Source organism: Streptomyces sp. NPDC058758 (genome assembly GCF_042746075.1).
Lineage (GTDB): Bacteria > Actinomycetota > Actinomycetes > Streptomycetales > Streptomycetaceae > Streptomyces.
In genome coordinates this window covers 139,563-195,370 of sequence record NZ_JBHYPS010000006.1, presented here as the reverse complement: position 1 = coordinate 195,370, position 55,808 = coordinate 139,563, and the positions used below count along the sequence as shown (strand labels likewise).

Annotated in this window: 51 protein-coding genes (1 of these 51 only partly in view); 25 read left to right on the top strand and 26 right to left on the bottom strand. The window is 74.3% G+C overall.

What is annotated here, in order from left to right; all coding sequences use genetic code 11:
• Positions 1–1,137: the 5' portion of a sulfite oxidase gene (locus ACFW6A_RS10695; protein ID WP_351845261.1), read on the bottom strand. 75 nt of this gene lie to the left of the window's left edge; only the first 1,137 of its 1,212 coding nucleotides appear in the window; its start codon is at positions 1,135–1,137; its stop codon lies off the left edge, out of view.
• A gap of 478 nt (positions 1,138–1,615) precedes the next feature.
• Between ACFW6A_RS10695 and ACFW6A_RS10690 the strand changes: the two genes are divergently transcribed.
• Positions 1,616–2,449, top strand: a complete 834-nt coding sequence (locus ACFW6A_RS10690) for a methyltransferase domain-containing protein (RefSeq protein WP_386480281.1) — start codon at positions 1,616–1,618, stop codon at positions 2,447–2,449.
• 13 nt (positions 2,450–2,462) lie between these two features.
• Here the strand turns inward: ACFW6A_RS10690 and ACFW6A_RS10685 are convergent, their stop codons facing one another.
• On the bottom strand, positions 2,463–4,424 hold the full coding sequence (locus ACFW6A_RS10685; protein ID WP_351845257.1) for a DUF5107 domain-containing protein: 1,962 nt from the start codon (positions 4,422–4,424) through the stop codon (positions 2,463–2,465).
• Between the two features lie 156 nt (positions 4,425–4,580).
• On the opposite strand from ACFW6A_RS10685, the gene ACFW6A_RS10680 reads away from it, so the two are divergent.
• Positions 4,581–4,916, top strand: coding sequence for a DUF6204 family protein (locus tag ACFW6A_RS10680; RefSeq protein ID WP_351845255.1), 336 nt, complete (start codon positions 4,581–4,583; stop codon positions 4,914–4,916).
• Here ACFW6A_RS10680 and ACFW6A_RS10675 read toward each other — a convergent pair.
• The 3 genes from ACFW6A_RS10675 to ACFW6A_RS10665 form a co-directional block, all read right to left on the bottom strand.
• Complete coding sequence (locus ACFW6A_RS10675; RefSeq protein ID WP_351845253.1) at positions 4,897–5,442, bottom strand: GNAT family protein; 546 nt, start codon at positions 5,440–5,442, stop codon at positions 4,897–4,899. The two genes, ACFW6A_RS10680 and ACFW6A_RS10675, sit on opposite strands and share 20 nt — an antisense overlap.
• A 171-nt stretch (positions 5,443–5,613) precedes the next feature.
• A complete protein-coding gene (locus ACFW6A_RS10670; RefSeq protein ID WP_351845251.1) occupies positions 5,614–5,976 on the bottom strand; it encodes a hypothetical protein in 363 nt (120 codons plus the stop codon).
• Positions 5,973–6,224: a lipopolysaccharide assembly protein LapA domain-containing protein gene (locus tag ACFW6A_RS10665; protein ID WP_351845249.1), complete on the bottom strand. Its 252-nt coding sequence runs from the start codon at positions 6,222–6,224 to the stop codon at positions 5,973–5,975. The genes ACFW6A_RS10670 and ACFW6A_RS10665 overlap by 4 nt, the downstream gene beginning before the upstream one ends.
• A gap of 168 nt (positions 6,225–6,392) precedes the next feature.
• Between ACFW6A_RS10665 and ACFW6A_RS10660 the strand changes: the two genes are divergently transcribed.
• From ACFW6A_RS10660 to ACFW6A_RS10650, 3 genes are all read left to right on the top strand, one after another.
• Positions 6,393–7,166, top strand: a complete 774-nt coding sequence (locus ACFW6A_RS10660; protein WP_386639875.1) for a GntR family transcriptional regulator — start codon at positions 6,393–6,395, stop codon at positions 7,164–7,166.
• 137 nt (positions 7,167–7,303) lie between these two features.
• Positions 7,304–8,401: an adenosine deaminase gene (locus ACFW6A_RS10655; protein ID WP_351845245.1), complete on the top strand. Its 1,098-nt coding sequence runs from the start codon at positions 7,304–7,306 to the stop codon at positions 8,399–8,401.
• A gap of 52 nt (positions 8,402–8,453) precedes the next feature.
• Positions 8,454–9,107 (top strand): GntR family transcriptional regulator, encoded by a 654-nt coding sequence (locus ACFW6A_RS10650; RefSeq protein ID WP_351845243.1) that lies wholly within the window; start codon positions 8,454–8,456, stop codon positions 9,105–9,107.
• A 96-nt stretch (positions 9,108–9,203) separates the two neighbouring features.
• Here the strand turns inward: ACFW6A_RS10650 and ACFW6A_RS10645 are convergent, their stop codons facing one another.
• The 4 genes from ACFW6A_RS10645 to ACFW6A_RS10630 are packed head-to-tail and all read right to left on the bottom strand — an operon-like array spanning position 9,204 to position 14,352.
• Positions 9,204–10,142, bottom strand: a complete 939-nt coding sequence (locus ACFW6A_RS10645) for an LD-carboxypeptidase (RefSeq protein WP_386639870.1) — start codon at positions 10,140–10,142, stop codon at positions 9,204–9,206.
• Positions 10,139–12,136: a S9 family peptidase gene (locus ACFW6A_RS10640; protein ID WP_386639867.1), complete on the bottom strand. Its 1,998-nt coding sequence runs from the start codon at positions 12,134–12,136 to the stop codon at positions 10,139–10,141. The genes ACFW6A_RS10645 and ACFW6A_RS10640 overlap by 4 nt, the downstream gene beginning before the upstream one ends.
• A gap of 34 nt (positions 12,137–12,170) precedes the next feature.
• Entirely contained in the window at positions 12,171–13,526 is a 1,356-nt protein-coding gene (locus ACFW6A_RS10635) for a M20/M25/M40 family metallo-hydrolase (RefSeq protein ID WP_386485373.1), read from the bottom strand.
• Positions 13,519–14,352: a M55 family metallopeptidase gene (locus ACFW6A_RS10630; RefSeq protein WP_043224052.1), complete on the bottom strand. Its 834-nt coding sequence runs from the start codon at positions 14,350–14,352 to the stop codon at positions 13,519–13,521. Before ACFW6A_RS10630 ends, ACFW6A_RS10635 begins: the two co-directional genes overlap by 8 nt.
• A gap of 330 nt (positions 14,353–14,682) precedes the next feature.
• Between ACFW6A_RS10630 and ACFW6A_RS10625 the strand changes: the two genes are divergently transcribed.
• Positions 14,683–15,867, top strand: coding sequence for a hypothetical protein (locus tag ACFW6A_RS10625; RefSeq protein ID WP_386639864.1), 1,185 nt, complete (start codon positions 14,683–14,685; stop codon positions 15,865–15,867).
• 10 nt (positions 15,868–15,877) lie between these two features.
• Here the strand turns inward: ACFW6A_RS10625 and ACFW6A_RS10620 are convergent, their stop codons facing one another.
• Both ACFW6A_RS10620 and ACFW6A_RS10615 read right to left on the bottom strand, forming a co-directional pair.
• Entirely contained in the window at positions 15,878–18,361 is a 2,484-nt protein-coding gene (locus ACFW6A_RS10620) for an MFS transporter (RefSeq protein ID WP_386480071.1), read from the bottom strand.
• Positions 18,362–18,631: 270 nt separating this feature from the next.
• Positions 18,632–19,075 (bottom strand): SRPBCC family protein, encoded by a 444-nt coding sequence (locus ACFW6A_RS10615; RefSeq protein WP_351845233.1) that lies wholly within the window; start codon positions 19,073–19,075, stop codon positions 18,632–18,634.
• 170 nt (positions 19,076–19,245) lie between these two features.
• Between ACFW6A_RS10615 and ACFW6A_RS10610 the strand changes: the two genes are divergently transcribed.
• Entirely contained in the window at positions 19,246–20,289 is a 1,044-nt protein-coding gene (locus ACFW6A_RS10610) for an Rv2578c family radical SAM protein (RefSeq protein WP_386639860.1), read from the top strand.
• 112 nt (positions 20,290–20,401) lie between these two features.
• Positions 20,402–22,108: an alpha/beta hydrolase gene (locus ACFW6A_RS10605; RefSeq protein WP_386639857.1), complete on the top strand. Its 1,707-nt coding sequence runs from the start codon at positions 20,402–20,404 to the stop codon at positions 22,106–22,108.
• A gap of 28 nt (positions 22,109–22,136) precedes the next feature.
• On the opposite strand, the gene ACFW6A_RS10600 is transcribed toward ACFW6A_RS10605, so the two are convergent.
• Complete coding sequence (locus tag ACFW6A_RS10600; RefSeq protein ID WP_386480078.1) at positions 22,137–22,766, bottom strand: HEAT repeat domain-containing protein; 630 nt, start codon at positions 22,764–22,766, stop codon at positions 22,137–22,139.
• 355 nt (positions 22,767–23,121) lie between these two features.
• On the opposite strand from ACFW6A_RS10600, the gene ACFW6A_RS10595 reads away from it, so the two are divergent.
• The 9 genes from ACFW6A_RS10595 to pssA all read left to right on the top strand — a co-directional run bounded on the left by ACFW6A_RS10595 (position 23,122) and on the right by pssA (position 34,061).
• Positions 23,122–24,903: a 3-hydroxybutyryl-CoA dehydrogenase gene (locus ACFW6A_RS10595; RefSeq protein ID WP_351845225.1), complete on the top strand. Its 1,782-nt coding sequence runs from the start codon at positions 23,122–23,124 to the stop codon at positions 24,901–24,903.
• Between the two features lie 100 nt (positions 24,904–25,003).
• Positions 25,004–25,834 (top strand): TetR family transcriptional regulator, encoded by an 831-nt coding sequence (locus ACFW6A_RS10590; protein WP_386639854.1) that lies wholly within the window; start codon positions 25,004–25,006, stop codon positions 25,832–25,834.
• Between the two features lie 419 nt (positions 25,835–26,253).
• Complete coding sequence (ccrA, locus tag ACFW6A_RS10585; protein ID WP_351845221.1) at positions 26,254–27,591, top strand: crotonyl-CoA carboxylase/reductase; 1,338 nt, start codon at positions 26,254–26,256, stop codon at positions 27,589–27,591.
• 15 nt (positions 27,592–27,606) lie between these two features.
• Positions 27,607–29,667 (top strand): protein meaA, encoded by a 2,061-nt coding sequence (locus ACFW6A_RS10580; RefSeq protein WP_351845219.1) that lies wholly within the window; start codon positions 27,607–27,609, stop codon positions 29,665–29,667.
• Complete coding sequence (locus ACFW6A_RS10575) at positions 29,664–30,629, top strand: CoA ester lyase (RefSeq protein WP_351845217.1); 966 nt, start codon at positions 29,664–29,666, stop codon at positions 30,627–30,629. The genes ACFW6A_RS10580 and ACFW6A_RS10575 overlap by 4 nt, the downstream gene beginning before the upstream one ends.
• 4 nt (positions 30,630–30,633) lie before the next feature.
• Entirely contained in the window at positions 30,634–31,158 is a 525-nt protein-coding gene (locus ACFW6A_RS10570) for a MaoC family dehydratase (RefSeq protein WP_351845215.1), read from the top strand.
• A gap of 3 nt (positions 31,159–31,161) precedes the next feature.
• On the top strand, positions 31,162–32,367 hold the full coding sequence (locus ACFW6A_RS10565) for an acyl-CoA dehydrogenase family protein (RefSeq protein WP_351845213.1): 1,206 nt from the start codon (positions 31,162–31,164) through the stop codon (positions 32,365–32,367).
• 169 nt (positions 32,368–32,536) lie between these two features.
• Positions 32,537–33,193 carry a phosphatidylserine decarboxylase gene (locus ACFW6A_RS10560; protein ID WP_351845211.1) on the top strand — a complete coding sequence of 219 codons (657 nt, stop codon included), beginning with the start codon at positions 32,537–32,539 and terminating at the stop codon, positions 33,191–33,193.
• Positions 33,186–34,061, top strand: coding sequence for a CDP-diacylglycerol--serine O-phosphatidyltransferase (pssA, locus tag ACFW6A_RS10555; protein ID WP_351845406.1), 876 nt, complete (start codon positions 33,186–33,188; stop codon positions 34,059–34,061). The genes ACFW6A_RS10560 and pssA overlap by 8 nt, the downstream gene beginning before the upstream one ends.
• 65 nt (positions 34,062–34,126) lie before the next feature.
• Here the strand turns inward: pssA and ACFW6A_RS10550 are convergent, their stop codons facing one another.
• The 7 genes from ACFW6A_RS10550 to ACFW6A_RS10520 all read right to left on the bottom strand — a co-directional run bounded on the left by ACFW6A_RS10550 (position 34,127) and on the right by ACFW6A_RS10520 (position 41,209).
• Complete coding sequence (locus ACFW6A_RS10550) at positions 34,127–35,110, bottom strand: GNAT family N-acetyltransferase (RefSeq protein WP_386639851.1); 984 nt, start codon at positions 35,108–35,110, stop codon at positions 34,127–34,129.
• Positions 35,107–36,222, bottom strand: a complete 1,116-nt coding sequence (locus ACFW6A_RS10545; protein ID WP_386639848.1) for a winged helix DNA-binding domain-containing protein — start codon at positions 36,220–36,222, stop codon at positions 35,107–35,109. Before ACFW6A_RS10545 ends, ACFW6A_RS10550 begins: the two co-directional genes overlap by 4 nt.
• Before the next feature lie 75 nt (positions 36,223–36,297).
• Entirely contained in the window at positions 36,298–37,563 is a 1,266-nt protein-coding gene (locus tag ACFW6A_RS10540) for an ABC transporter substrate-binding protein (protein ID WP_351855656.1), read from the bottom strand.
• Positions 37,560–38,627, bottom strand: a complete 1,068-nt coding sequence (locus ACFW6A_RS10535) for a branched-chain amino acid ABC transporter permease (protein ID WP_351855658.1) — start codon at positions 38,625–38,627, stop codon at positions 37,560–37,562. The genes ACFW6A_RS10540 and ACFW6A_RS10535 overlap by 4 nt, the downstream gene beginning before the upstream one ends.
• A complete protein-coding gene (locus ACFW6A_RS10530; protein ID WP_351855661.1) occupies positions 38,620–39,510 on the bottom strand; it encodes a branched-chain amino acid ABC transporter permease in 891 nt (296 codons plus the stop codon). Before ACFW6A_RS10530 ends, ACFW6A_RS10535 begins: the two co-directional genes overlap by 8 nt.
• Entirely contained in the window at positions 39,507–40,352 is an 846-nt protein-coding gene (locus ACFW6A_RS10525) for an ABC transporter ATP-binding protein (RefSeq protein WP_351855664.1), read from the bottom strand. The genes ACFW6A_RS10530 and ACFW6A_RS10525 overlap by 4 nt, the downstream gene beginning before the upstream one ends.
• A complete protein-coding gene (locus ACFW6A_RS10520) occupies positions 40,349–41,209 on the bottom strand; it encodes an ABC transporter ATP-binding protein (RefSeq protein ID WP_386480094.1) in 861 nt (286 codons plus the stop codon). Before ACFW6A_RS10520 ends, ACFW6A_RS10525 begins: the two co-directional genes overlap by 4 nt.
• Before the next feature lie 197 nt (positions 41,210–41,406).
• On the opposite strand from ACFW6A_RS10520, the gene ACFW6A_RS10515 reads away from it, so the two are divergent.
• The 3 genes from ACFW6A_RS10515 to ACFW6A_RS10505 are packed head-to-tail and all read left to right on the top strand — an operon-like array spanning position 41,407 to position 43,673.
• On the top strand, positions 41,407–42,606 hold the full coding sequence (locus tag ACFW6A_RS10515; protein WP_351855669.1) for a helix-turn-helix domain-containing protein: 1,200 nt from the start codon (positions 41,407–41,409) through the stop codon (positions 42,604–42,606).
• 3 nt (positions 42,607–42,609) lie between these two features.
• The gene (locus tag ACFW6A_RS10510; RefSeq protein ID WP_386639843.1) at positions 42,610–43,053 is read left to right on the top strand and encodes a hypothetical protein; all 444 of its coding nucleotides are present in this window, start codon (positions 42,610–42,612) and stop codon (positions 43,051–43,053) included.
• A 17-nt stretch (positions 43,054–43,070) separates the two neighbouring features.
• The gene (locus ACFW6A_RS10505; protein ID WP_386639840.1) at positions 43,071–43,673 is read left to right on the top strand and encodes a hypothetical protein; all 603 of its coding nucleotides are present in this window, start codon (positions 43,071–43,073) and stop codon (positions 43,671–43,673) included.
• Between the two features lie 44 nt (positions 43,674–43,717).
• Here ACFW6A_RS10505 and ACFW6A_RS10500 read toward each other — a convergent pair whose 3' ends face one another.
• Positions 43,718–44,869 (bottom strand): glycerate kinase, encoded by a 1,152-nt coding sequence (locus tag ACFW6A_RS10500; RefSeq protein WP_351855676.1) that lies wholly within the window; start codon positions 44,867–44,869, stop codon positions 43,718–43,720.
• Positions 44,870–44,981: 112 nt separating this feature from the next.
• Here ACFW6A_RS10500 and ACFW6A_RS10495 point away from each other — a divergent pair, with 112 nt between their 5' ends.
• Together ACFW6A_RS10495 and ACFW6A_RS10490 are read left to right on the top strand one after the other, a co-directional pair.
• Positions 44,982–46,694, top strand: a complete 1,713-nt coding sequence (locus ACFW6A_RS10495) for a BCCT family transporter (RefSeq protein WP_351855679.1) — start codon at positions 44,982–44,984, stop codon at positions 46,692–46,694.
• A 150-nt stretch (positions 46,695–46,844) separates the two neighbouring features.
• Positions 46,845–47,336, top strand: coding sequence for an NUDIX domain-containing protein (locus ACFW6A_RS10490; RefSeq protein ID WP_386639836.1), 492 nt, complete (start codon positions 46,845–46,847; stop codon positions 47,334–47,336).
• Between the two features lie 15 nt (positions 47,337–47,351).
• On the opposite strand, the gene ACFW6A_RS10485 is transcribed toward ACFW6A_RS10490, so the two are convergent.
• Positions 47,352–47,555, bottom strand: a complete 204-nt coding sequence (locus ACFW6A_RS10485; RefSeq protein ID WP_351855684.1) for a type II toxin-antitoxin system VapB family antitoxin — start codon at positions 47,553–47,555, stop codon at positions 47,352–47,354.
• A 65-nt stretch (positions 47,556–47,620) separates the two neighbouring features.
• Here ACFW6A_RS10485 and ACFW6A_RS10480 point away from each other — a divergent pair, with 65 nt between their 5' ends.
• On the top strand, positions 47,621–48,337 hold the full coding sequence (locus ACFW6A_RS10480; RefSeq protein ID WP_351855686.1) for a Sir2 family NAD-dependent protein deacetylase: 717 nt from the start codon (positions 47,621–47,623) through the stop codon (positions 48,335–48,337).
• Here ACFW6A_RS10480 and ACFW6A_RS10475 read toward each other — a convergent pair whose 3' ends face one another.
• From ACFW6A_RS10475 to ACFW6A_RS10455, 5 genes are all read right to left on the bottom strand, one after another.
• The gene (locus ACFW6A_RS10475) at positions 48,338–48,856 is read right to left on the bottom strand and encodes a methylated-DNA--[protein]-cysteine S-methyltransferase (RefSeq protein WP_351855689.1); all 519 of its coding nucleotides are present in this window, start codon (positions 48,854–48,856) and stop codon (positions 48,338–48,340) included.
• Between the two features lie 12 nt (positions 48,857–48,868).
• A complete protein-coding gene (locus ACFW6A_RS10470; RefSeq protein ID WP_351855691.1) occupies positions 48,869–50,338 on the bottom strand; it encodes an AlkA N-terminal domain-containing protein in 1,470 nt (489 codons plus the stop codon).
• Positions 50,339–50,456: 118 nt separating this feature from the next.
• Positions 50,457–51,077: an L-threonylcarbamoyladenylate synthase gene (locus ACFW6A_RS10465; RefSeq protein ID WP_351855693.1), complete on the bottom strand. Its 621-nt coding sequence runs from the start codon at positions 51,075–51,077 to the stop codon at positions 50,457–50,459.
• Positions 51,078–51,086: 9 nt separating this feature from the next.
• The gene (locus ACFW6A_RS10460; protein WP_386483571.1) at positions 51,087–52,520 is read right to left on the bottom strand and encodes a phytoene desaturase family protein; all 1,434 of its coding nucleotides are present in this window, start codon (positions 52,518–52,520) and stop codon (positions 51,087–51,089) included.
• A gap of 116 nt (positions 52,521–52,636) precedes the next feature.
• Positions 52,637–53,485 carry an inositol monophosphatase family protein gene (locus ACFW6A_RS10455; RefSeq protein ID WP_351855698.1) on the bottom strand — a complete coding sequence of 283 codons (849 nt, stop codon included), beginning with the start codon at positions 53,483–53,485 and terminating at the stop codon, positions 52,637–52,639.
• Between the two features lie 146 nt (positions 53,486–53,631).
• Between ACFW6A_RS10455 and ACFW6A_RS10450 the strand changes: the two genes are divergently transcribed.
• Together ACFW6A_RS10450 and ACFW6A_RS10445 are read left to right on the top strand one after the other, a co-directional pair.
• A complete protein-coding gene (locus ACFW6A_RS10450; RefSeq protein ID WP_351855699.1) occupies positions 53,632–54,687 on the top strand; it encodes a lipoate--protein ligase family protein in 1,056 nt (351 codons plus the stop codon).
• Between the two features lie 229 nt (positions 54,688–54,916).
• Positions 54,917–55,723, top strand: a complete 807-nt coding sequence (locus tag ACFW6A_RS10445; protein WP_351855702.1) for a serine protease — start codon at positions 54,917–54,919, stop codon at positions 55,721–55,723.
• Positions 55,724–55,808: the final 85 nt, after the last annotated feature.

Sequence of the window (55,808 nt, the reverse complement as noted above, 5' to 3'; positions counted from 1 at the left end):
CTGGGTGTTGCCGGCGGCGTCGGTGGTGCGGGAGAGGAGGGTGGCGGGGCCGGGGCGCTCGGGCCGCCAGGGCAGCGACCAGCGGACCCAGGCGCCGCGCCGGGGGCCGTCGTGGAGGCGGGCGGGGCGCCAGGTGGCGCCGCCGTCGGTGGAGACGTCGACGGCGCGGACCGGGGCGTGGGCGGACCAGGCGCGGCCGGTGAGCCGGTGGACCCGGCCGGCCTCCAGGGTGGCGCCGAAGGGCAGGTGGTGGCCGGACTTGAGGGTCTGCCGGGTGAGCGGGGCGCTGCCGCCGGGCGGGTGGGCCTCGCCGAGGAGCCGGTACCAGTCGGTGGACCAGGGGCTGGTGAGGGGCCGGGTGGAGACCTCGATGTCGCCGAGCCACTTGATCGAGGCGATGCCGACCCAGTTCGGCACGATGAGCCGGACGGGGTGCCCGTGGTCGTACGGGAGGGGCTCGCCGTTCATCTCGTAGGCGAGGATCACGTCGTCCAGGGCCTTGGCGACGGGCAGCGGGCGGCGGACCCGGCCGTAGTCGGTGGAGCCGGAGACGTACGGGTCGTCGAGGCCGCGCGGCAGCAGGTCGACGGCGTCGTGGGCGAGTCCGGCGCGGCGCAGCACCTCGCCGAGGCGGACGCCGCGCCAGCGGGCGGCGCCGACGGCGCCGAGGGTCCAGGCGGTGCCGGAGACGGCCTGGCCCTGCTGGGTGGTGTAGAGGCTGCGGGCGTTGCCGGCGCATTCGACGAGGGCCGTCCGGGTGACGGAGGGCAGGTCGCGGAGGTGTCCGTAGGTGAAGTGGACGGGGGCGCGTCCGTGGAGCCCGTCGCCCCAGAGGGTGAGCCGCCAGTCCCGGGCGTCGAGGACGGGGGTGGAGGTGTGGTTGCGGACGAAGAAGCGGTCGGCGGGGGTGAGGAAGCCGGTGTCGGCGAAGGTGTCGAAGCGGGCCTCGGCGTTGGTGCCGCGCACGGTGAAGCGGTCGGCGGGCAGCGGTTTGACGATGCCGGGGGCGGTGGGCGCGGCGGAGGCGCCGGGGGCGGCCGCGGCCGGGGTGGCGGCTCCGGCGAGCGCGGCGGCGGCCGGGGTGGCGGCGAGGGCCTTCAGGAGCGTTCGGCGGGCGGGCGCGGACGGGTGCGGCACGGGACTCCTCGGCACGGTCACGGGGTCGGTCCGCCGGACGGCGGCGGGCCGATCGTAGGGGTGCGCGGGGTGGCCGGGCCGGGATCCGGGGCGCCTGTTCACGAGGCTGTCACAGGAGGCCGCGCCGGGAGGCGTCCGGGGCCGCGGAGGGGGCGGTGCGGGGCCGGCAGGGGGCGGTGCGGGAGGGGGAGGCGCGGTGGCGGCCCGGTTCCCCCACGGTCCGGGCCGCCCCGCGGTACGCGCCCCCCGTCGCGCGTCCCCCCGCACGGAAAGATATAGAAGTCCTTTCTAGAAACCAACTTCAATCCGGAACCTTTCCGGAACGCCCCCGTCACCCCCCTTCCGAACTCCCCTCCTCACCCGCCTCGTTCGCGGGCCCCGACCCCTCCCCTTCGTCCACATGGCAAGACGCCGGTCTCACGATCCGGCGAAGGGGCCTACCGTGGGAGCACGCACCCACACCGAGGGAGTCGGTTCCATGACGCACGCCTCCGAGCGGTCCCAGGCCCACGAGACCGCCGTCTACACCCACGGCCACCACGAGTCGGTCCTCCGCTCGCACAGCTGGCGCACCGCCGCCAACTCCGCGGCCTACCTGCTGGACGAACTGCGCCCCGGACTCGACGTGCTGGACGTCGGCTGCGGGCCCGGCACCATCACCGCCGACCTGGCCGCCCTGGTCGCCCCGGGCCGGGTCACCGGCGTCGACGCCGCCGAGGACGTCCTGGACAAGGCGCGCGCCGTCGTCGCCGAACGGGGCCTGGAGGGCGTGGAGTTCCGCGTGGCGGACGTCCACGCCCTCGACTTCCCCGACGACTCCTTCGACGTCGTCCACGCCCACCAGGTGCTCCAGCACGTGGGCGACCCGGTCCGGGCGCTGCGGGAGATGCGCCGCGTCTGCCGGCCCGGCGGGATCGTCGCGGCCCGCGACAGCGACTACGGCGCCTTCGCCTGGTACCCCGCGGGCCCGGAGCTGGACGGCTGGCTGGACCTCTACCGCCGGGTGGCGCGGGCCAACGGCGGCGAACCGGACGCCGGACGGCGGCTGTTCGCCTGGGCCCGGCAGGCCGGCTTCACCGACGTGACCACCACGGCGACCGCCTGGTGCTTCGCCGCCCCCGACGAGCGGGCCTGGTGGAGCGGCCTGTGGGCGGACCGCACGACGGCCTCCTCCTACGCGGACCTGGCCGTCGGGGGCGGCCACGCCACCCGCGCCGAGCTGGAGGGTATCAGCGCGGCCTGGCGCGCGTGGGGCACCCGGGAGGACGCCTGGTTCATGGTCCCGCACGGCGAGATCCTGTGCCGGGCGTGACCCCGGCCCGCCCTCAGGGCCGCATCCGGAACTCGTAGGCGGCCGGCAGGGGTTCGTCGGTCAGCCGCGCCCAGAGCTCGCCGAGGGTCTCGGCGCCCTCGCGGAGGTCCGGGACCTCGAAGCCCGCGTCGAAGACGGCGCGGGCCTCGGCCGGCCGGCCCTCGGCGAGGAGGATCCGCGCCTCCAGGAGGCGGAAGGCGCCCCGGCCGCGCTCCTCCTCCGGCAGCGCCCGCCACAGCGCGCGGGCCCGCTCGGTCAGGCCGGCCGCGAGCTGGGCCTCGACGGCCTCGCGGGTCAGCGCGGCGGCCGTCGTCACCGCGGCCGGCCCGTCGACCGTCCCGTCCAGCTCCGCGCACGCCTCGGCGAAGCGGTGGGCGGCCCGCTCCGGATGCCCGTCCTCGCGGTCGGCGACGGCCAGGCAGTACAGCAGCGGCCAGCGCACCGCCGCCCCGGCCAGCCCCCGCTCCCAGCTCCGCACCGCCTGGGCCCGGTCGCCGGCGTGCCACTGGGCGAGGCCGAGGTGGTACTCGGTGGACGGGTCGGCGGGGGCGGTCTCCAGCATGTCCCGCCAGGCCGGGCCGGTCTGCGGCGGGAACGGCACGTCGCCCTTGGCGGGCGGCGGCAGGACGCCGGTCCGCAGCAGGTCCCGCCAGGGCAGCTGCCCGGCGCCCAGGGTCGCCTCCGGGAAGGGGGTGCCGGGGAGGTCGAGACCGGCCCGCAGGACCTCCAGGGCGCCCCAGCCGGAGCCCGCCGCCAGGACCGCGTCCGGCTCCGGGTCGGTGTCGGCGGCGCTCTCCCGCCAGGCGGCGTGGGCGGCGTCGACGGCGGTACGGGGGAGGGCCAGGTCGAGGCTCCGCTCGGCCTCCGCGCGGGCCGCGGCCCAGTCGGCGCCGAGCGCGGTGCCCGGATCGGCGGCCAGCGGCCCGTACGCCTCCAGCCAGCTCAGCTCCGACTCCGGGGCGAGTTCCAGGTGTTCGAGCTGGGTGCGGGCGAGTCCGGCCTGGATCTCGGCGTAGCCTTCGGTGCCCGGCGCGGTGAGCCACTCCTGCCAGCGGCGGCCGCCGGGTCCGGTGCCCCAGACGAAGAGCTTGCGGCCGCGCAGCACGTCGGTCGAGGTCTGGACGAGGCCGGTGCCGTCCTCGTCGAGGGCGGCGATCCAGCGGCGCCGGCCGTCCGGCAGATCGTAGAACCAGTCGGCCGCGTGGGTGCTGTGCCCGGGCCGGGAGCGGTCGGTGCCGTCCTCCCCCGCCGGCACCGGGACCTTGCGCAGGCCGCGCTCGTAGCCGTGGTGCCAGGCGGTGTCGGCGGGGGCGAGGACCCGGCGGCGCTCGGGCACGGCGGTGTTGGACCACCAGTAGACGGGCGCGGGCCGCTCGTGCGGGTTGCGGATCCGGACGCCGACGAGGAGGAAGTCGGAGTCCTCGGGCAGCCACAGGTCGACCTGGAAGGGCAGGTCGCGCAGCCGCTCCCACTCCCAGAGCCGGATCATCGGCGTGCCGTCGGGGGCGGGGACGGCAGCGGCGTGCAGCGGGGCGCAGGAGAGGGTGGAGTGGCCGGTGGCGCCGGTGTTCCACTCGATGCCGCCGGAGAACCAGGCGCCGTTGAGGGCGAAGGCGGCGGGCTGGAACACCGGGTTGCGGTGGACGAGTTCACGGCCGGTGGGCTTGTGGTGCAGGGAGTGGACCCGGCCGCCGAGCCCGGGCAGGACGGTGACCCGCAGCCGGTCGTTCTCCAGGACGAGGGCGTCGAGGCCGGTCTCCCTGCGCTCCCGGCCGTAGCCGTCGCGGACCGGGGCGGGCAGCAGGCTGCGCAGCGGCGCCCGGCCGATGCCCCGCGCCATCTCGCGCGGCAGCGCGGCCAGCTCCTCGGGGCCGAGGGCGTGCGCCGGGCCGGGGGTGCGGAGGGCGGGCAGCGGGTTGTCCGGGCCGAGCGGGGCCGCCGGGAGGGTGAGCACGGCACGTCGTACGGTCGTCATCCGCCCATGGAACACGCCGGGGCCCGGACTGAACAGACCGCGTGACCAGGGCCCCGTGCCGCTTTTATTGCCGCGCGCCGGGGGCGGCGCCCTGCCTAGGGTGGAGGGTCGTCCGCCGTCGGGGCGGGCACCGGGAGCACCACGGGAGTACGAGAGATGGGCACGCCACACACCTACCGGGTCATCGTGCGGGGCACCTTCGACGGGCTGTCGGCCGGGAGCCGGGAGCGGCTGCTCGCCGAGGTGGAGGAGCACGGCCTGGCGGCGATGCGCTTCACCGAGGAGGGCTCGCTCACCTACGACCGGGCGCTGAAGCACTTCTCGTACCGGCTGGTCGTCACGTCGGACGCGGAGGACGGCGACGAGATGGCCGGCGCGCTCGCCGAGGAGCGGGTCGAGGCGGCGCTGGCCGCCCTCGGACACGGCCACAAGGGGCTGAAGTCCACGGTGACCGACCTCGACACGATGAAGATCAACCGCAAGGGTCGGTGATCGCCCAGCGCTCGTGGTCCCGCCAGGCCCCGTCGATGAACAGCATCGCGGGCGAGAAGCCCTCCAGGCGGAAGCCGGCCCGGCGGACCAGGGCGCGCGAAGGGGCGTTGCCGGGCTGGATGTTGGCCTCCAGCCGGTGCAGGCCCATCGGGCCGAAGGCGTGCGCGAGGAGGAGGCCGAGCGCCTCCCCCATCAGGCCGCGCCCGGCGGCGTGCGCGAAGGCGCCGTAGCCGAGGGCGCCGCTGCGGAAGGCCCCGTGCACGATGTTGTTGACGGTGAGGAACCCGGCGATGCGGCCCGCCTCGGCCCGCTCGCAGACGAGGAAGCCGGCCCGGGCCGGGTCCTCGTTCAGCGCGCCCGCGTAGGCGGCGTAGTGCTCGGCCGTACGGGGCGGGAACAGCCACGGCCGGTGCAGCGCGACGCTCTCCTCCGCCCGGGCGGTGAACTCCCCCGCGTCGTCGGGGGTGAAGGGACGCAGACCCACGCGGGCCCCCACCGTGAGGAAACCGTCGAGATCGTCGGGCATGCGCCCAGGCTAGCGCGGCGGCGGCACGGGACCGGGCGGCCGCGGGGCCGGGGCGGCGGGGGGGTACTGCTCCGAGGGCGGTCGGGTGCGGGCCGCGCCCCGGTGGGGGTACGGCCCCGGGCCGGCCGGGGCGGCGGCGAGGCGCCGGGGCCGGGGCGGCGGGCGTGGGGTTCAGCGGCGGGCGGTCGTGACCCGGACGGGGCAGGGTTCGCCCTTGCGGAGGACGCCGATGACGACCGTGGTGCGGCGGTCGAGGCCGGTGCCGGCGGAGGGGTACTGGGTGCAGACCCGCCACCGCGGGGGCCACAGGACCCGCCGGTCCCGGCCGCTGGCGTCGTGGACGTCCAGCCGGGTGCGGTGGTCCAGCCGGGTGAAGACCCGCCACAGCCCCCCGCCCCGGAAGTCCGGCATCGGCGGCCACGCGCCGGCCGCCGCCCGCCGGGCCCGGCGGGTGTCCGCGTCCCCGGCCGCGCCGGCCGCCACCGCGGCGAGGGCCAGCGCCGCGCCCGCCCCGATCAGGGCGCCGCGCTTCACCGGCTCCTCCTCGGGCCCCTCCGGGCCGCGTACCAGCCGCAGAGCGCGCCGAGCAGCGCGGTGGCGAGGAGGGCGAGGTAGAGCGGCATCGTCACCTCCGGGATCAGCAGCCGGATCCTGACCTCGCGGGTGTTCTCGAAGATGAAGACGAGCAGGAGGACCCCGACGACCGCCATCCCGATCCGTCCGGGGGTGACGGCTCCGAACCTGTCCCCCCGTTTCGTGCCCGTCGTGTCCTTGGGACTCATGCCCGCCCTCTCCTCCGTCGTCCGTCACGGGCGTACCCGTGGGACCAGAATGGGGGGACCGGCACGTCGACGGGGCGGTGAACGACTCCGTCCGGGTGACTTGTCAGACAACCCGGGGCGGCTACGGTGGGGGCCGGACGACCGGACCAGACGGGAAGAGGAGAGGCCTTGGCGGGCAGCGGGCACCGGCGGCGACCGGTCGTGGCGCTCTACGAGCGGATCGCGGACGCCGTCCACGACGGCACCTACCCGCCCGGCTCGACCCTCCCCTCCGAGCCGAAGCTCGCCGCCGAGCTGGGCGTGAGCCGGCCCGCCCTGCGGGAGGCGCTGCTGCTCCTCCAGGAGGACGGGCTGCTGACCGTGCGGCGGGGGGTGGGCCGGACCGTGAACGCGAGCCCGCCGCGCCGCGGCTTCGAGCACGTCCAGCCGCTGGAGGAGCTGATCGGCGGCGGCACCGGCCCCCGCGTGCGGGCCCTGCTGCGCACCCTGGAGGAGCCCACCGACTTCACCACCCAGCACCTGCTGGCCCCGGCCCGCGCCGAGCTGCGGTTCTGGGAGTCGGTGCTGGCCGGCGAGGCCGGGCCGGCCGCCCTCTGCCACGAGTGGGCGGCGGTGGACGAGGTCCTGGACCGCGTCCACCCCGCCTTCGCCGCCGCGCTGCGGGAGTGCTCCTCCGCGCCGGGGACGCCGGGGACGGCGGGCCCCGCCTCCTCGATGCTCTCGGTGCTGCTCGGAGCCTCGCGGGAGGTCGCCCTGCACGCCCACAGCGGGATCACCGCCACCCTCCTCGGACGGCGCCGCGGCGAGCAGCTGGACCGGCCGGCGGACACCCCGGCGGTCCTGGTCACCCAGGTCGTCCGGGTCGGGGACACCCCCGTCCTGGCCGCCAAGCACATGCTCCCGACCGGCGCGCCCGCCCTGCCGGTCCTCCAGTCCCGCTGAGCCCGCGCCCCCGGCGCCCCGCGCCCCGGGCCGGCGGCCGCGGCGGCCGCCCGGGCCCCCGCCCTCGGAGTCGTACGAAAACGTTCCTCCGGCGCCCGCACGTCCGCCGGGCGGGTCATGACGTACACTTCCCGGCCATGCACTTGTCTGACAACCCTGCCGCGTCCTCCGCCTCCCCCCGGGCCGCCGTCGCCGACTGGATCCGCCGCGCCCCGAAGGCCGTCCTCCACGACCACCTCGACGGCGGGCTGCGCCCGGCCACCATCGTCGAGCTGGCCCGGGAGTGCGGCTACACCGCGCTGCCGACCGAGGACCCGGCCGAGCTCGCGGTCTGGTTCCGGGACGCCGCCGACTCCGGCTCGCTGGAGCGCTACCTGGAGACCTTCGCCCACACCTGCGCCGTCATGCAGACCCGCGAGGCGCTGGTCCGGATCGCGGCCGAGTGCGCCGAGGACCTGGCCGCGGACGGGGTCGTCTACGCCGAGGTGCGGTACGCCCCCGAGCAGCACCTCCAGGCCGGGCTGAGCCTCGACGAGGTCGTCGAGGCGGTCAACGACGGCTTCCGCGAGGGCGAGCGCCGGACCGGCGGCCGCATCACCGTCCGCGCGCTGCTCACCGGCATGCGGCACACCGACCGCTCCCTGGAGATCGCCGAGCTGACCGTCGCCCACCGCGACAACGGCGTCGCCGGCTTCGACATCGCCGGCGGCGAGATCGGCAACCCGCCCGCCCGCCACCTGGCCGCCTTCCAGCACCTGAAGCGGGAGAACTGCCACTTCACCATCCACGCGGGCGAGGCCGTCGGCGCCGAGTCGATCCACGAGGCGGTGCAGGTCTGCGGCACCGAGCGGATCGGGCACGGCGTGCGGATCACCGACGACATCGCCGAGGACGGCACACTGGGCCGGCTGGCCGCCTACGTCCGCGACAACCGGATCGCCCTGGAGGTCTGCCCGACCTCCAACCTCCAGACCGGCGCGGCCAAGGACTACGGCTCGCACCCGATCGACGAGCTGCGCCGCCTCGGCTTCCGCGTCACCCTCAACACCGACAACCGCCTGGTCTCCGGCACCACCATGAGCGAGGAGTTCCAGCACATGGCGGACGCCTTCGGGTACGGCCCCGAGGTCTTCGAGGAGTTCACGGTCGCCGCCCTGGAGGCCGCCTTCCTGCCGCTGCCGGAGCGCCTGCGGCTGATCGAGGACGTCGTGCGCCCGGGGTACGCGGCGCTGTGACCGGCCGGGGAGGGCGGCGGGAGCCGCCCTCCCCGATGGAAGAATGGCGGCCATGACAGCTGCTGAGGAGTTCAAGCCCGAGTCGGAGCGGATCACGCGCACCCTGCGCGACCAGATCATCGACGGGACCCGGGCCCCCGGCAGCCGGCTGGTCGAGCGGGAGATCGCGGCCGAGCTCGACGTGAGCCGGCTGCCGGTCCGCGACGCGCTCCGGGACCTGGTCAACGAGGGGCTCGTGACGCCCCGGCCGCGCACCTGGGCGGTGGTCAGGGAGTTCACCGCGTCGGACATCACCGACCTCATCGAGGTCCGGTCCGCCCTGGAGGTCCTGGCCTTCCGCCTCGCGGCCCAGCGCCGCACCCGCGCGGGCCTCGCCAAGCTGCGCGCCGACCTCGACGCCGAGCGGGCGGCGGCGGAGCGCGGCGACGGCGCGGAGGCGCGCCGGGCGGCGGCCGACTTCCACGAGACGGTCACCGAACTCGCCGACAACGCCCTGCTGACCGAGCTGGAGGGCACGCTGCGGAGCCGGATGCGCTGGCTGCTCGGCCAGCACGACGACTTCACGGTCGTGGCCGAGGAGCACGAGGAGCTGTTCCGGCGGATCGAGGCGCGGGACGTGGAGGGCGTCGAGGAGCTGGCGCTGCGCCACCTGGAGACGAGCCAGAGCAAGGCGACCGAGCACCGGCGGAGGCTGGCGGCGGAGTAGCCCCCTCGGCCACCGCCTGAGGCGGCCGCCCCGCCCCGACCGGAGCGCCTCCGTCCCCTCAGGGGGCGGGGGCGCTCCGGCGTGCGCGCCCCCGGGTCAGAGCAGGGCGGGCACGTCGAGGGTGAGGGTGCCGGCGTCGGCGTCGAGCACCGCCGGCAGGCCGAGGGGGACGGTCAGGGCGGTGGGCCCGTGGCCGAAGCCCAGCTCCCCCACGACCGGTACGCCGAGCCCGCCGAGCCGGTCGGTGAGGACGGCCCGCACCTCCTCGTACGGCCCGCACTCCGCCCAGGAGCCGAGGGCGATCCCGGCGACGCCGTCGAGCAGGCCGGAGCGGAGCAGCTGGGTGAGGATCCGGTCGATGCGGTACGGCTCCTCCCCCACGTCCTCCAGGAGGAGCAGCCCGCCGGCGGCGGAGGGGCGGGCGTGCGGAGTGCCGAGGTCGGCGGCGAGGAGGCTGGCGCAGCCGCCGAGGGTGATCCCGGCGGCGCGGCCCGGCACGAGCGGCCGGGCGGCGGCGAGGCCGAGGACGCGGACGGTCTCGGGCTCGAAGAGGGTGGCCCGCAGCGACTCCCGGGTGGCGGGGTCGCCGGCGAAGACGGAGACGGCGGTCATGGGGCCGTGGAGGGTGGCGAAGCCGGCGCGGACGGCGAGGGCCTCGTGGAGGGCGGTGACGTCGCTGTAGCCGACGAACGCCTTGGGTCCCGCGGCCCGGATCGCGGTCCAGTCGAGGAGGTCGACCATGCGCTGGGCGCCGTAGCCGCCGCGGGCGCAGAACACCCCGGCGACGGTGGGGTCGCACCAGGCCTCGGTGAGGTCGCGGGCGCGGTCCCGGTCGGTGCCGGCGAGGTGGCCGATCTCCGGGTGGACGTCGAGGACGTGCGGGGCGACGACCGGCTCCAGCCCCCAGTCGCGGAGCACGGCGAGTCCGGCGGCGAGCGCGGGCCCGGGCACCGGGCCGCAGGGGGCGACGACGGCGACCCGGTCGCCGGGCCGCAGCCGGACGGGCCGGGCGAGTTCCGGTACGCCGGCGGTCACCCGCGCAGCTCCAGCTCGGGCACGTCGGGCCGGTCGAAGCCGAAGACCCGGGCGTAGAGCGCGAGTTCGGCCTCCAGGGCGCGGATCATGGTGTCGGCGCGCCGGAAGCCGTGCCCCTCGCCGGGGAAGGCGAGGTAGGCGTGGGGGACGCCCCGCCCGGCGACGCGGCTCAGGAGGCGCTCGGCCTGGGCGGGCGGGCAGATGACGTCGTCGAGGCCCTGGAGGAGGAGGAAGGGCGCGGTGATCCGCTCGACGTGCGTGATCGGCGAGCGCTCGGCGTACAGCTCGGGGACCTCGTCGAGGGGGCCGACGAGGCCGTCGAGGTAGCGGGACTCGAAGTCGTGGGTCTCGCCGGCGAAGCCGGTGAGGTCGAGGACGGGGTAGACGATCGTGCCGCAGGCGTAGACGTCGGTGCGGACGAGGGAGGCGGCGCTGGTCCAGCCGCCGGCGCTGCCGCCGCGGATCGCGAGGCGGGCGGGGTCGGCGGTGCCCTCGGCGGCGAGGGCGGTGGCGACGGCGGCGCAGTCCTCGACGTCGACGACGCCCCACTGGCCCCGGAGCCGTTCGCGGTAGGCGCGGCCGTAGCCGGTGGAGCCGCCGTAGTTGACGTCGGCGACGCCGATGCCGCGCGAGGTGAAGTAGGCGGTCTCCAGGTCGAGGGCGAGTGCGGAGTGGCCGGTGGGGCCGCCGTGGGCGCGGATGACGTAGGGCGGGAGCGCGCCGGCCGGCCCGGTGAAGTCGGGGTTGCGGGGCGGGTGGACGTGGGCGTGGATCTCCCGGCCGCCGGGGCCGGTGAAGGTGCGGGTGACGGGGTCGGGGTAGTAAGCGGGGTCGACGGGATCGGTGTGCGGGGAGCCGACGACGCGGGTGCGTCCGGTGCGGGTGTCGAGTTCGACGATCTCGTGGTGGCGGTCGGGTCCGGCGGCGACGCCGAGGACGCGGGTGCCGTGGACGGCGAGGGTGGAGCTCCAGACGGTCCAGGGGCCGGGGGCGTCGACGAGGGTGCCGGTGTCGGGGTCGAGGATGCCGAGGACGGCGTCGCCGCGGCCGTGCAGGACGGCGACGGGACCGGTCTCCAGGGCCTGGAACCAGGTGAGTCCGGTCTGCCAGAGGGGTCCGGCGAACTCCTCCTCGCGCGGGCAGAGGGCCTGGAGCGGGGCGAGGGTGCCGTCGGGGGCGACCTCGGCCCGGTAGAGGTTCCACCAGCCGGTGCGGTCGCTCGCGAGGAGGAGCCGGCCGGCCGCGTCCCAGTCGGCCTGCGGCACCGATTCCCGCGGGCCTCCGGCGACCGTCCTGGCGTCCTTGAGGGTGCCGTCGGCGGTGATGTCGGCGAGCACGGCCTCGGTGCCGTCCCAGGGCATCCGGGGGTGGTCCCAGCCGAGCCAGACGGCCCGTCGTCCGTCCGGCGAGACGCGGGGGCCGGTGACGAAGCGGTGGCGTCCGTCGGAGAGTTCGCGCACGGCGGTCCGGTCCTCGGCGGCGGATCCGTCGAGCGGGACGGCGACGAGGACCCGGCGGACGTCGGTGGGCGCGGGCCCGGTGAACTCCTCCAGGACGCACCAGACCTCGTCCCGGCCGGGCAGGAACACCGGGTCGGTCCAGCGCAGCCCGCCGCCCACCCCGGAGACGGGGGTGAGCGGCCGGGGGGCCGTGCCGGGCTCGGCGTCGGGCTCGTGGAGGTAGAGCCGCTGGTCGGGGAAGTGGCAGAAGACCAGCAGGGGGCCGCCGGCGGGCCGTTCGACGGCGGCCCAGGGGCGGCCGCCGTATTCGAGGACCCGGTTCCGCACGTTCCACGGCGGGGGCAGCGGGGTCTCCTCCGTGCCGTCGGCGCGGCGGCGGACCAGGGTCCGCCGGCCGCCTTCGGTCGGGCGGGGCGCGGTCCACCACACCTCGTCGCCGACGGTGGCCAGGTGGGCGGGCCGTCCGTCGTTGGCCGCCGCGAGCGCGGCTCCGACGGGTGAGGTCCAGCTGCCGTGGGCTGCCTCGGTCTGCATCGTCGCTCCCCCAGGTCCGGGTTCCGGTTCGGTCCTACGCGGTCTTCAGGTAGTGGTCGAGCACCCGCACGCCGAAGTGCAGGGCGTCGACCGGGACGCGTTCGTCGACGCCGTGGAACATCGCCCCGTAGTCCATGCCCGGGGGCAGCTTCACCGGCGAGAAGCCGTAGCCGGTGATGCCGAGCCGGGAGAACTGCTTGGCGTCGGTGCCGCCGGACATGGTGAAGGGCACGGCGTGCGCGCCGGGGTCGAAGCGCTCGACGGCGGCGCGCAGCTTGGCGAAGGTCGGGGCGTCGACGGGCGCTTCGAGCGGCACCTCGCGGTGGTGGAACTCCCAGTCGACGTCCGGGCCGGTGAGCAGGTCCATGGTGGCGGCGAACTCGTCCTCGGTGCCGGGCAGCATCCGTCCGTCGACGTAGGCGACGGCCTGGCCGGGGATGACGTTGCACTTGTACCCGGCCTGGAGCATCGTCGGGTTGGCGCTGTTGCGGACGGTGGCCTCGACGAGGGCGGCGGCCGGTCCGAGCTTGTCGAGCAGGAGCGGCACGTCGAGGTCCGGGGCGTGGACGTCGATCTCGACGCCGTGCAGCGCGGCCAGTTCGGCGAGGGCGGCGCGGACGGTGGCGGTGAGCCGGACGGGCCAGGCGTGGGCGCCGATCCGGGCAACGGCGGCGGCGAGTCGGGTGACCGCGTTGGCCTCGTTGACCTTGGAGCCGTGGCCGGCCCGGCCGCGCGCGGTGAGCCTGAGCCAGGCGGTGCCCCGCTCGCCCGCCCCGATCGGGTACAGCGTCATGCCGGGGTGGGGGTGGAAGCTGAACGCGCCGGACTCGCTGATGCCCTCGGTGCAGCCCTCGAAGAGGCCGGCGTGCCGGTCGGCGAGGAAGCCGGAGCCGTCGTTCGCGCTGTCCTCCTCGTCGGCGGTGTAGGCGAGGACGATGTCGCGGGCCGGCCGGACGCCCTGGCGGGCCCAGGAGCGAACGACGGCGAGGACCATCGCGTCCATGTTCTTCATGTCGACGGCGCCGCGGCCCCAGACGATCCCGTCGCGGACCTCGCCGGAGAAGGGGTGGACGGTCCACTCGGCCGGGTCGGCGGGGACGACGTCGAGGTGGCCGTGGACGAGGAGCGCCGGGGCGGTGGGGTCGGTGCCGGGGATGCGGGCGACCACGTTGGTCCGGCCGGGGGTGCGCTCCAGGAGGGTCGGTTCGATCCCCGCGTCGGCGAGCCGTTCGGCGACGTACTCGGCGGCGGGGCGCTCGCGGCAGTCGCCGCCGCCGCGGTTGCTCGTGTCGGTGCGGATCAGGTCGGAGGTGAAGGCGACGACCTCGTCGAGCGCCTTCGCGTCCGGCCCCGCGGGAAACGGTTCCGCGGGGGACGTGCTGCTAGCCATACTGCTCCTCCACTGCGGCCGACACGATCGTCGTGACCGCTTTGAACGTGCGGATCGCCTCGTACATCGTCGCGCTGGTGTACGCGACGCGCCGCTCGCCGCTGCGCGCCACGCCGGGAACCACCGTGGCGGCGGCGCCCAGGTGCTCGGCGTCGAACTCGACCTGGACGGTGTGGGGTCCTGCGTGGACCGGTTCGTGGCGGACGGCGAGGGCGACGGCCTCGCGGGCGGCGGCCCGGATGTCGGCGGCCGTGCGGGCCGGGGTCCGGCACACGGCCGCGTACCGCGAGACGTGGTCCTTGACGGCGACCTTGAGCGCCTCGGGAGCGTAGTCGAGGGCGTCCTCGCAGGTCAGGTCGTCGCCGGTGACGAGGATGACGGGGACGCCGTACTCGGCGACCACGTGGGCGTTGAGCACGCCCTCGCTCGCGCGCAGGCCGTTCAGCCAGACGCCGGTGATCGAGTTGGCGAGGTAGGTGTGGGCGAGGACGCCCTCGGCGCCGGCGCCGGTGTGGTAGCCGACGAAGGCGATGCCGTCGACGTCCCCGTGCTGGACGCCCTCGACCATCGACAGCGACTTGTGCCGGCCGGTGAGCATCTGGACCCGGTCGTCGAGCCGCTCCAGGAGCAGGTTGCGCATGGTCCAGTGCGCCTCGTTCACCAGTACCTCGTCGGCGCCGCCGTCGAGGAAGCCGAGCGCCGCCGCGTTCACGTCCGAGGTGAACATCGGGCGGCAGCGCTCCCACTGGGGCGTGCCGGGGAGCACGTCGGCGGGCCAGGTGACGCCGGTGGCGCCCTCCATGTCGGCGCTGATGAGGATCTTCATGGAGGGAACCGTACGCGCCGTCCGGCGGCCGTACCACCCCTGTGGACAACCGTCGTTGGAGTGGACCAATGACACCGCCGGAACGGGGGTAGCGGCACGTCAGAGCCGTTCCGGGAAGGTCCGGAGGCCTCCCGGGCACGGGCGCGGCACGGTGGCGCCCGCGCCTTCGGGAGGGCGATCCGGTGAAGGCGGCGACCGTGGCACCGGGTTCCGCGCGCCGGCGGTCCGGCGCCCCGGCGGGCCGACTCCCCAATCGGGCCAAACATCGTCAAGCGGTATGTATAGGCTGTCGGCCGCAGTTGTCCCGCCCGACCGACCGGAGTGTTCTCGGTGACCATCGCCCTCGATCCGTCCGACACCGCCCCCGACGCCGTTCCGGCCCCCACCCCCGAGCCCGAGGAGGGCTTCTGGGTCCCCGGGGCCGCGGAGCCCCGGGAGACCGCCGCGCCCGCCGACGACGCCGGGGAGGCCGAGGGAGCCGACGGGAGCGGGGAGCCCGAGGAGGCCGACCCCGCCGACCACGACCCGGTCGTCGTCCGGGACGCCCGGGACTTCGGGGTCTACGCCCGGACCGGCGGCTGGACCTTCGCGCTGAAGGTGGCGCGCAGCGTGCGGCCCGGCGGGCAGCCGGCCGAGGGCACGGCGGCGCGGAAGGTGTCGGCGCGGGCCTTCGCTGCGCTGGCGGGGTGCTCGGCGGAGCGCGTGATGCGCCACTACAGGGCGTGGGACATGGCGGCGGACGACGGCCTGGTGCCGCAGTTCGAGGTCCTGGAGCCGGGCGCCGACATCGAGCTGCCCGACGCCGACGTCTGGCTGTCGTACTACACCTCCCGCAACAGCGCCTCCTCGGTGCGCGGCCAGGCGATCAGCGCGGTGGCGGAGGCGGAGGGCATCCGGCCGACGAAGGCGCTGGAGGTGGCGGAGAACCCGACGGCGCTGCGGGCCGCGATCCTCGCCGACCCGGGGACGGCCGAGGCGGCGCGCGGGGCGCTGCTGGACCGGATGAAGGAGGACCCGGCGCTCCAGACGGAGATGGCCCGGGCCTTCGCCCGCACCGACGACCTGAAGAAGGCGGTGGCGAGCGAGGCGAAGGTCGCCGACCGGATCGGCTACGTCCGCCAGATCGTGGAGAACGGCCGGATCAGGACGCCCGCCGGGCAGACCGTGGAGGCCCCGGCCGAGGTGCGGGCGGAGGCCGAGCGGCACCTGTCGCTGATCGACGAGCTGGACGACTCGGAGGAGGCCGGCGAGTGGGCCGGCGAGGCGTACGAGTCGGTGCGGGGCCTGGTCGCCAAGGCCGTCGAGGAGGACCCGGCGCTGCGGGTCCAGGAGCGCAGGACCCGCTTCTACAACTCCCTCCAGAAGGCCACGAAGGTCTTCGAGGAGCTGACCCTCGACGAGGTGATGGAGGAGGAGATCTACGAGGAGGACATGCTCCAGCGCCTCGAAGCCCTCCAGGAGGCGATCGGCAGCTGCATCACCGCGCTGCGCAGGGCGGCGCCGACCGCCTCCTGACGGGGCTGCCTCAGTCCTGGTGGCCGAGCTGGAGGTCGCGCTCGGTGCGGCCGCCGCCGGCCACCTGGAGGACGGTGGCGACGGGCGGGTACCCGGCGGCGATGACCGTGTACTCGCCGGAGGAGAGGTCGACGAAGCGGAAGGTGCCGTCGGGGCCCGTGGTGAGGGTGTCGACGACGTTCCCGGCCGCGTCGAGCAGGGTGACGCGGGCGTCCTCCACCGGACGGCCGCCGCCCGCCCTGACCGTGCCCCGGAGGACCGCGCCGCCCGCCAGCTCGATGTCCTGGCGGGTCTCGCGGGAGGACTGGACGCTGACCGGGACGGCGGCGGGCCGGAAGGCGGGGGCGCTGGCGGCGAGGGTGTACTCGCCGGCGACCAGCTCGGTGATCACGTACCCGCCCTCGCGGCCGCTGCGGGTGGAGGCGACGACCTCGCCGCGGACGTCGGTGAGGGTGACGGCGGCGTCCCGGACGGGGGTGCCGTCGGCGGTGACGACGCTGCCCGCGAGGCGGCCCGCGCCGCCGAGGACGACGTCGAGCTCGACGGGCCGGTCGCCGACGGTGACGGAGACGGCCTGCGGCTGGTGTCCGCCGGCGGCGGCGATGAGCACGTACGCGCCGCCGCCGGGCACGCTGAGCGCGTACCGGCCGTCCTCGCCGCTGGCGCCGCGGCCGACCTGGCGGCCGCCGACGTCGATGAGGGTGAGCGCGGCGCGCGGCACGCGGCTGCCGTCGTGGTGCCGGACGGTGCCGCAGACGGGCAGGCCGCCGTGGTGCGGGGCGGCGGGCGCGGGGGCGGGGGCCGCGTGGCGGGCGTGCGGCACGGCCTGGGCTCCGGTGCCGCGGGCGGGGTCGTACGGGAGGTCGTCAGGGGTGTCGGTGGCCTCGGGGGCGGGGGTGTGGTGGGACACCAGCGGTTGCTCCTTGAGGAAGAAGGCGAGGACGAGGCCGAGCACGAGGACCGGCACGAGGTAGAGGAAGATGCGCGGCATGGCGTCCGCGTACGCCTGGACGTAGAGGTCGCGCAGGGCGGGCGGCAGGGCGTGCACCGTCTGCGGGGTGATGGCCTCGGCGGGCGGCGGGGCCGCTCCCTGGGGGACCGCCCCCTGGAGCGCGGGGAGCCGCTCGGCGAGGGCGTCGTCGAGGCGGGCGGCGAAGAGGGTGCCGAAGACCGCGGCGCCGACGCTGCCGCCGATCTGGCGGAAGTAGTTGTGGGCGCTGGTGGCGGTGCCGAGGTCGGCGGGGCGGACGGAGTTCTGCACGGCGAGGATCAGCACGGGCATGATCAGGCCGATGCCGGTGCCGAGGACGGCCTGCCAGAGGCTGTGGGTGAGGCGGGGCGTGCCGATGTCCATGCGGGAGAGCAGGCCCATGCCGAGGACGGCGAGGGCCGCTCCGATCACCGGGTAGACCTTGTAGCGCCCGGTGCGGCTGATGAGCTGGCCGGAGACGACGGAGGCGACGACGATGCCGCCCATGAGCGGGAGCATCAGGAGCCCGGACTCGGTGGCGCTGGCGCCCTCGACCATCTGGAGGAAGCTCGGCAGGTAGCTGGCGGCGCCGAAGAGGGCGATGCCGACGACGGCGCCGACGAGCGCGGTGACGGTGAAGACGGAGTCGCGGAACAGCCGCAGCGGGATGAGGGGTTCGGGCGCGAAGTGCTCGACGACCAGGAAGAGCAGGACGGTTCCGGCGGCGCCGCAGCCGAGGCCGATGATGACCCGGTCGTCCCAGTCGTACTCCGTGCCGCCCCAACTGGTCAGCAGGACCAGGCAGGTGGAGGCGGCGGCGAGCAGCAGGGTGCCGAGGACGTCGAAGCGGGCGCGGGCCTTCGGCTTGGGAAGTTCGAGGACGACGGCGACGACGGCGAGGGTGACGAGCCCGAAGGGGACGTTGAAGTAGAAGCACCAGCGCCAGGAGACGTGGTCGGTGAAGAAGCCGCCGAGCAGCGGTCCCGCGACGGAGGCGAGGCCGAAGGCGGCGCCGATCAGGCCCATGTAGCGGCCGCGTTCGCGGGGCGGGACGATGTCGGCGATGATCGCCTGGACGCCGATCATCAGGCCGCCCGCGCCGACGCCCTGGAGGGCGCGGAAGGCGATGAGCTGGTCCATCGTCCGCGACCAGCCGGCGAGTCCGGAGCCGATGACGAAGACGACGATGGCGAAGAGGAAGACGCTCTTGCGGCCGAGGAGGTCGCCGAGCTTGCCGTAGACGGGCAGGCCGATGGTGGAGGTCAGCAGGTAGGCGGTGATCGCCCAGGACATCCGGTCCAGGCCCTGGAGTTCGCCGACGATCTTCGGCAGGGCGGTGGCGACGATCATCTGCTCCAGCGCGGCGAGGAGCAGCGCGAGCATCAGGCCGAGGAAGACGAGCCGGACCCGGCGGGGGTCGAGCGGGGTCCCGGCCGGGGAGGGCGGAGGGGGCTCCGCGGGCAGGCCCTCCCCGGGGAGCGCGGCGGCTCCCCCGGCCTCTTTCACCAGCGTGCTCGCACCCACGTACGGCTCCCCTCGTCACGGCGTCGCCCCGGCGCGGAAGCGACCTCGGGGACGGGCCATTCTTCGCATCGGGCGCGAAGCGGGAGCAAGTCGGGCGGGGCGGGCGGAAGACGGCCGACGGGCGGTCCCGCGAGGGTGAACGACGGGGCGCAAGGGGGCACTTGCGGCGCTCATCAGCGCGTTTACGGAACTCCCCGCGCCCCCTGGGCACTTCGGGCGCCGGTACGGGGACGGCGGGGAATCCACTCGAATCGGTGAACGCCCCGGGCGTTACTTCTCGGTCTCGGCCGCCAGGTTGGCGAGCACGGCGTCGTAGATCCGGGCGAGGCCCTTGGGGGCGAAGGTCCGCTCGAAGAAGCCGCCGATGCCGCCGGCGCCGTTCCAGACGGTGGCGACGACGACGCGGGACTTGCCCTCGCCGGCCGGGGTCACGGTCCAGGTGGTGACCATGGAGGAGTTGCGGTCCTTCTCGACGAGCTGCCCGTCGGTGGGCTCGGTGACCTCCAGCAGGCAGTCGCGGACGCGCTTGCTGGTGGCCTGGAGCTTCCAGTGGACGAGGGTGCCCTCGCCGTCGCCGCCCTCGCGGACCTCGTACTCGCTGAAGTGCTCGGGCAGCAGCTTCGCGCGCGCTCCGCTGTAGTCGGCCAGCGTGTCGAACACGGTCTCCGCGTCCGCCGCGACGATCCGTTCCGTCGTGGCCTCGACCTGCGCCATCGCATTTCCTCCAGCTCGTGATGGTCCGGGGTGTCCCGGGGCTGCGGGCCAAGCGAACCACGAGCCCCGCGGGGCGCGAAATCCGGGTTGCGACGATCAAGGGAACAGCTGTTCTATTCTGGAGTCCGCGAGAGTCGAACGTACGAGCGAAGTCGATCGAGGAGGCGTCCATGCGCTGGGACCACCTGGGCGAAACCCCGTCCGCACCCGCCGACGCCGCCCTGTTCGGCACGGACGCGGTCACCACCCGCACCTTCGACACGCCCGAGTTCCGCGGCATCACCTTCCACGAGGTCCGCGCCCGCTCCCTCCTCAACCGGGTCCCCGGCGCCTCCCGGATGCCCTTCGAGTGGACGGCCAACCCCTACCGAGGCTGCACGCACGCGTGCGTCTACTGCTTCGCGCGCAAGAGCCACGGCTACCTCGACCTCGACACCGGCCTCGGCTTCGACACCCAGATCGTGGTCAAGGTCAACGCCCCCGAGCTGCTCGCCCGCCAGCTCGCCTCCCGCCACTGGCAGGGAGCCCACATCGCCATGGGCACCAACGTCGACTGCTATCAGCGGGCCGAAGGCCGGTACCGCCTCATGCCCGGCATCCTCACCGCGCTGCGCGACCGGGCCAACCCCTTCTCCCTCCTCACCAAGGGCACCCTGATCCTGCGCGACCTGGAGCTGCTGACCCAGGCCGCCGAGGTCACCGAGGTCGGCGTCTCCGTCTCGGTCGGCTTCACCGACGAGGAGCTGTGGCGCACGATCGAGCCCGGCACGCCCTCCCCGCGCCGCCGCCTGGACGTGGTCCGCACCCTGGGCGAGCACGGCATCGGCTGCGGGGTCCTCATGGCGCCCGTCGTGCCCTTCCTCGGCGACTCCCCCGAGCAGCTGCGCGCCACCGTCCGCGCGGTCGCCGAGGCCGGCGCCGTCTCCGTCACCCCGCTCGTCCTCCACCTGCGGCCCGGCGCCCGCGAGTGGTTCACGAGCTGGCTCGCCCGCCACCACCCCCGGCTGGTCGGCCGCTACGAGCGGCTGTACGCCGGCGGGGCCTACGCGCCGACCTGGTACCAGCGCCGGATCACCCGCCAGGTCCACGAGCTGGCCGCCGAGTTCGGCATCGGCCCGGCCCACCGGGGCGCCCCGCGCCGGATCCCGCGCCCCGCCTCCGGCCCGTCCCCGGCCCCGCGGCCGGGCGACGCGGAGCAGCTCACCCTCCTCTGAGCCCGCCGACACGCCGGGGAGTCACCTGACACGCCGTCATCACCCCCTCCGTTCGGGTCGATTACCGGGGGAACGGGTCGTGTCCCGCGCCCCGCGGGGCACTCCAGGCTCCATGACCACCCGCGCAGGAATGCTGATCGCCGCTGGGGCGCTGGTCGCCGGGACGGTCACCGTCCTGCCCGCGTCCGCCGCGGGCACCGGTGAACCGGTCCCCCGCCCCCTCCCCCCGCTCGCCTGGGCCGACTGCGGCACCAAGGCCTACCCGAGGCTCCAGTGCGCCACCCTCGGGGTGCCGCTCGACCACGACGACCCGGCCGGCCGGAGCATCACGCTCGCGCTGACCCGGATCCCGCACACCGCGAAGACCTCCCAGGGCCCGCTCCTGGTCAATCCCGGCGGCCCGGGCGGCAGCGGCCGCGGCATGGCCGGCTACGTCGCCGCCTCGCTGCCGCCGAAGGTCGCCGCCCAGTACGACGTGATCGGCTTCGACCCGCGCGGCGTCGGGAAGAGCGAGCCCGCGCTCGACTGCCGGCCCGGCCACTTCGACCCCGTGCGCCCCGACTCGGTGCCGCGCGGCGCCGACGGCGAGCGGACCGCCGTGGAGCGCGCCCAGGCCTTCGCCGCCGCCTGCGGGAAGAAGCACGCGGACGTCCTCCCCCACATCGACACCGTCTCCACCGCCCGCGACCTCGATCTGATCCGCAAGGCGCTCGGCGCCGACCGGATCAACTACCTCGGCTACTCGTACGGCACCTACCTGGGCGCCGTCTACGCCCGGCTGTACCCGGAGCGGGTGCGGCGGATGGCGCTGGACTCCGTGGTGAACCCCCACGGGGTCTGGTACGAGGACAACATCGCGCAGGACTACGCCTTCGACACCCGGCACAAGGACTTCATGGCCTGGGTGGCGAAGCACGACTCCGCCTACCGGCTGGGCACCGACCCGGCGGCGGTGGAGGCGGCCTGGTACCGGATGCGCGAGGAGCTGCGCGACTCCCCGGCGGGCGGCAAGGTCGGCCCGGGCGAGCTGGAGGACACCTTCCTGCCCGGCGGCTACTACGACGGGTACTGGCCCAAGCTCGCGAGCGCCTTCTCCGCGTACGTGAACGAGGGCGACCCGGCCCCGCTCACGGCCGCCTACGAGCGGTTCGGCGAGGCCGACTCCGCCGCCGACAACGGCTACTCCGTCTACACCGCCGTGCAGTGCCGGGACGCCGCCTGGCCCCGGGACTGGAACGTGTGGCGGAAGGACAGCTGGAGCGTCCACGCCAAGGCGCCCTTCTCCACCTGGAACAACGCCTGGTACAACGCGCCGTGCGCGTTCTGGCCGGTGGAGCCGCTCACCCCGCCGGACGTCTCCAACGACCAGCTGCCGCCGGTCCTCGTCCTCCAGGCCACGGACGACGCCGCCACCCCCTACGAGGGCGGGCTCGCCCTGCACCGGATGCTGCGCGGCTCCAGCCTGGTCGTCGAGCAGGGCGGCGGGAACCACGGCGTGACCCTCGCCGGGAACGACTGCCTCGACGCGCACCTGAGCACCTACCTCGCCACCGGGACGGTGCCGCGGGCCGAGGGCGGCTCGGAGGTCGACGCGGTCTGCGCCGCCCTCCCGGCCCCCGAGCCGGAGCCGCTGCCCGCGGCGGAGGAGGCCGGGAAGAAGACCAGGAGCGGGGTGGAGGAGAAGGCCGGGAGCGGGGTGGAGGAGAAGGCCGGGAAGAAGGCGGGGAGCGGGGCCGGGGAGAAGGCCCGGGGGAAGGCGGCCGACCGCGTCCAGCGCGCCGGCACCGCGCTCCACGGGCTGCTCGGCCACGTGCGCTGACCGGCGGCGCCGTGCGCGGTGCCGCCGGTCAGGCGCCCGGGCCGGCGAGGAGGGTCAGGGAGCGCTCGGCCGCGCGGCCGAGGCGGGGGTGCGGGAGGGCTGCTTCCAGGACGTCCCGGGCCTGCGGGTCGCCGAGGGCGCCGAGGCCCTCGACGCAGGCGAGGCCGACGCGCCAGTGGGGGTCCCCGGCCGCCAGCCGTCGCTCCAGGACGGCGACGAGGGCCGGGACGGACTCGGGGGCGCGCAGGTCGGCCAGGAGCCGGACCGGCAGGAGGGCGTAGGCGGCCCGGAGTTCGTTGGTGGCGAGGGCGGCGGCGGCCCGGGCGGTGCGCGGGTCGCCGAGCCGCACGAGGGCGTGGGCGGCGGTGACGCACCGCTCGGGGTCCCGGTGGTTGAGGAGGAGAACGAGGGCCTCGAAGGCGCGCGGGTCGCCGGTCACGCCGAGCCGGTAGGCGGCGATCTCGCGCGCCCAGAGCGGCTGCGCGGGGGCGGTGAGCAGCCGGTGGAGTTCCTCGGGGTCGGTGGTGCGGGCGAGTTCTCCGAATGCGGCGGGAACGACTTCTCCTCCGTTCTCGATCTCGTCGCGCAATCGATCGATCATCGAGCAGAATTCGGGATCCTCGGAGTCGGCCCCGGAGTTTTCCTCGGCGATTTCCATGAATCCGAGGCTATCCGCGATGCACATCACATTTTCCCGAGTTCCCAGGACTGGCGCGCTCGTTACCGGCCGGTTAATCTCAACTGAGCGGGGAACCCCCGCACTTCCCGCCGCGGCCTGGTGACGCAGCCGCGGTGGGCGCTGGTCGGTTCGGCAGTTCTCGACGTGGCTCAGGGACAGAGCCTTCGTCCCCCTTTTCCCTCTCCAGGCCCTCGCCGCCGTGTGCACCGGGGCCGCATCCCCGTACACCGCGGCGCCGTCTCCGTACGGCCGGCCGCGTTCCCGGCATTCCCGCGCCCTTTTCTCCGCGCGCGCACCGCCCTCAGTCGTCACTCTTCCTCCCAGGAGTCCCCTGATGGACACCCCTCTCTCCACCATCGCCGTCGTCGGCCTCGGCACCATGGGCACCGGCATCGCCGACGTCCTCGTCCGGGCCGGCCGCGAGGTCGTCGGCATCGACGTCAGCGAGTCCGCGGCCGCCCGGGCCGTCGCCGCCCTGGAGGCGTCCACCGCCCGCGCGGTGGCCCGTGAGCGCATCACCGAGGACGAGCGGCAGGACGCGCTGGCGCGCTTCCGCGTCTACTCGGACCTCCAGGCCGCCGCCGCGGCCGACCTCGTCATCGAGGTGGTCCCGGAGGCGTACGAGACCAAGCAGGAGGTCTTCCGGGCGCTGGACGGCATCGTCCGCCCCGACGCCATCCTCGCCACCGGCACCAACGCCCTCTCGGTGACCCGGCTCGCCGCCGACTCGGCGCACCCGGAGCGCGTCCTCGGCCTGCACTTCTTCGCGCCGGTCCAGGCCATGAAGCTGGTCGAGGTGGTCTCCTCGGTGCTGACCGACCCGCGGGCCGTGGACGCGGTCACCCGGCTGGCCCAGGACCTCGGCAAGGAGCCCGTGGCGGTCGGCGACCGGGCGGGCTTCGTCGCGGACGGCCTGCTCTTCGGCTACCTCAACCAGGCCGCGGCCATGTACGAGGCCCGCTACGCCTCCCGCGAGGACATCGACGCGGCCATGAAGCTGGGCTGCGGCCTGCCGATGGGCCCGCTGGAGCTGCTCGACCTGGTGGGCATCGACACCGCCCGTACCGTCCTGGACGCGATGTACCAGGCGTCCCACGACCGGCTGCACGCCCCCGCGCCGATCCTGAAGCAGCTCTCCGAGGCCGGTCTCACCGGCCGCAAGGCGGGCCGCGGCTTCTACACCTACGCGGCGCCGGGCGCGGCCGAGAAGGTCGACGACGCGCTGACCCCGGCGGCCTCGGGCGCCGGCGGCGCGGGCCGCGAGGTGCGCTCGGTGGGCGTGGCCGGCTCGGGCACGATGGCCTCCGGCATCGCCGAGGTCTTCGCCAAGGCCGGCTACGACGTGGTCCTCGCGGCCCGCTCGCAGGAGAAGGCGGACGCGGCCAAGGCGTACATCGCCAAGTCGCTGGCCCGCTCGGTGGACAAGGGCCGGCTGACCGGCGAGGCCCGGGACGAGACGCTGGCCCGGATCACGCCGGCCGGTTCGCTGGACGCCTTCGCCGACGTCGACCTGGCGGTCGAGGCGGTCGCCGAGGACCTGGGGATCAAGCAGGAGCTGTTCGCCCGTCTGGACAAGATCTGCAAGCCGGGCGCGGTGCTCGCCACCACGACCTCCTCGCTGCCGGTGGTGGCCTGTGCCAGGGCGACCACGCGCCCGCAGGACGTCATCGGCATGCACTTCTTCAACCCGGCGCCGGCGATGAAGCTGGTCGAGATCGTCCGGACGGTCCTGACCGCCGACGACGTGCACGCCACGGTCCGCGAGGTCACCGCGAAGATCCGCAAGCACGGCGTGGACTGCGGCGACCGGGCCGGCTTCATCGTCAACGCGCTGCTGTTCCCGTACCTGAACAACGCGGTCAAGATGGTCCAGGAGCACTACGCGACGCTGGACGACGTCGACACGGCGATGAAGCTGGGCGGCGGCTACCCGATGGGGCCGTTCGAGCTGCTCGACGTGGTCGGCCTGGACGTCTCGCTGGCGATCGAGAAGGTGCTGCACCGCGAGTTCCGCGACCCGGGCCTGGCCCCGGCGCCGCTCCTGGAGCACCTGGTGGCGGCCGGCTGCCTGGGCCGCAAGACGGGGCGCGGCTTCCGCGAATATGCCCGGCGCTGAGCCCGGCGATCCCGGACGGGGGTGGGGCGGGCTGCTGGAGCCCTTCGGCGGCCCGCCCCCGCAGGCGCGTCTTCCTGCACGGATGCAGTACGTTCGGGACATGCCCAAGGCCGTGAAGACACCCCGTGCCACCTCTTCGCCCGACGCTCAGGAGAGCGCGGCGGGGACCCGTGCCGCCGCGCAGCGGCTGAAGATGCGCCGGGAGCTGGCGGCCGCCGCGATGGAGCTCTTCGCGACGAAGGGGTACGAGGCCACCACGGTCGACGAGATCGCGGCGGCGGCCGGGGTGGCCCGGCGGACCTTCTTCCGCCACTTCCGGTCCAAGGAGGAGGCGATCTTCCCGGACCACGACGACACGCTGGTGCGGGCGGAGGCGGTCCTGAACGCCGCCCCGCCGCACGAGCACCCGCTCGACACGGTGTGCCGGGGCATCAAGGAGGTCATGAAGATGTACGCGGGCTCCCCCGCGATCTCCGTGGCCCGCTACCGGCTGACCCGCGAGGTGCCGACGCTGCGGGAGCGCGAGATCGCCTCGGTGGCCCGCTACGAGCGGCTCTTCACCCGCTACCTCCTGGGCCACTTCGACGAGCGGGACCACCACGACGGCAACGACGACCCGCTGCTCGCCGAGGTGGCGGCCTCCGCGGTGGTGACGGCCCACAACCACGTGCTGCGGCGCTGGCTGCGGGCGGGCGGCCAGGGCGACGTGGAGAGCCAGCTCGACCACGCCTTCGCGATCGTGCGGGAGACCTTCGGCACGGGCATAGGCGCGGGCCGTCCGGCCCCCTCCCCCCAGCAGGCCCAGCCGCCGCGGGAGACGCCGGCCGCGCGGGTCGCCGCCGCGGGTGACGTGGTCGTCGCGGTGGCCCGTACGGACGCTCCGCTGGACGAGGTCATGCGGACCATCCAGCAGGCACTCACGAAGGGCTGAGGCACCCTTCTCCCGCACCTTCGAAGGTCCGACACGAGGGCCGCCCCCGGTTTCCCGGGGGCGGCCCTCGTCGTATTCCCCCAGCTCAGGGGCGCATTCGATCGATCATCGCTCATCCGTGAGCACCTTTTCGCATCTGAGAGAAATTGTTGGCACGCAGTGCCTTGTCACGTGACACGGCGTGCCATACGTTGATGTTGTCCGGGCGGCCGGAGCACGGAGAAGACCCGTACTCCGGCTGTCCCCACGGCCCTCCCGGCCGTGCGCCCGGACGCCTGCGTCACAGGCACCCTCGCGCCCCACCTCGGCGCCGCCAGAGCACCACCCCGCCGAACCGACGGCACACCTCCACAGCAGCAGCACTCCCCGACGAACCCCTCAGGCGTCCGCTCCCGGACGCCCTCCGCCGGAGGCACACCGTGAAGGAAATCCTGGACGCGATCCAGTCGCAGGACGCCACGTCCGCCGACTTCGCGAACATCAAGCTCCCCGAGTCGTACCGGGCCGTCACCGTCCACAAGGACGAGGCCGAGATGTTCGCCGGCGTCGAGAGCCGCGACAAGGACCCCCGCAAGTCGCTCCACCTCGACCAGGTCCCGCTCCCCGAGCTCGGCCCGGGCGAGGCGCTCGTCGCCGTCATGGCGAGCTCCGTGAACTACAACTCGGTCTGGACCTCGATCTTCGAGCCCGTCTCGACCTTCGGCTTCCTGGAGCGCTACGGCCGGCTCTCCGAGCTGACCAAGCGCCACGACCTGCCGTACCACGTCATCGGCTCCGACCTCGCGGGCGTCGTGCTGCGCACCGGCCCCGGCGTCAACGCCTGGACGCCGGGCGACGAGGTCGTCGCGCACTGCCTCTCGGTCGAGCTGGAGTCCTCCGACGGCCACAACGACACGATGCTCGACCCCGAGCAGCGGATCTGGGGCTTCGAGACCAACTTCGGCGGCCTCGCCGAGGTCGCGCTCGTCAAGTCGAACCAGCTGATGCCCAAGCCGAAGCACCTCAGCTGGGAGGAGGCGGCGGCGCCCGGTCTGGTCAACTCCACCGCCTACCGCCAGCTGGTCTCCCGCAACGGCGCCGGCATGAAGCAGGGCGACAACGTCCTCATCTGGGGCGCCTCCGGCGGCCTCGGCTCCTACGCCACCCAGTTCGCGCTGGCCGGCGGCGCCAACCCGATCTGCGTCGTCTCCTCCCCGGAGAAGGCCGACATCTGCCGCGCCATGGGCGCCGACGCGGTCATCGACCGCAACGCCGAGGGCTACAGGTTCTGGAAGGACGAGAACACCCAGGACCCGCGCGAGTGGAAGCGGTTCGGCTCCAAGATCCGCGAGCTGACCGGCGGCGAGGACATCGACATCGTCTTCGAGCACCCGGGCCGCGAGACCTTCGGCGCCTCGGTGTACGTCACCCGCAAGGGCGGCACCATCACCACCTGCGCCTCCACCTCGGGCTACATGCACCAGTACGACAACCGCTACCTGTGGATGTCGCTGAAGCGGATCATCGGCTCGCACTTCGCGAACTACCGCGAGGCGTGGGAGGCCAACCGCCTGATCGCCAAGGGCAAGATCCACCCCACGCTCTCCAAGACGTACACCCTGGAGGAGACCGGCCAGGCGGCGTACGACGTCCACCGCAACCTCCACCAGGGCAAGGTCGGCGTCCTCGCGCTCGCCCCCCGGGAGGGCCTCGGCGTCCGCGACGAGGAGCTGCGCGCCCAGCACATCGACGCCATCAACCGCTTCCGCAACATCTGAGCCCGGGGACCGCACATGACTGAGCGCCAGAAGGACCGGCCGTGGCTCATGCGGACCTACGCCGGTCACTCGACCGCCGAGGCGTCCAACGAGCTGTACCGGCGCAACCTCGCCAAGGGGCAGACCGGTCTGTCGGTCGCCTTCGACCTGCCGACCCAGACGGGCTACGACCCCGACCACGTCCTCGCCCGCGGCGAGGTCGGCCGGGTCGGGGTCCCCGTCTCGCACCTCGGTGACATGCGCCGTCTGTTCCAGGACATCCCCCTGGAGCAGATGAACACCTCGATGACCATCAACGCCACGGCGATGTGGCTCCTGGCGCTCTACCAGGTGGCGGCCGAGGAGCAGGGTGCGGACATCACCAAGCTCCAGGGCACCACCCAGAACGACATCGTGAAGGAGTACCTGTCGCGCGGGACGCACGTCTTCCCGCCCGGCCCCTCGCTCCGCCTCACGACGGACATGATCGCGTACACGGTCAACAACATCCCGAAGTGGAACCCGATCAACATCTGCAGCTACCACCTGCAGGAGGCGGGGGCCACTCCGGTCCAGGAGATCTCGTACGCGATGTCCACCGCCATCGCGGTCCTCGACTCCGTCCGCGCCTCGGGCCAGGTGCCCGAGGAGCGGTTCGGCGAGGTCGTCGCCCGCATCTCCTTCTTCGTGAACGCGGGCGTCCGCTTCATCGAGGAGATGTGCAAGATGCGCGCCTTCGGCCGCATCTGGGACAAGCTCACGCTGGAGCGGTACGGCATCCGGGACGCCAAGCAGCGGCGCTTCCGCTACGGCGTCCAGGTCAACTCGCTCGGCCTCACCGAGGCCCAGCCGGAGAACAACGTCCAGCGGATCGTCCTGGAGATGCTGGCCGTCACCCTCTCCAAGGACGCCCGCGCCCGCGCCGTCCAGCTCCCGGCCTGGAACGAGGCCCTGGGCCTCCCCCGGCCGTGGGACCAGCAGTGGTCGCTCCGCATCCAGCAGGTCCTCGCCCACGAGTCCGACCTGCTGGAGTACGAGGACATCTTCGCCGGCTCCCACGTGATCGAGGCCAAGGTCGACGCCCTCGTCACCGAGTGCCTGGCCGAGATCGACCGGATCCAGGAGATGGGCGGCGCGATGGCCGCCGTCGAGTCCGGCTACCTCAAGGCCCAGCTGGTCTCCTCGCACGCCGAGCGGCGCGCCAGGATCGAGTCCGGCGAGGACAAGATCATCGGCGTCAACGTCTTCCAGTCGACCGAGCCGAACCCGCTCACCGCGGACCTCGACACGGCGATCCAGACCGTCGACCCGGCCGTCGAGGCCCGCGTGGTCGACGCCGTCTCCCGCTGGCGCGCCGAGCGGCAGGAGTCCACGGACCGCCAGGGCAACGGCGACCCGTTCGTCTTCCCGACCACCCAGCAGGCCCTGGAGCAGCTCAAGGAGGCCGCGCGGGGCACCGAGAACCTGATGGAGGCCACCCTGGAGTGCGCCCGCGCCGGCGTCACCACCGGCGAGTGGGCCGGGGCGCTGCGCGAGGTCTTCGGCGAGTACCGCGCCCCCACCGGCGTCTCCTCCGCCCCTGTCGCCGTGCCGGCCGAGACCGGCTCCCCGCTGGCCGAGGTCCGCCGCAAGGTCGACCGCACCGCCGAGGACCTGGGCATCGGCAAGCTGCGCTTCCTGGTCGGCAAGCCGGGCCTCGACGGGCACTCCAACGGCGCCGAGCAGATCGCCGTCCGGGCCCGCGACGCCGGCTTCGAGGTGGTCTACCAGGGCATCCGGCTCACCCCGGAGCAGATCGTGGACGCCGCCCTGGAGGAGGACGTGCACGCGGTGGGCCTGTCGATCCTCTCCGGCTCGCACGCCCAGCTGGTCCCCGACGTCCTCGACCGCCTCAAGGACGCCGGCGCCACCGACATTCCGGTCATCGTCGGCGGCATCATCCCGAACGCCGACGGCGAGGAACTACGCCGCGCGGGCGTGGCCGCCGTCTTCACCCCGAAGGACTTCGGTATCACCGAGATCATCGGCCGTATCGTCGACGAGATCCGGAAAGCTCACAAGCTCAGCCCCCTTGAATGTACGGAGGTCCCCGCATGACCAGCCCCGTGAACCGGTTGCGTCCCCGCCGCTCCTGCCTCGCGGTGCCCGGCTCCAACCCGCGCTTCCTGGAGAAGGCCCAGGGCCTCGCGGCCGACCAGGTCTTCCTCGACCTGGAGGACGCCTGCGCGCCGCTGGCCAAGCCCGAGGCCCGCCACACCATCGTGAAGTTCCTGAACGAGGGCGACTGGACCGGCAAGACCCGCGTGGTCCGCGTCAACGACTGGACGACCCACTGGACGTACCGCGACGTCGTCACCGTCGTCGAGGGCGCCGGCCAGAACCTCGACTGCATCATGCTGCCGAAGGTCCAGGACGCCCAGCAGATCGTGGCGCTCGACCTGCTGCTCACCCAGATCGAGAAGACGATGGGCTTCGAGGTCGGCAAGATCGGCATCGAGGCGCAGATCGAGAACGCCCAGGGCCTGACCAACGTCAACGCCATCGCGCAGGCCTCGCAGCGCGTGGAGACGATCATCTTCGGCCCGGCCGACTTCATGGCCTCCATCAACATGAAGTCCCTGGTCGTCGGCGAGCAGCCGCCCGGCTACCCGGCGGACGCGTACCACCACATCCTGATGAGCATCCTGATGGCCGCCCGCGCCAACAACCTCCAGGCGATCGACGGCCCCTACCTCCAGATCCGCAACCAGGAGGGGTACCGCGCGGTCGCGCAGCGCGCCGCCGCCCTGGGCTTCGACGGCAAGTGGGTGCTCCACCCGGACCAGGTCGCCGCCGCGAACGAGATCTTCTCGCCGTCGCAGGAGGACTACGACCACGCCGAGCTGATCCTCGACGCGTACGACTACTACACGTCCGAGGCCGGCGGGAAGAAGGGCTCCGCGATGCTCGGCGACGAGATGATCGACGAGGCCTCCCGCAAGATGGCCCTGGTCATCTCCGGCAAGGGCCGTGCCGCCGGCATGCAGCGCACGTCGAAGTTCGAGATCCCGGAGGCCTGACCCCATGCAGTTCGGACGTACCTACGAGGAGTTCGAGGTCGGTGCCGTCTACAAGCACTGGCCCGGGAAGACGGTCACGGAGTACGACGACCACCTCTTCTGCCTGCTCACCATGAACCACCACCCGCTGCACATGGACGTGAACTACGCGGAGAACACGACCGACTTCAAGCGGAACGTGGTGGTCGGGAACTACATCTACTCGCTGCTGCTCGGCATGTCCGTGCCGGACGTCTCCGGCAAGGCCATCGCCAACCTGGAGATCGAGTCGCTGCGGCACGTGGCGCCGACCTTCCACGGCGACACGATCTACGGCGAGACGACCGTCCTGGACAAGACGCCGTCGAAGTCGAAGACGGACCGCGGGATCGTGTACGTCGAGACCAAGGGCTACAAGCAGGACGGCACGCTCGTCTGCGTCTTCCGCCGCAAGGTCATGGTCCCCACCGCCGAGTACATCGAGGCGCGCGGCGGCGAGCAGCCGGGCCGCCCCGAGCTCATCGAGCCCTCCAAGAAGCCGGAGAAGTAAGCCATGGCGCGTCTCGCCCAGACCCACGGTCTGACCGATGTCCAGCAGGAGATCCTCGCCACCGTGCGGGACTTCGTCGACAAGGAGATCATCCCGGTCGCGACCGAGCTGGAGCACCGCGACGAGTACCCCCAGCAGATCGTGGACGGGCTCAAGGAGCTCGGCGTCTTCGGCCTGATGATCCCCGAGGAGTACGGGGGCCTGGGCGAGTCGCTGCTCACCTACGCGCTCTGCGTGGAGGAGATCGCGCGCGGCTGGATGTCGGTCTCCGGCATCATCAACACCCACTTCATCGTCGCGTACATGCTGAAGCAGCACGGCACGCAGGAGCAGAAGGAGTACTTCCTTCCGCGGATGGCGGCCGGCGAGACGCGCGGCGCGTTCTCGATGTCCGAGCCGGGCCTCGGCTCGGACGTGTCGGCCATCACGTCGAAGGCGGTGAAGGACGGCGACGCGTACGTCCTCAACGGCCAGAAGATGTGGCTGACCAACGGCGGCACCTCCACGCTGGTCGCCGTTCTCGTCCGGAGTGACGAAGGCCACCCCGAGGGCACCGCGCCCCACAAGTCGATGACGACCTTCCTCGTCGAGAAGGAGCCGGGCTTCGGCGAGGTCCGTCCGGGCCTCACCATCCCCGGCAAGATCGACAAGATGGGTTACAAGGGGGTCGACACCACCGAGCTCATCATGGACGGCCTGCGGATTCCGGCCGATCGGGTGCTCGGCGGGGTCACCGGCCGAGGGTTTTACCAAATGATGGACGGCGTCGAGGTCGGCCGCGTGAACGTGGCGGCCCGTGGTTGCGGCGTCGCGCAGCGTGCTTTCGAACTCGGCGTCCAGTATGCCCAGCAGCGTCACACTTTCGGAAAGCCGATCGCCCAGCACCAGGCCATCCAGTTCAAGCTGGCCGAAATGGCTACCAAGGTCGAGGCCGCCCATGCGATGATGGTGAACGCAGCACGCAAAAAGGACTCCGGGGAACGAAACGACCTCGAAGCGGGGATGGCGAAGTACCTCGCCTCCGAATACTGCAAGGAGGTCGTGGAGGATGCCTTCCGCATTCACGGCGGCTACGGGTTCTCGAAGGAGTACGAGATCGAGCGTCTCTACCGCGAGGCGCCGATGCTGCTCATCGGTGAAGGTACCGCCGAGATCCAGAAAATGATCATTGGCCGCCGCCTCCTGGAGGAGTACCGCTTCCAGGGCTGATTGTCGGTTTTGAGTCGATTCGGCCGCGAAGAAGATCACACCCCGTGTTCGTCTTCCGGCCGTCGACTCGGTTCCTGGCTTGCCCAGTTGCGCCCCGCAACCGATAGCATCGCCGGAAAGCCGCCGTCCCCCGTTGCCAGCGCGGCATCATCCGCTACGAAGGTCATCCATGCCCCACAGCCCAAACTCTGCACACCGCGACAGCCTCAAGGGCGCACGCATCGCACGCGGAGCATCGCCGTGGCTTCTGCCGACCGTCGCCACGGCGGCCCTCAGCCTCGCGCGCTCGGGCCGCTCGAAGCGCGCCCGGGCCATCGCCGTGCCGACCACCGCGCTCGCGGCCGGCATGCTGTGGTTCTTCCGCGACCCCGAGCGCGAGATCGCTCGGGGCCGGGTCATCTCCCCCGCCGACGGCGTGGTGCAGAGCATCATGCCGTGGAAGGACGGGCGCACCCGGGTCGCCATCTTCATGAGCCCGCTGAACGTGCACGTCAACCGTGCGCCGCTGGCCGGCACGGTGACCTCGGTGGAGCACGTCCCCGGCGGCTTCGTCCCGGCCTTCAACAAGGAGTCCGAGAACAACGAGCGCGTCGTCTGGCACTTCGACACCGAACTCGGTGACATCGAGATGGTCCAGATCGCGGGTGCCGTGGCGCGGCGCATCGTGCCGTACATCCCGCAGGGGACGAAGGTCGAGCAGGGTGACCGGATCGGCCTGATCCGCTTCGGCTCGCGGGTCGACATCTACCTCCCGGAGGGTGTCGAGGTCGCCGTCGAGGTCGGACAGGTCACGACCGCGGGGGTGACTCGCATTGACCGTGATTGATCCCGACACACGCGCCGCCGACTGGGCCGCCGACGCCGAGGCGGAGGCGGCCGAAGCGGCGGAGGAGATGCCGCTGTCGCTGAGGCTGTCCATAGCGGACGCCCTCACGCTCGGCAACGCCACGTGTGGATTCATGGCGGTGTACTTCACCACCACGGGCATCCTCATCCCGCACCTCACCGGCAGCACGGAGACGGGCATGGCGCGCAACAGCGCCGCCACCGCCGTGATACTGATGCTGTGCGCGGCGATCTTCGACCTCTTCGACGGCATCGTGGCGCGCAAGCTCCGCAGCTCGCCGATGGGCGCCGAGCTCGACAACCTGTCGGACCTGATCAGCTTCGGTCTGGCCCCGGCCTACTTCGTGCTCGTCTACGGCATGGTCGCGGACGACGCGCAGCAGAAGGTCTCGGCGGTCGCCGCGATCGTGGTGCTGCTCGCGGTGGTGCTGCGGCTCGCGCGGTTCTCCTGCGTGACGATGAAGGACGGCATGTTCCAGGGCATGCCGAGCCCCTTCGGCGCGCTGACGGTGGTCTCGATCATCCTGCTCGAGCTGCCGTTCGTCCCGACGCTGCTGGCGATCATCGGCACGGCGTGGCTGATGGTGAGCCGGGTCGAGTACCCGAAGCCGCGGGGCGTCCTCGCGGCGGCGATGCTCAGCTGGATCGTCGGCGCGATGGCCATGCTGGCCGCCTGGGCGTTCGACGCCCCCGGCGGGCAGTTCCTGCTCCAGACCGGGTGCGCCCTCCAGGTCGTGCTGGGCGCCGTGATCCCCCTCTTCGCGACGGCCCGCCGGGTGAACACCTTCCGCGGCAACCGGCGGGAGAGCCGGGAGGCACGGCAGGCGGAGGCGGCGCAGCTGCGCTGACCCCCCGCCGGACGACATGACGAAGGGCCCGGAAGCGATGCGCTTCCGGGCCCTTCGTCATGTCGTCACGCCAGGAGCTTGTAGTAGAGGGTGGTGGGCCGCAGGACCCCGGCCGGGTCGGCGGCGTACGCGGGGATCGTGCCGGCCGGCGTCCACCCGGCGCCCCGGTACAGCCGCTCGGCGGGGCTGTCGGTCTGGGTGTCCAGGACGAGCAGGGTGAGGCCGGTGGCGGCCGCGTGGGCCTCGGCGGCGGCCAGGAGGCGGCGCCCCGTCCCCCGGCCGCGGGCCGAGCGGTGGACGAGGAGCCGGGCTATCTCGCCGCGGTGCCGGCCGTTGGCGGTGGCGGTACGCAGGAGGGTGACGGCGCCGGTGACGGCCCCGTCCGGCCCGAAGGCCGCCCACACGTCCCGGGTGCCCGCGGTCCCGGCCCACCAGGCGGTCGCCTCGGCGGGCTCCACGGGCGCCGGGAAGCCCACGGAGGCGCCGCCGTCCACGGCGTCCACCAGGAGCGCGCCGAGAGCGGCGGCACGGGCGCGTACGGCCTCGGGGGCGAGGAGCTCGACGCGGTCGCCGGGGGCGAGCCGCTTCTCCAGGCAGAGCAGGCCCGGGCGGTCGTCCCACGGGTCGGCGGGCGCGAAGCCGAGCTTGCGGTAGAGGGCGAGGGGCCCCGCGCGCCACTCCCAGACCGTGAGCCGTACGGCGGGGGCGCCCGCCGCGGCGGCCCGGCGCAGCGCCTCCCCCATCAGCGCGCCGGCCAGCCCCTGCCCGCGGGCCCCGGGCTCGACCCAGACCCGCTTGATCTCCGGTACGGCCCCGGCCTTCAGGACCAGGCAGCCGAGCGCCTCGCCCGTCGCCCCGGCCCGCGCGAGCAGGACCGTGTCGGCGGCGAAGGCGGCGACGGGGTCCTCGGCCTCGGCGCGGCGCGCGGCCGGCAGGTCGGCCGGACCGGACACTGCGGCGCCCTTCTCGGCCTCGGTGGCGAGGTGGTAGGCGGTGAGCAGGGCGGGCAGGCGGGGGTGGGCGGCGTTCTCCTCGATCGTCACGTTCATGGCCCGAGGATCACATCGGCAGGTTTCGGCGAGGTGACGGCGCCGTCGGCCCCGCCGGTGAGGAACGCGGCGAGCGCGGCGCCCTCCTCCGTCACGGCGGTCCGCTCGGCCCGGGAGAGGGGCCGGAGCGGGGTGACGAGGAGGGCTCCCTCGCGCAGGGTCCAGGTGGCGGAGACCCGGCCGTCGACCAGGGCGACCCGCTCGCCGGCCACGGAGAGCAGGCGGTGGGCGTCGTCGATGATCCGGCTCCGGTCCCGGTAGCCGAGGATCGCGTTGTCGAAGGCGGGCAGGAAGCGGACGGGGGCGGGGGTGTCCGGGTCCGGGCGGGGCGCGTCGGGCAGGTCGAGGAGTTCGCGGCCCCGCTCGTCGCGGAAGGAGACGAGCTCGTCCCGGACGGCCCTGACGGCGGCGGGCAGCCCGGCGAGGCCGCACCAGGCGCGCAGGTCGGCGGAGGCGGCGGGGCCGTGGGCGGCGAGGTAGCGGCGTACGAGGTCCTGCCCGACGGGGTCGGCGGGGTCGTCGGGGAGGGGCGGGACCGGGCGGCCGAGCCAGCCGTCGAGGGTGGCGTGGCGCACGCCGGCACGGGAGCCCCACAGGCCGCGCGGGGGCAGCTGGACCGTCGGGACCACGGCGGCGACGAGGAGCTCGCCGAAGGCCCGGCCCGGGGGCCCGGGGCGGCGGCGGGAGACCGCCTCGACGAGTTCGGCCGTGGTGCGGGGCTCGCCGTCGGCCATCACGGCGCGGCCGGCGGCGGCCAGCTCGTCGGGGTCGACTCCGGCCAGTTCGGTCCGGTAGGTGGTGAGGACCTTCTGGCGGAGCATGGCGTCGTGGCGGGCGCGCCAGGCCAGGGCGTCGTCGGCGGTGACGAGGTGGAGGGTGCGGCGCATCAGGGGGAGGCGGACGACCTCGCGCGCGGTGAGGAGGCCGTCCAGCTCCCGCGGGCGGAAGTCCCGCATCCGCGACCAGAGCCCGGTGAACGGTTCCTGCGGTTCCTGCGCCTGCAGGCCGCAGAGGTGCGTGACGACCTCGGCGGCCGGGGCGGCGGTGCGGTCGAGCAGGAGCTGGCGGGCGAGGGTGGCGCGGCCCAGGGCGCGGGTGGTGAGGACGGTCATGGCGTCACGTTCCCACGGGAGGAGGACAGGTTCCGTCCTCTTCCCGCGGGGACACGGGACCGGCCGGAGGGACCGTCAGGGGGTGTAGGTCTTCGCCGCCTCGGAGACGAAGGGCTGCCGGACCGTGCGCATGCCACCGGCGGCCTTCTTGTCGGGCTGGACGATGACGGACTGGCGGGAGGAGGGCGACTTCGGGTCGGTGAAGTCGTGGGTCATGCCGAAGCCGGGGTCGTGGGCGTTGAGGATGAGGAGCGCCTTGCTGACGCCCTCGCGGGTGAGGTCGCCCTTCTCGCACGCCTTCCTCAGGATCTCGCCGAAGGCGGTCGCGGCGGTCCAGCCGGCCACGACGCCGTTGTCGAGGCCGTCCTCGGGATAGGCGGCCGCGTAGTCGGCGGCGAGCTTCTTCGCGACGGGGGTGTCGGCGCCGATGGGGAGGCTCGGGGAGGCGAACCAGTACATCTTCTCCAGGGCCGGGCCCGCCTGGGTGCCGAGGAGCTGGGGGGCGAAGGCGGAGTTGTTGCCGACGACCGGGACCCGCAGGCCGGTCGCGGCGGCGACGCCCACCAGGGAGGCGGCCTGGCGCGGGCCGGCGCTGACCAGGACCGCCTTCACGCCGGCCTGCTTGAGCGCGGCGACCTGCGCGGACATGTCGTTGTCGGTCGGCTTGATCTTCTGCTCGACGACGGTCAGGCCGGCCTGCTCGGCGGCGTACTTCGAGCCCTTGAGGGCGTTCTCGCCGTAGTCGCCCTCGAAGTAGACGTGGCCGAGCTTGTCGCCCTTCTTCAGGCCCTTCTCCGTGACGAGGAAGTCGACCGCGTTGATCGTCTCGACGTCGTAGGTGGCGCCGAGGACGCGGATGTACGGGGAGCCGAGGAGGGAGGCCGACCAGGCCTGGGGCATGACCAGGCCCTTGTCCTGGCCGTCGACGCGCTGCTTGACGGCGGCGACGAACGGGGAACCGATGAACTGGGCGTAGCCGACGACCTTGGGCTCCAGCTCCGTGTAGGCGGCGAGCGCCTTCTGCGGGTCGTAGCCGTGGTCGCGGACGGTCAGCTCCAGCTTGCGGTCGCAGATGCCGCCCGCGGCGTTGGTCTGCTTCACCCACAGCTGCTGGGCCTGGGTGACGCTCTTGCCGAGGGTGGCGTAGACGCCGGTCATGTCGGTGAGCGCGCCGAGCGTGATGGTGGTGTCGGTGACGCCCTCGCCCATCTTCACCCCGCCCGCGCCGGTCGCCTCGGCGTCACCGGACTTCGCCTTGGAGCTGCATCCGGCGGCGGTGAGCGCGACCAGTGTCGCGAGCGCCGCGGCGAGGCCCCGCACGGCCTGTCGTCTGTGGTTCATCGAGTCTCCCCTGAGGGTCGGTGGATCGGGGTTCGCGCGACGAGCCTCACGAGGCCGCCGGGCAGGAAGAGGACGGTGCCGACGACGGCGGCGCCGTAGAGGTAGCGGGCGGCCTCGCCGGGGGCGATGCCGCCGGTGCCGGGGGCGGAGACCAGCGGCAGGGCTTCGGCGTACCGGTTCAGGAGCTGCGGGAGCAGGGCGACGAAGACCCCGCCCGCGACCGCCCCGGCGACGGAGCCGAGCCCGCCGATGACGATCATCGCCAGGTACTCCAGGGAGAGCGCCATGCCGAAGTACTCGGGCACGGTCCGCTGGAAGACCAGGGCGAGCAGCACGCCGGCGAGGCCCGCGTACATGGAGGAGAGGACGAAGACGGCGGCGCGGTGCCGGGCGACCGGGATGCCCAGGACGCCGGCGGCGATCCGGTGGTCGCGGATGGCGTTCATGGCGCGCCCGGGCCGGCCCTTGAGCACGCCGCGGGCGAACAGCACCCCGGCGAGGAGCAGGGCCAGGCCCAGGTACCAGAGCTTCTCGACGGCGCCGAACGGCACCTGGGCGACGAGGAGTTCGGTGTCGTCGAAGGTGAGGCCGAAGAGGTTCAGCGGCGGCACGGCGCGGCCGTTGTAGCCGCCGGTGAGGCCGTGGGCGTTGAAGAGGACGTGCTGGCCGATGAAGATCAGCGCGAGGGTGGCGATGCCGAGGTACGCGCCGTGCAGCCGGCCCGCGATGGGGCTGAACGCCCCGCCCGCGAGGCCCGCGAGGCCGACGGCGAGGACGGCGGCGAGCCAGCCGGGCAGGCCGAGGCCGGCGAGCCCGTCGGTGCCGTCGCCGGCCAGCGCGCAGTAGCCGTAGGCGCCGACGGCGAGGAAGAAGGCGTGGCCCATGGAGAGCTGGCCGGTGGCGCCGGTGAGCAGGTTGATGCCGACGGCGCCGAGGGCGGCGGCCATGGCGAAGAGCCCGGCCTGGAGCCAGAACCGCTCCAGGTAGAAGGGGAGGGCGAGGAGCACGAGACCGGCGGCGGCGTAGCCGTACGCCCGCGCGGGGATCCTGCGGCGCTCAGACACGGGCGAGCTCCTTGGTGCCGAAGAGGCCGGCCGGGCGGATCAGCAGCACCGCGACCATCACCAGGTAGGGGGCGAGGTCGCCGATCCCCCGGCCGAGGAAGGCGAGGTCGGACTGGTAGCCGGTGGCGAGGGACTCGGTGACGCCGACGATCAGTCCGCCGGCGAGCGCGCCGGTGGTGGAGTCGAGGCCGCCGAGGATCGCGGCGGGGAAGGCCTTGAGGGCGGCGAGCGAGGTGCCGCGCTCCAGGCCCGGGGTGGGGAAGACGGTGAGGAAGAGCGCGGCGACCGCGGCCAGGGCACCGGCGACCGCCCAGGCGCCGAGCGAGACCCGGCCGAGCCGGACGCCCATCAGCGCGGCGGTCTCCTGGCTCTCGGCGGCGGCCCGCATGGCGACGCCCCAGGAGGTGTGCCGGAAGGCGAGCAGGAAGGCGGTGATCAGGAGGGCGGCGGCGAGCAGGGCGGCGATCCGGGTCTCCGCGATCGTCACCGGGCCGAGGGTGACGACGGCGTCGCCCCACGGGTCGCCGAGGGCGAGGATGTCGGTGCCGATCCGGCGGGTCAGCTCGGTGGCCAGGAGGATGTCGACGCCGATGGTGACGATGGCGAGGACGCTGTGGTCGCCTCCCCGGTGGCGGCGCATGACGAGGAACTCGACGGCGGCGCCGACGACGGCCGCGCCCGCGACCCCGGCGGCGAGGGCGGGCCAGAAGCCGAGCGGTTCGTGGAGGACGGCGACGAGGTAGCCGCCGGCGAGGAGCAGGGAGGCGTGGGCGAAGTTGACGACCTCCGTGGCGCGGAAGATGACGACGAAGCCGAGGGCGATGAGGGCGTAGACGGAGCCCAGGGAGAGCCCGTTGATGAGGAACTCGGCGAAGGTGCTCACGCGGCGGTCTCCTCTCCGAGGTAGGCGCGGACGACCGCCGGGTCGTTCTGTACGTCGGCGGGGCTGCCGTCGGCGATCCGGCGGCCGAATTCGAGGACGGTGACGGAGTCGGCGAGCCGCATCACCAGGCCCATGTCGTGCTCGACGAGGAGCACGGAGATGCCGAGGCCGTCGCGGACGCCGGCGATGACGGCGGCGGTGCGGAGCCGTTCGTCGGCGGTCATGCCGGCGACCGGTTCGTCGAGGAGGAGCAGGGTGGGCTCCATGCAGAGGGCGCGGGCCAGTTCGGCGAGCTTCTGCTGTCCGTACGGAAGGGAGCCCGCGGGTTTCGCGAGCTGGTCGCCGAGGCCGACGAAACCGGCGATCTCCCGGACGCGGGCCCGGTGGCGGGCCTCCTCGCGGGCGGCGGACGGCAGCCGGAGCCCGGCGGCGAGGAAGCCGGTGCGGGTGAGCCGGTGGCGGCCGAGCATCAGGCTGTCCTCGACGGTGGCGCGCGGCGGCAGCGCCAGGTTCTGGAAGATCCGGCCCACGCCGAGGCCGGCGATCCGGTGCGGGGGCAGGTCGGTCAGCTCGTGCTCTCCGAGGCGTACGGAGCCGGAGGTGGCCCGGTACACCCCGGAGAGCACGTTGAAGCAGGTGGACTTGCCGGCGCCGTTGGGCCCGATGAGGGCGTGCACGGTGCCGGGGCGGACGGTGAAGTCGACGCCGTCGAGGGCGGTGAGTCCGGCGAAGCGGACGGTGAGGCCGGTGACGGTGAGGGCGGGGACGTCGTCGCGGGCCGGTGCGGCGCCGGGCGCGGGGGTGCGCGGGGCGGGCACGGCCGGCCCGTCCGGGGTGGTCATCGGGGTGTCTCCTTGCGGCGGGGGCCGCGGGCGGGGACCCGGGCCTCTTCGTCCCAGCGGGGCAGGACGGGGTGGGTGGCCTCGGCGCGGGCGGCGTCCGCCGCCGCCTCGGCGTCCACGACGCCCAGGTAGCGGCGGCGGACCTCGTCCGAGGCGGCGAGTTCGGCGGCGGGGCCGGAGAGGGTGACCTCGCCGACCTCCAGGACGTACGCGTGGGAGGCGAGCTTCAGCGCGAGCGCCGCGTTCTGCTCGACCAGCAGCACCGCCGTGCCCTGGGCGTTGATCTCGCGGACCGCGTCCGCGATGCGGGCGGCCATCAGCGGGGCTAGGCCGAGCGAGGGTTCGTCGAGGAGCAGCAGTTCCGGGGCGGCCATCAGGGCGCGGCCGACGGCGAGCATCTGCTGCTCTCCGCCGGAGAGCAGTCCGGCGGGCTGCCGGGACCGCTCGGCGAGGACGGGGAACAGCTCGTGGACCCGGCGCAGCGCGGCGGCCTTCGCGGTGCGGTCGCCGCGCCGGGCGAGTCCGCCGGCCCGCAGGTTGTCCTCGACGGACATGCGGGCGAAGACCTGCCGGCCCTCGGGGACCTGGCAGACGCCGGCGGCCACGACCCGGTCGGGCGGCAGGCCGTCGAGCGGCAGGCCGGCCGCGGTGACCGTGCCGGAGACCACGGCCCCGCCGTGGAAGCGCAGCGTGCGCGAGACCGCCCGCAGCAGTGTGGACTTGCCGGCGCCGTTGCCGCCGAGGACGGTGACGACGGCCCCCGCGGGCACGGTCAGGGACACGCGCCGCAGCGCGTGCACCGGTCCGTATCCCGCCGTCAGATCCGTCACCGTCAGGGCGGGTGCGGTACCTCCCATGACTCCCCTTTTCCCGGCCGCCGTTGTTACTCGGCCGTTCGGTGGCGCTCACCCCAGCACCGCGCCGGACCGCTCGTCCACGCCCGGCGGCACAAACGCTGCCGGTGACCAGCGGGGCCGCCGGAGGGCTGTGCATGCGCACAACGCTGCGCGTCAGGGCGTTGCCGTCGGGGGCGGGGCGGTGGATGCTCCCTGGCATGGGACGGCGCAGACGGCGGACCGGTGACGACTGGAAGGTGCTCGCCCGCGCGTGCACGACGCTTCTGGAGCGGGTGCCGGAGCTGGTGGACGAGCATCTGACGGAACTCCACGCGTACGAGCCCGCCTACGGGCGGATCGTGCCTTACGACCAGCACTGGCAGGAGGCGCACGAGGCGATCCGGATCGGCATCGAGATGATCTCGGCGCCGCGGCACTCCCCCCGGCGGGACCTGGAGCACGCGGAGCTGATGGGCCGGCGGCGGGCCGAGCAGGGCATGCCGCTGGAGCTGGTGGTGCACGCGTACCGGCACGCGGGGCACCTGGTGTGGGACGCGCTGATCGAGGGCGCGGGCCCGGACGCGGTCCAGCTCGCGGCGCTGATGCAGTCGGCGACGACGGTGTGGTCGGCGGTGGACGCGCAGGCGGACCGGGCCTCGGAGGCGTACCGGGCGACGGAGGCGGAGCTGCGGCGGCGGACGGACGAGCAGCTCCAGGCGCTGCTGGACGCCCTGTTGCAGGGCCAGCGGGGACCGGAGCTGGTGGCGCGGGCGGCGGCGGGCCTGGACCTGCCGGAGCAGGGGCGGTACGCGGTGGTGGTGCTGCGGCCCGACCGGCGGGAGGAGCGCGAGCCCTTCCACCGCCAGGTGCGGGCGGAGGGGCTGCGGTTCCTGTGGCGGATGCGGGCCGACTGCGAGGTCGGGGTGGTGGCGCTGGCCGACGGTACGAGCCTGGACGCGCTGGCGGAGCTCCTCGACGGGCGGGCCCCGGGTCCGGGCGGGATCAGCCCGGTGGTGACGGGCCTCACCGAGCTGGGCCGGGCCCGCAGGCTCGCCGAACTGGCCCTGCGCACCTGCCCGTCCGGCAGCCGTCAGGTGGTCCGGCTGGACCGCCGGATGGCCGGGGCGCTGATCGTGGGCCAGCCGGACCTGGCGGAGCTCCTGGTCACGGACGTCCTCGGCGGGCTCCTCGAACTGGACCCGGCGGACCGGGCGGTGCTCCTGGAGACCCTGGACGCGTGGCTGGAGTGCGAGGGTTCGGCGGGGCGGGCGGCGGGCCGGCTCTACTGCCACCGCAACACGGTCTTCAACCGGCTGCGCCGACTGGAGCAGCTGACGTCCCGCTCGCTGTCCCGGCCGCGGGACCTCACGGAGATGACCTTGGCACTGGACGCCTTCCGGCTGACCGCGTCAGGGTGAGGCATGACGTCCGAGCCTTCGCTGTCCACGGCCCCGCCGGAACCGCCCGGGTCAGGGAAGACGCCCGTGCCCGCCTGGGTGGTGGTGGTGCCGTCGATCGTCCTCGCCGTGTTCGTGCTGGCCGTGCTGGGAACGCTGTACACCGTCGCCACCGGCGGTCCGCGCTACCTGGAGGCCGCTGACGTCGTCGGTGTCTGGACCGAGGAAGGCGGCGACGGGCGCCTGACACTGCGCGAGGACCGTACGTTCGAGCTCACCGAGACGCCGTCGGAGGTCGGGGCACCACGCAGGGGGACCTGGAGGGTGGGCATCCCCGACGAGCCGAATCTGGTCGAGTTGGAGTTCCCGGCCGCCAGAAGCCTGTACGCCGACGAGTCCGGCCGGCGGGCGACCCTCTACGGCTTCGACGGGGCTACCTCGGCCGAGTACGTACGCGCATCCGGGTGACCTGGCAGGATCCCCCCGTGACCATGCTGACGAACACGCGTAGGACACCACGGCGGACGACTCCGGGGAAGGCGCTGATCGCCGTGGGGCTGCTTGCTCCGGTGGTCCAGGCGCTGGGGTCCCTGGTGGCGGAGTCGACGCGGCTGGTGGTTCTGCTGACCGTGTTCGGGGCGCCCTGGCCGTACTGGTTCGCCGCGGCGGTGCTGTGCGGGGTGGGCGTCCGGTCGGCGGGCAGGCGGGGGTGGGCGCGTGAGGGGCTGGTCGCCGTGTGCGCGGCGGCGGCCGTCCTGCTCGTGTTCGTGCGGGTGGTCCTCGGCGACTTCCTGTCCCCCGGCTGGGAGGAGTCGGAGCGCTGGGCCGCGCCGGGCGGCGCGGAGCGGTACGTGACGGTGGAGACGGGCGCCGCGCTCATCGACCCGCTGTGGCGGGTGACGGTGGTCTCCGGCTCGGGTCTCACCGCCCGGAGCCATCCGGTGGCCACGTTCGGCGAGCGGTCGGGCTTCGTCGCGGTCGCCTGGGACGGCCCGGACGCCCTCCTGGTCACCGGCGGCGACGGTACGACGCGGATCACGCTGAACCCGTCGACCGGCGCGCCGGGCCGGACGGTCGACGCGGGCTGACGGCCGCGGAGGCCGGGCGCCAGGGGACGCCCGGCCCGTACCCGCTATGCCAGGAAGTCCCGGGCGATGTGGGAGGCGACCTCTTCCAGGAGGGGGCCGGCGTTCGGGATGGACTTGGCCGGGTCCGGCTCCAGGGCGGAGAGGGGGTAGGCGCGGCGGATGCCGGCGGCGCCGAGGGTCTCCGGGGGGAGGGCGAGGCGGCCGCAGACGGCGACGACCTCCTTGCCGGCCGCACGCGCGGCGGCGGCGACGCCCGCGGGGGCCTTGCCGTGGAGGGTCTGCTCGTCGAGGGAGCCCTCGCCGGTGATGACGAGGGTGGCGCGCTCCAGGGCGGGGGCGAAGCCGAGGACCTCCAGCATCAGCTCGATGCCGGGGCGGAAGCCCGCGCCGAGGAGGAGGGCGCCGTAGCCGATGCCGCCCGCGCCGCCCGCGCCGGGGGAGGCGGCCAGCTCGGTGGCCTTCGGGCCGATCGCCTTCTCCAGGACCAGCGCGTAGTGGGCGAGGGCCGCGTCGAGGGTCTCGACGTCCTCGGGCGTGGCGCCCTTCTGCGGGCCGTAGACGGCGGGCGCGCCCTTGGGGCCGGTCAGCGGGTTGTCGACGTCGCTGGCGAGGATGAACTCGACGCCGGCGAAGCGCGGGTCGAGTCCGGAGAGGTCGGCGGAGTCCAGGTCCGCGAGGGCCGCGCCGCCGGGGCCGACCGGCTCGCCGGCCGCGTCGAGGAAGCGGGCGCCGAGCGCGGCGAGCATGCCGGCGCCGCCGTCGGTGGTGGCGCTGCCGCCGACGCCGAAGACGATCGTGGTGGCGCCCGCGTCGAGCGCGGCGCGCAGCAGTTCGCCCGAGCCGTACGTGGTGGCGGTCAGCGGGGCGAACGTACCGGCGGGGAGGAGCTGGAGGCCGGACGCCTCCGCCATCTCGACGACCGCGGTGGTGCCGCGCAGCGCGAACGCGGCGGTGACCGTCTCGCCGACCGGTCCCGTGACCCGCACCTCGTGCCGGTCGAAGCCGGCCGCGACGGCCGCCGCGACCGTGCCGTCGCCGCCGTCGGCGACGGGCAGGGCCTCGACCGAGAGGTCGGGGACGACCTTCCGGAGTCCCGCCGTGACCCGCTCCGCGACCTGTACGGCCGTGAGCGAGCCCTTGAACTTGTCGGCCGCCACGAGCACGTGAGCGACCTGAGTTGCTGCTCCGTCCGTCACCTTGCATCCCTTGCTTTCGAACAGGCAGTCGCGCCAGGGCCGACCCTATCCGTACGGCCAGACGGCGTGCCACCCCCGGATAACAGCAAATGTCCGACCATAGTGGGCTCACATGAGCACGGATATGAACGAGCGACCGTCTCCGGATCACGTACCGGAACGGCAGGCCCCCGATGCGAAGGTCATCGGCATCGGCGTGGCGGCCGTCGTCGCGGTCGTCGGCTGGGCGGCGCTCGGCAAGGAATCCTTCGACAGCGCCTCCTCCTCTGCCCTCTCCTGGGTGCTGTCCAACTTCGCGTGGCTGTTCGTGATCGCCGCCGACACGTTCCTGGTGCTGTGCGTGGTGCTCGCGCTGAGCCGCTTCGGCCGGATCCGGCTGGGCGCGGACGACTCCGAGCCGGAGTTCACGAACCTGGCGTGGATCGCGATGATGTTCAGCGCCGGCATGGGCATCGGCCTGATGTTCTACGGCGTCGGGGAGCCGCTCCAGCACTTCCTGGACCCGCCGCCGGACAGCGGCGTCCCCGCGGGGACGGGCGCGGCGGCCCGGACCGCGATGGAGTACTCCTTCTTCCACTGGACGCTGACCCCGTGGGCGATCTACGGCATCGCCGGGCTCGCGCTGGCGTACGCCGGCTTCCGCAAGGGCCGCGGCAACCGGCTGAGCAGCGCCTTCGTGCCGCTCCTCGGGGAGCGCCGGGCCAGGTCCTGGCAGGGCAGGGCGATCGACCTGCTCGCGGTCTTCGCGACCGTCTTCGGCACGGCGACCAGCCTGGGCCTGGGCGCGCTCCAGGTGGCCGAGGGGCTGAACCTCACCCTGGGCGTCGAGGACTCGACGGCCACCGAGCTGATCATCATCGCCTCGCTGTCGGCGGCCTTCGTCCTGTCGGCCTTCTCCGGCCTGCACAAGGGCGTGAAGTGGCTGTCGACGCTGAACATCGTGCTCGCCGCCTGCCTGGCGCTCTTCGTCTTCCTGCTCGGCCCGACCGTCTACGTCCTGGACACGATCCCCGCCTCGGTGGGCGGCTACCTCCACCAGCTGCTGCCGATGGCGAGCCGCACCGGCGCCTTCACCGACCGCGACTGGCTGGGCGCGTGGACGATCTTCTACTGGGCGTGGTGGCTGTCCTGGGCGCCGTTCGTCGGCACCTTCATCGCCCGGATCTCGCGCGGCCGGACGGTCCGCGAGTTCCTGGTGGGCGTGCTGCTCGTGCCCTCCGGGGCGACGGTGGTCTGGTTCTGCGTGATGGGCGGCACGGCGATCCGGCTGGAGTCCACGGGCGAGGCCGATCTGGCGACGGCGGTGGAGGACGGGGCGGAGGCCTCGCTCTTCGCGATGCTGGAGGCGCTGCCGCTCGGCACGGTCACCTCCGTCGTGGCGATGCTCCTGGTGATGACCTACTTCGTCACCAGCGCCGACTCGGCCTCCCTCGTCATGGGCTCGCTGACCAGCCGGGGCTCGCTGCACCCTCCGACCTGGCTGGTGGTGACCTGGGGCGTGCTGATGGCGGCCGTCGCGGCGGTGCTGCTGGTGGCGGGCGGCCTGGACTCGCTCCAGACGGCGACGATCCTGGTGGCCCTGCCGTTCGTGGTGGTCATGCTGGTGCTGTGCTGGGCGCTGGTGAAGGAGCTGCGGGAGGACCCGGGCGCGGGCCCGGCCCGGCACCAGGCGCTGCACGGGATGCGGGACGCGGTGCGGGCCCTGGTCGGCGAGGCGATGACCGAGCAGGGCGGCGGCTCCCGGCACCACCGGCTGCACCGCGCGGCCCGCTCCCGCGCGGACGCGGAGGGCGGCGAACCGCCGCGGGACGGCGGGGCGGGCTGAGCCCCCGCGGGGGGGGCGGCGCCACCGGGACCCTGCCAGGGCGCCGCCGTCGCGGTCCTGCCGGGGCGGCCGGTCCCGCCGGGCCGCCGGCTCCCCGCCGCGGGGCCCGGTCCCCGGCGGGCCGCCGGGGCGGGTGGCTACGCTGACGCCGTGACCGTCACCGATTACGCCGCGTACATCGCCGGCCTGCCCCGCGTCCTGGCAGCCTCCGCCGCACTCTTCCGGGACGCCCGGGGCCGGGTCCTGGTCGTGGAGCCGAACTACCGCGAGGGGTGGGCGCTGCCCGGCGGGACCGTCGAGTCCGACACCGGCGAGACGCCCCGGCAGGCGGCCCGCCGGGAGACCGCCGAGGAGATCGGCCTGGACCTGCCGCTCGGTCCGCTGCTCGCGGTGGACTGGGCGCAGAGCACGGCCCGGCCGCCGATCGTGGCGTACCTCTACGACGGCGGGGTGCTGCCCGAGGAGCGGTTCGCGGAGATCCGGCTCCAGGAGGAGGAGCTGGTCTCCTGGAAGCTGATCGAGCCGTCGGAGGTCACGGCGCACCTGCCGGGCAGCCTGGGCCTGCGGGTGCGGGCCGCGCTGGACGTGCTGGCCGACGGGACCGGCCCGGCGGAGCTGGAGAACGGCCTGCCCGCCGCCTGACCGTCCGGCCGGGGGTCAGCCCTGCGGCGGCTCCGGCGGCAGCGCCTCGCCGGTGCGGTTCGCCTCGTCGCGGCTGGCCGTCCGGGCCTCCGTGCGGTGGCCGCGCGCGATGTAGTCGCGGACGACGGCCTCCACGGCGTCCTGCGGGCTGCCGACGCCCGCCAGGACCATGACTTCCACGACGAGTTCGGCGTCGAGCGCGATGTTCACCTTGGCCATGCGCGCGAACCTAGCACCGGGAAACCCGCTCGCGGGAGCGGATCCGGGATGCCTACGCTCCCGTCATGACGATGGTCGCGATCCTCTCCGGTGCCGGCATCTCCACGGACTCGGGCATCCCGGACTACCGGGGTCCGAACGGACTGTGGCGCCGGGACCCGGAGGCCGAACGGCTGGTCACCTACGGGCCGTACATGGCGGACCCGGACGTCCGCCGCCGCTCCTGGCTGCTGCGGCGCGACGCCCCGGTCCTGACGGCCGAGCCGAACGCGGCGCACCGCGCGATCGCCGCGTACGAGCGGAGCGGGCACGCGCTGCGGGTGATCACGCAGAACGTGGACGGGCTGCACCAGGCGGCCGGCGTGCCGGAGCGGAAGGTCTTCGAACTGCACGGCACCGCGCGGTCGGTGGTGTGCACGGCGTGCCGTGCCAGGACGCCGATGGCCGAGGCCCTGGAGCGGCTGGAGGCCGGCGACCCGGACCCGGCGTGCCGGGACTGCGGCGGGATCCTCAAGCCGGCGACCGTCATGTTCGGGCAGCGGCTCGACCCGGTGGTGCTGGGCGACGCGATGGCGGTGGCGAAGGCGGCCGAGGTGTTCGTCGCGGTCGGTACGAGCCTCCAGGTGCAGCCCGCCGCCTCGCTGGCCGGGATCGCGGCCGAGCACGGGGCCCGGCTGATCATCGTGAACGCCGAGCCCACCCCGTACGACCCGCTGGCCGCCGAGGTGCTGCGCGAGCCGATCGGCACCGCGCTGCCGGCCCTGCTGGAGCGCCTGCGCTAGCTAGAACAGCGCGTCGGCGGCGGGGGCGCCGGATTCGAAGGCGAGCAGGCGCCGCTTGCGGTCGAGGCCGCCGCCGTAGCCGGTGAGGCCGCCGCCGGAGCCGATGACGCGGTGGCAGGGGACGATGACGCTGACCGGGTTCCTGCCGTTGGCGAGGCCGACCGCGCGGGAGGCGCCGGGGCTGCCGAGTTCCTCGGCGAGTTCGCCGTACGTGCGGGTCTCGCCGTACGGGATGAGCCGGAGCCGTTCCCAGACGCGCAGCTGGAAGGGCGTGCCCTCCAGGCGGAGCGGCAGGTCGAACTCGGTGAGCTCGCCCGCGAAGTAGGCGTCGAGCTGGCGGACCGCCTCGCCGAAGGGGCGGGGGTCGGGCTCGCCGAAGGTCTCCTCCGGCGGGCGGTGGCGCTGGCCGGTCATGTGGACGCGGCTGAGGACGCCGTCGACGGCCACCAGGGTCAGCGGCTCGTAGGGGCTGTCCACGACCGTGTGCACGACCGTGCGTGGCGTGGTGGTGCGGGGCATGGCGGAACGTCCTTACGCGGGGAGGTGGTTGATCGGGTGGCTGTCGGTCGCCCACAGGTACTGGACCGCGTAGGCCCGCCAGGGCGCCCAGGGGGCGGAGCGGGCGGTGAGCGCGGCGGGGGCGCCGGGCAGGCCCAGTCCCTCGGCGGCGCGGCGCACGCCGAGGTCGCCGGGGAGGAAGGCGTCGGGGTCGCCGAGCGCGCGCATGGCGATGACCTCGGTGGTCCAGGGGCCGAAGCCGGGCAGGGCGAGGAGCCGGGCGCGGGTCTCCGCGCGGTCCGTGTCGGGGCCGAGGACGAGGCTGCCGTCGGCGAGGGCGCGGACGAGGGTGAGCAGGGTGGCGCGGCGGCTGCGGGGCAGGGCCAGGGTCTCGGGGTCGAGCCCGGCGAGCGCCCTCGGGGTGGGGAAGAGGTGGGTCAGTCCGCCCTCGGGGTCCTCGACGGGCACGCCGTGGGCGGTGACGAGGCGGGCCGCGTGGGTGCGGGCGGCGGCCGTGGAGACCTGCTGGCCGAGGACGGCCCGGACGGCGAACTCGGCCGGGTCGACGGTGCCGGGGACGCGCCGGCCCGGCGCCTTGTCGACCAGCGGGGCGAGCAGCGGGTCGTCGCGCAGCCGGCCGTCGACGGCGACCGGGTCGGCGTCGAGGTCGAGGAGGCGGCGGCAGCGGCTGATGGCGTGGGTGAGGTCGCGCGGGTCGGTGAGGGAGAGCCGGCAGGCGATGTGGTCGGGGCGCGGCGCGAGGGCGACGATGCCGTGGCCGTACGGGAGGGCGAGGGTGCGCCGGTAGGCGCCGTCGCGCCACTCCTCGACGCCGGGGACGGCGGTGGCGGCGAGGTGGCCGAAGAGGTTGGACGGTTCGAGCGGGGCGCGGAAGGGCAGCCGGAGCGAGATCACTCCGGGGGTGTGGGGGGCGGTGGGCCGGGCGGCGCGGGCGCGCAGTTCGCCGGGGGTGAGGGCGAAGACCTGGCGGACGGTGTCGTTGAAGGAGCGGATCGAGGAGAAGCCGGCGGCGAAGGCGATCTCGCCGAAGGGCAGCGCGGTGGTCTCGACGAGGGTGCGGGCGGTCTGGGCGCGCTGGGCGCGGGCCAGGGCGAGCGGGCCCGCGCCCAGCTCGGCGAGGAGCTGGCGCTCGACCTGCCGGGTGGACCAGCCGAGACGGCGGGCGAGTCCGGGGACGCCCTCCCGGTCGACGACGCCGTCCTGGATCAGCCGCATCGCGCGGGCGACGGCGTCGGCCCGCACGTTCCACTCCGGGGAGCCGGGGCTGGTGTCGGGGCGGCACCGCTTGCAGGCCCGGAAGCCGGCCCGCTGGCAGGCGGCGGCGCTGGGGTGGAACTCCATGTTCTCGGGCTTCGGCGGGACGGCCGGGCAGCTGGGCCGGCAGTAGATCCGAGTGGTGCGGACGGCGGTGAAGAAGACGCCGTCGAAGCGGGCGTCCTTGGACTGGACGGCCCGCACGCAGCGCTCGGTCTCGGTGTGCATGGCTCCAGGATCGGGGATGCCCGGGCGCCCGGCTGGCAGGAAAACGACATGGACGTCCGGCCGCCGGTTCGGTCCGCGGGCACCGCCCGGGCCCGGGCGGTGGGCCGGCCGGCCTCGGTCACTCGAAGCGGGCGGGGTCCCCCGCGCCGACGCGGACGATCTCGGGGTCGCCGCTGGAGAAGTCGACGACGGTGGTGGGGACGGTGCCGCAGTCGCCGGAGTCGAGGACCGCGTCGACCTGGTGGTCGAGCCGTTCCTTGATCTCCCAGCCCTGGGTCAGCGGCTCCTCCTCGTCGGGCAGCAGGAGGGTGCTGGAGAGCAGGGGTTCGCCGAGCGAGGCGAGCAGCGCCTGGGTGGCGACGTGGTCGGGGATGCGGACGCCGACGGTCTTCTTCTTGGGGTGGAGCAGCTGGCGGGGCACCTCCTTGGTGCCGGGCAGGATGAAGGTGTACGCGCCGGGGACGGCGGCCTTGACGGCGCGGAAGACCCGGTTGTCGATGTGCACGAGCTGGCCGAGCTGGGCGAAGTCCGCGCACATGAGGGTGAAGTGGTGCCGGTCGTCGAGGCGGCGGATCTCCCGGATGCGGGTGAGGCCGTCGTGGTTGCCGATCCGGCTGCCCAGCGCGTAGCAGGAGTCGGTGGGGTAGGCGACCAGGGCGCCCTTGCGGATCGAGTCGGCGACGCCGTCGATGATGCGCGGCTGGGGGTTCTCGGGGTGGACGTCGATGTACTTGGCCATGGGGCGAGTCTAGGTTCCCCGGGCGTCGAGGCTTCTGAGGTGGCGCCAGACGGCCTTGGCCGCGTTGTGCCCCGACATGCCGTGGACGCCGGGGCCGGGCGGGGTGGCGGAGGAGCAGAGGAAGACCGCCGGGTGGGGGGTGCGGTAGGGCCACGGGGAGAGGGTGGGGCGGAGCACCAGCTGGAGGCCGCTGGCGGCGCCGCAGGCGATGTCGCCGCCGATGTAGTTGGCGTTGCGCGCGGCGAGTTCGGGCGGTCCGGCGGTGGCGCGGGCCAGGATCCGGTCGCGGAAGCCGGGGGCGAAGCGCTCGATCTGCCGCTCGACGGCGTCGGTGAGGTCGCCGCGCCAGCCGTTGGGCACGTGTCCGTACGCCCAGAAGACGTGCTTGCCCTCGGGGGCGCGGCTCGGGTCGGCGAGGGTGGGCTGGGCGGTGATGAGGAACGGCGTGTCGGGGGCGGTGCCGGAGGAGGCCTGGCGCAGGGCGGTGTCGATCTCGCGGGTGGTGGGGCCGATCTGGACGGTGCCGGCCCGGCGGGCGGGCTCGGCGGTCCACGGCACGGGGCCGTCGAGGGCGTAGTCGAGCTTGAAGGCGGAGGCGCCGTACCGGTAGTGGGCGTAGTGGTGGGCGCCGAAGCCGGTGATGCGGGCGAGGGCGGTCGGCGAGGTGTCGAAGAGGTAGGCGCGGGCGGGCGGCAGGTCGTCGAGGCGCTTGACCTCGTAGCCGGTGTGGACGGTGCCGCCGAGTGCGGTGAGGTACGCGGTGAGGGCGTCCGGGATGGCCTGGGAGCCGCCCCGGGGCACGGGCCAGCCGCCGGCGTGCGCGGCGAGCGCGAAGACGAGGCCGACGGCGGAGGTGGCGAAGCCGTCGAGCGGGGCGATGACGTGCGCGACCAGGCCGGCGAGGAGGGCGCGGGCCTTCTCGTCGCGGAAGCGGCGCAGCAGCCGGGTGGAGGGCTGGAGGCCGAGGAGGCCGAAGCGGGCGAGGGTGACCGGGTCGCGGGGCAGCGCGGTGAGCGGCAGCTGCATGAAGTCCCGGGCGAGGGCGTCCCACTTGCCGAGGAAGGGGGTGACGAGCCGGCGGTAGGTGCCGGCGTCGCGCGGGCCGAGGGAGGCGGCGGTCTCGGCGACGGAGCGGGAGAGGACGGCGGCGGTGCCGTCGTCCCAGGGGTGGGCCATGGGCAGTTCGGGGTGGAGCCATTCCAGGCCGTACCGGTCGAGCGGCATGGTGCGGAAGACGGGCGACCCGGCGCCGAGCGGGTGGACGGCGGAGCAGGGGTCGTGGCGGAAGCCGGGGAGGGTCAGCTCCTCGGTGCGGGCGCCGCCGCCGACGGTGTCCTTCGCCTCGAAGACGGCCACGGAGCGGCCGCGGCGGGCCAGTTCCACGGCGGCGGTCAGTCCGTTGGGCCCCGCCCCCACGACCACGGCATCGAGCAGCGACGTCACCTCGGGCTCCTCACGTCGGCCGGCGGTTCGCCAGGGCCAGGATAGGCCCGGGCCCTGCGGTGCGGCGGCGGCCCCTCCGGGGGGTTCCGTTCCGGGCGGGGGGTGGTGAGCACGCGTCAGCCCTCGGCCGGGCCGGAGGCGAGGAGGGCGCGGATCCGCTCGGCGGTGGCCGCGTCCCGGGCCGCGGTGAACGGCAGCGCGTTGCCCCCGGCGATCCGGAAGGGTTCGCCGGCGACGGTGGTGTGCGCCCCGCCCGCCTCCGTGACGAGGAGCAGTCCGGCCGCGTGGTCCCAGGCGTACTCCCAGCTGAAGGCGGTGGCGTCGAGCGCGCCCCGGGCGATGGCGAGGTACTCCAGTCCGGCCGAGCCGCACGGCCGGGGGCGGACGCCTTCGGTGGCCAGGGCGAGCAGGGCCCGCTTCTGGTCGGGGGTGGTGTAGTCGGGGTGCGAGGTGGCGACCTCCAGGACCGCGCCGGGCGCGGGCGGGCCCGGCCGGAGCGGCTGCCCGTTCAGGGTGGCGCCGCGGCCCCGGACGGCGACGGCCAGCTCGCCGAGGACCGGGGCGTAGGTCCAGGAGGCGAGGAGCTCGCCGTGGCGGGCGAGGGCGACCAGGGTGCAGAAGGCCGGGTCGCCCTGGACGAACTGGCGGGTGCCGTCCACCGGGTCGACGATCCAGACGGGCGCGTCGCCGCGCAGCGCGCCGTACAGCTCCGGGTCCGCGTGGACGGCCTCCTCGCCGACCACGACGGAGCCGGGCAGCAGGGCGGTCAGGGACGCGGTGAGGTGCTCCTCGGCGGCCCGGTCGGCGACCGTCACCAGGTCGAACGGCCCCTTCTTCTCGACGATCTCGTGGGCGGCGAGCTGCCGGAAGCGCGGGGTGATCTCCGCCGCGGCCGCCTTGCGGACCGCCTCCTCGACCTCGGTCGTGCCACCGTCGAGGACGTGCGCAAGGAAGGAATCGATCATGCGTCCAGCTAAGCACGCCGGTCCGACAACCGGTACGGGGCCTCCGCCGGGCCCGCGCCGGACGGACGGGGACGCCCGGGAGTACGCTTTGGACCGTTTCACCCCTTAACCGGGATGTCGAGGCTCCTGAGAGGCAGGTCGGTCCGGTGCACGGCGAGTACAAGGTCCCCGGCGGGAAGCTGGTCGTCGTCGATCTCGACGTGGTGGACGGGGCGCTGGCCCGGGTCCGGGTGGCCGGCGACTTCTTCCTCGAACCCGACGAGGCGATCCTCGCCGTCGACCGGGCCCTGGAGGGCGCCCCCGCCGACACCGACGCCGCCGGGCTCGCGGCCCGCGTCGACGCGGCGCTGCCGCCGGGCACCGTGATGTACGGCCTCACCAGCGAGGGCGTCGGGATCGCGGTCCGCCGGGCGCTCGCCCACGCCACCGACTGGACCGACTACGACTGGCAGCTGATCCACGAGCCGCCGCAGTCCCCCGCCCTGCACATGGCGCTCGACGAGGTGCTCACCGCCGAGGTCGCGGCCGGCCGCCGGCCGCCGACCCTGCGGGTCTGGGAGTGGGGCGCTCCCGCCGTCGTCATCGGCAGCTTCCAGTCGCTGCGCAACGAGGTGGACCCGGAGGCCGCCGAGCGGCACGGCATCCGGGTGGTGCGCCGGATCAGCGGCGGCGGCGCCATGTTCATCGAGCCCGGCAACACCATCACGTACTCCCTGTCGGTCCCCGACCGGCTGGTGCAGGGCCTGACCTTCGCGGACAGCTACGCCTACCTCGACGACTGGGTGCTCGGCGCGCTCGGCGACATGGGCGTCAAGGCCTGGTACCAGCCGCTCAACGACATCGCGACCGAGGCCGGGAAGATCGCGGGCGCGGCGCAGAAGCGGATGGTGACCGGCGACGGCGCGGTGCTGCACCACGTGACGATGGCCTACGACATCGACGCCGACAAGATGACCGAGGTGCTGCGGATCGGGCGCGAGAAGCTCTCCGACAAGGGCACGAAGAGCGCGAAGAAGCGGGTCGACCCGCTGCGCCGGCAGACCGGCCTGCCGCGCGAGGCGGTCATCGAGCGGATGATCGCCTCCTTCCGGCAGCGGTACGGCCTGGCGGAGGGCCGGGTCACGGAGGAGGAACTGGCCGCCGCCGAGGAGCTGGCGAAGACCAAGTTCTCGTCCCCGGAGTGGACCGCGCGGGTGCCGTAGGACCGGGCCGCGCGGGAGGCGGTCGGCGCGGGAGGCCGTCGGCGCGCAGAAGGCGGCCGGTACGGAAAGCCGCCGTGCGGGAAGCCGCCGATGCGCGGGAGGCGGTCGGTGTGCGGGAGGCGGTCGGTGTGCACGGTCCCGGTCGGTGGTCGGGCGCGGACGGGTGACCTGCTCCGGATCGGCTCGTTGACGTCGTGGACATGCTGCGTCGACGGCCGCGGAGGGCACATTGGGACGGGCGAGAGCACTGACGGCGGCGCTCCTGGGGATGTTCCTGGCGACGGCGCCGGTCGCCCCGCGCGAGGCGGCGGCGATCGTCGGCGGCCGGGAGGCGGCCCCGGGGGCGCATCCGTACGTGGCGGCGCTGGTGGACGTCGAGCGCCACCGGCAGTTCTGCGGCGGCGTCCTGATCGGCCCCCGCCACGTCCTGACGGCCGCCCACTGCCTGACCGGGTCGTACGCCGACACCGGCCGGGTCGCGGTGCTCCTCGGCGAGCACGACCTGCGCACGGCGACCGAGTCCCGCCACGCGCGCGCGGCCCGCCCCGCCCGCTTCACGCTCCACCCCGGCTACGACCGCCGCACCCAGCGCGACGACCTCGCCGTGATCACCCTGACCGCCCCGGTCCGTCCGGACGCCGGGGTCCGTCCCGTCCCGCTTCCCGCTCCTGGCGAATCGTTCGTCCACACCCGGCTGGAGGCCGTCGGCTGGGGCGCGACCGCCTTCGGCGGGGACCCCTCCCCCGTGCTGCGCGCGGTCACCCTGGACACCCTCTCCAACGCCGGCTGCGCCCTCCGCGGCGTCGACGGCCTCACCCCGGCCCAGCTCTGCACCTGGACCCCCGGCCGCGACACCTGCGTCTACGACTCCGGCGGCCCCCTGGTGCACCGCGGCCCCGAAGGCCGCCCCACCCTGGCCGCCCTCGTCTCCTACGGCCGCGGCTGCGCCACCGACACCCCGGCGGTGAACACCAGGATCACCGCCCATCTGGCCTGGATCCGCCGGATCACCGGGGTGGCCCCGCCCGTCTCCTGACCGGTTCCGGCGCGGACGAGAACGAGCCGTGGGGGGGGGGGGGGAGCCGCCCGCCCCGCCCCCAGGGCGGGGGGGGCGCGCGGGG

Bases quoted from the DNA above. Each gene is read 5' to 3' on its own strand.
- ACFW6A_RS10540 (WP_351855656.1), bottom strand. From the start codon at position 37,563: ATGAACCACAGACGACAGGCCGTGCGGGGCCTCGCCGCGGCGCTCGCG.
- ACFW6A_RS10570 (WP_351845215.1), top strand. From the start codon at position 30,634: ATGCAGTTCGGACGTACCTACGAGGAGTTCGAGGTCGGTGCCGTCTAC.
- ACFW6A_RS10605 (WP_386639857.1), top strand. From the start codon at position 20,402: ATGACCACCCGCGCAGGAATGCTGATCGCCGCTGGGGCGCTGGTCGCC.
- ACFW6A_RS10510 (WP_386639843.1), top strand. From the start codon at position 42,610: ATGACGTCCGAGCCTTCGCTGTCCACGGCCCCGCCGGAACCGCCCGGG.
- ACFW6A_RS10565 (WP_351845213.1), top strand. From the start codon at position 31,162: ATGGCGCGTCTCGCCCAGACCCACGGTCTGACCGATGTCCAGCAGGAG.
- ACFW6A_RS10455 (WP_351855698.1), bottom strand. From the start codon at position 53,485: ATGATCGATTCCTTCCTTGCGCACGTCCTCGACGGTGGCACGACCGAG.
- ACFW6A_RS10545 (WP_386639848.1), bottom strand. From the start codon at position 36,222: ATGACCGTCCTCACCACCCGCGCCCTGGGCCGCGCCACCCTCGCCCGC.
- ACFW6A_RS10610 (WP_386639860.1), top strand. From the start codon at position 19,246: ATGCGCTGGGACCACCTGGGCGAAACCCCGTCCGCACCCGCCGACGCC.
- ACFW6A_RS10515 (WP_351855669.1), top strand. From the start codon at position 41,407: ATGGGACGGCGCAGACGGCGGACCGGTGACGACTGGAAGGTGCTCGCC.
- ACFW6A_RS10690 (WP_386480281.1), top strand. From the start codon at position 1,616: ATGACGCACGCCTCCGAGCGGTCCCAGGCCCACGAGACCGCCGTCTAC.
- ACFW6A_RS10640 (WP_386639867.1), bottom strand. From the start codon at position 12,136: ATGCAGACCGAGGCAGCCCACGGCAGCTGGACCTCACCCGTCGGAGCC.
- ACFW6A_RS10550 (WP_386639851.1), bottom strand. From the start codon at position 35,110: ATGAACGTGACGATCGAGGAGAACGCCGCCCACCCCCGCCTGCCCGCC.
- ACFW6A_RS10655 (WP_351845245.1), top strand. From the start codon at position 7,304: ATGCACTTGTCTGACAACCCTGCCGCGTCCTCCGCCTCCCCCCGGGCC.
- ACFW6A_RS10520 (WP_386480094.1), bottom strand. From the start codon at position 41,209: ATGGGAGGTACCGCACCCGCCCTGACGGTGACGGATCTGACGGCGGGA.
- ACFW6A_RS10595 (WP_351845225.1), top strand. From the start codon at position 23,122: ATGGACACCCCTCTCTCCACCATCGCCGTCGTCGGCCTCGGCACCATG.
- ACFW6A_RS10580 (WP_351845219.1), top strand. From the start codon at position 27,607: ATGACTGAGCGCCAGAAGGACCGGCCGTGGCTCATGCGGACCTACGCC.
- ACFW6A_RS10665 (WP_351845249.1), bottom strand. From the start codon at position 6,224: ATGAGTCCCAAGGACACGACGGGCACGAAACGGGGGGACAGGTTCGGA.
- ACFW6A_RS10560 (WP_351845211.1), top strand. From the start codon at position 32,537: ATGCCCCACAGCCCAAACTCTGCACACCGCGACAGCCTCAAGGGCGCA.
- ACFW6A_RS10650 (WP_351845243.1), top strand. From the start codon at position 8,454: ATGACAGCTGCTGAGGAGTTCAAGCCCGAGTCGGAGCGGATCACGCGC.
- ACFW6A_RS10590 (WP_386639854.1), top strand. From the start codon at position 25,004: ATGCCCAAGGCCGTGAAGACACCCCGTGCCACCTCTTCGCCCGACGCT.
- ACFW6A_RS10615 (WP_351845233.1), bottom strand. From the start codon at position 19,075: ATGGCGCAGGTCGAGGCCACGACGGAACGGATCGTCGCGGCGGACGCG.
- ACFW6A_RS10635 (WP_386485373.1), bottom strand. From the start codon at position 13,526: ATGGCTAGCAGCACGTCCCCCGCGGAACCGTTTCCCGCGGGGCCGGAC.
- ACFW6A_RS10600 (WP_386480078.1), bottom strand. From the start codon at position 22,766: ATGGAAATCGCCGAGGAAAACTCCGGGGCCGACTCCGAGGATCCCGAA.
- ACFW6A_RS10470 (WP_351855691.1), bottom strand. From the start codon at position 50,338: ATGCACACCGAGACCGAGCGCTGCGTGCGGGCCGTCCAGTCCAAGGAC.
- ACFW6A_RS10465 (WP_351855693.1), bottom strand. From the start codon at position 51,077: ATGGCCAAGTACATCGACGTCCACCCCGAGAACCCCCAGCCGCGCATC.
- ACFW6A_RS10495 (WP_351855679.1), top strand. From the start codon at position 44,982: ATGAGCACGGATATGAACGAGCGACCGTCTCCGGATCACGTACCGGAA.
- ACFW6A_RS10630 (WP_043224052.1), bottom strand. From the start codon at position 14,352: ATGAAGATCCTCATCAGCGCCGACATGGAGGGCGCCACCGGCGTCACC.
- ACFW6A_RS10480 (WP_351855686.1), top strand. From the start codon at position 47,621: ATGACGATGGTCGCGATCCTCTCCGGTGCCGGCATCTCCACGGACTCG.
- ACFW6A_RS10475 (WP_351855689.1), bottom strand. From the start codon at position 48,856: ATGCCCCGCACCACCACGCCACGCACGGTCGTGCACACGGTCGTGGAC.
- ACFW6A_RS10485 (WP_351855684.1), bottom strand. From the start codon at position 47,555: ATGGCCAAGGTGAACATCGCGCTCGACGCCGAACTCGTCGTGGAAGTC.
- ACFW6A_RS10685 (WP_351845257.1), bottom strand. From the start codon at position 4,424: ATGACGACCGTACGACGTGCCGTGCTCACCCTCCCGGCGGCCCCGCTC.
- ACFW6A_RS10525 (WP_351855664.1), bottom strand. From the start codon at position 40,352: ATGACCACCCCGGACGGGCCGGCCGTGCCCGCCCCGCGCACCCCCGCG.
- ACFW6A_RS10675 (WP_351845253.1), bottom strand. From the start codon at position 5,442: ATGCCCGACGATCTCGACGGTTTCCTCACGGTGGGGGCCCGCGTGGGT.
- ACFW6A_RS10680 (WP_351845255.1), top strand. From the start codon at position 4,581: ATGGGCACGCCACACACCTACCGGGTCATCGTGCGGGGCACCTTCGAC.
- ACFW6A_RS10575 (WP_351845217.1), top strand. From the start codon at position 29,664: ATGACCAGCCCCGTGAACCGGTTGCGTCCCCGCCGCTCCTGCCTCGCG.